Here is a 56,001-nt window from a genome sequence, read left to right on the forward strand (position 1 = left end):
CGCCGGCCCGATCCCGCACGATTTGCAGACACCGGCCGTGTTTTCCGCGGGCCGCATGGCCAACGCCAGACATGCCGAAGCGGCCGATCGGCTGCTGCGCTATCTGGCATCGCCGGAGGTCGTCCCGGTGCTGCGCCAATCGGGACTCGAGCCTTGAATTTGCCGGAGCAGAGACGCAACGTGGCGCCCATGCGGACTTGTCTCCTTGCCATCCTCCTGACGCTTGCAGCGCCGTTATCGGTGCATGCGCAATCGGCCGATCTCGTCCTGTGCGACCGGCTGGCCGCCGATCCCAGCGATCCCGACAAGCCGGCCGATGTGAAGGGCGTGACGGAGCTTGCTGCATCCGACATTGCGACCGCCGTCAAATTCTGCAAGCAGGCCGCGTCGTCCTCCCGGCGCGCGATGTTCGCGCTCGGCCGCGCCTATGCCGCCAACCGGCAGACGGCGGAGGCGATCGCCGCCTGGCGCAAGGCGGCCGACAAGGGATCGAGCGCGGCGATGGTCGAACTCGGCGTCGCCTACGGCACCGGCTCCGGTGTTGCGAAAGACGAAGCACAAGCGCGAAAGCTGTTCGAGAAGGCTGCGCAGGCCGGCAATCCTCGCGGTGTCAGCAATCTTGCTGCGCTCGGCGGCGCCGGCGGTGCTGCGCCGGCCGATCCCGCACAGGCGCGCGCGCTGCTCGGCAGGGCGGCCGAGACCAACGCGGAGGCGCAGTACCAGCTTGGCCTGATGCTCTCCAACGGCAACGGCGGCGAGAAGGACGACGTCGCGGCGCGCGCGATGTTCGAGAAGGCGGCGGCGCAAAACCATCCCGGCGCGCTGGAGCGGATGGGCGCCTTCGCGCAGGAAGGCCGTGGCGGCGCCAAGGACAAGGACGCCGCCAAGGCCTATTACGAGCGCGCTGCTGCGCTCGGCGACGAGGACGCCAAGAAGGCGCTGGAGCGGCTGCGCTGCCCCTATGCGATCAAGGACAAGCAGGGCAAGCTCGTCACCACGCTGTGCTTCTAGCTCACTTGTAGTAGTAGGCGACGTTGTTGCGGGCGTCGCGATAAGTCGTCTCGAGAAAGTCCGGATATTGAGCGGCCGCGCGCGCGACGGCGCGCACGACGCACTCCCAGAAATCGCCTATCCAGTTGAAGTGCTCGAAGGTGGCATCTTCGAACTTCACGGCGGTGATGATGGCCTGCCGGATTGCTGCGTCATCGGCGCGCGGATGGGCGCGTTTCACATAACCGAACATCGGCCCTTCATGGGCGTGGTCGCGGTCGTAGCGGTATTTCGCGCGGAACTGCTCCGGCGTGAGCGTGCGATAGACGCGGACCTCCTCGTCGGTCGGGCGTCCGTCGAGTGTGTTGAACCGGTAGCGCCGGCACCAGAGCTCGAAGGCCGCATCGAGCAGCGGCTGCTTTGCAGCGCTGGCGATGATCGCTGCGATCTGCGCTTCGGCTGAAGGCTCTGTCTGGTTCATGCCGCTTTGTCGTGCGCTCACTCCGGCGGGTTCGAAGGGGCCTCAAGGATGAACCAGCTCCGGCACGGGCCGTTGAATCACAACATGAGGAGGGCCGCCCGGGATCGCACGAAACAAAAAAGTCAAAAACAACCCCATGCACAGTAGCCAAGTCGTCGAAATCACTAAGTTCGTATTTTACGAAAATCAATTGACCCGTCGGGCAAAACAGGGGCATGATGGCATCATGCGGCGAGTGGGCTCCGCTCCCGGCCCTGCGCTGAAAAGCCGGATGACCTCGGTGCGTCTGAGTTCGTAGCGCATGATTCGAGGCTCCAGTTTCGGGGCTTGAATCATGTCCGCGGTGATACCATCAAGCCGCATTGGCCCTGCGAGGCGCCGCTAACTGGTTCGACCTGGTCGCGAATGACCCGCAACGGACCTCGCCTCTTAAGCCAACTGGTGACGTTCATATCCTGTCCGCGTTCCTCCTGTGATATTAATGACGCAATCGGCCAGATACGGCGCGCACTTTGTCGGAAGACCGATATTAGTCGGACACCGCGATGTTCCCCCGCTAAACCTGATACCGCAGAGCCCCGCTTAACGGGTCCATGCGCGACGGGCGCCGCAACGGCGCAACGGAATTTCAAACGTCGCTCTCTGGGCTGCGGGGAGATTTGGGTTGTCTTATTTTGTAGCGTCTGAAGGCGCGCTGGAAGCCGGCGCGGCCGTTGTTGCGCGCAAGCGATCGATTAGCCGCTTTGCGGCGCTGACCTTGGCCGCGTTGTCCCGCCGCCTGCTGGGCACCAGCTCCATGGTGGCGCTCGGACTGGTCCTGGCGACATCGACGCCATCGCGCGCCACCGACTGGACCGGCGGAACCTCAACCGACTGGTTCACCGCCACCAACTGGTCGGCCGGCGTTCCAACCAGCGCGGGCACCGCGAAGATCGACACCGTCGCGCCCAATGCCACAGTGGTCGGAGCGACCGGCGCGCAAGCGAACACTGTCATTGTTGGCTATTCAGACACCGGCACGCTGACGATCCAGAACGGCGGCACGGTGAGCAGCGGTCTCGGCTATCTCGGCCTCTTTGCCGGCTCGACCGGCACCGCGACGGTTGATGGCGCCGGCTCGGCCTGGACCAATTCCGGCTTGTTCATTGTCGGCCAAGCCGGCACCGGCACGCTGACGATCCAGAACGGCGGCGCAGTGAGCAGCGCCACCGGCTATCTCGGCGCCTTTGCCGGCTCGACCGGCACCGCGACGGTTGATGGCGCCGGCTCGGCCTGGACCAGTTCCAGCCTCATTGTCGGCTTTGACGACACCGGCACGCTGACGATCCAGAACGGCGGCGCGGTGAGCAACGTCACCGGCCATCTCGGCGTCAATGGCGGCTCGACCGGCACCGTAACGGTGGATGGCGCCGGCTCGTCCTGGACCAATTCCGGCGACCTCGTTGTTGGCAGTTTCGGCACCGGCACGCTGACGATCCGGAACGGCGGCGCGGGGAGCAACGTCATCGGCATCCTTGGCGCCAATGCCGGTTCGACCGGCACCATGACGGTCGATGGCGCCGGCTCGTCCTGGAGTTCCAGCGGGCTCTATGTCGGCAATTCTGGCGCCGGCACGCTGACGATCCGGAACGGCGGCACGATGAGCAACGCCGGGTTCGGCTATCTCGGCTTCAATGCCGGCTCGACGGGCACCGCGACGGTTGACGGCGCCGGCTCGACCTGGACCAATTCCGGCGACCTCAAAGTTGGCAATTCCGGCACCGGCACGCTGACGATCCAGAACGGCGGCGCGGTGAGCAACGCCGTCGGCTTTCTCGGCTCCCTTGCCGGCTCGACCGGCACCGCGACGGTTGATGGTGCCGGCTCGGCCTGGACCAATTCCGGCAACCTCGTTGTCGGCAATTCCGGCGCCGGCACGCTGACGATCCGGAACGGCGGCACGGTGAGCAACGTCATCGGCGATCTCGGCAACAATGCCGGCTCGACCGGTACCGTAACGGTGGACGGAGCCGGCTCGTCCTGGAGTTCCGGCGCGCTCTATGTCGGCGATTCCGGCGCCGGCACGCTGACGATCCGGAACGGCGGCGCGGTGAGCAACGCCACCATCGGCCATCTCGGCTTCAATGCCGGCTCGACCGGCACCGTGACGGTTGATGGCGCCGGGTCGTCGTGGACCAATTCCGGCCTCGTTGTCGGCTTTCGCGGCACCGGCACGCTGACGATCCAGAACGGCGGCGCGGTGAGCAACGTCGGCAACGGCTTCCTCGGCTACAATGGCGGCTCGACCGGCACCGCGACGGTTGATGGCGCCGGCTCGACCTGGACCAATTCCTTCAACCTCTTTGTCGGCTATTTAGGCACCGGCATGCTGACGATCGCCAATGGCGGCACCGTCTCGACGGCTTCCGGCATGCAGATCGCCGCTTTTGCCGGCTCGACCGGCACGCTCAATATCGGCGCCGCCTCCGGCCAGGCCGCGACCGCGCCGGGCACGCTGACCACGCCCTCGGTCGCGTTCGGGGCAGGCACCGGCAGCATCGTCTTCAACCACACCGCCTCGAACTACAACTTCGCCCCGGTCATTTCCGGCGCGGGGTCGGTGACGGTGGAGAACGGCACCACCATCCTGACCGCGACCAACACCTATAGCGGGGCGACCACGGTCAATGGCGGCACGCTGGCGGTCAACGGCTCCATCGCCAATTCGGCGGTGACGGTCAATGCCGGTGGCACGCTCGGCGGCAACGGCACCGTCGGCAATACCACCATCAACGGCGGCGGCGTGCTCGCGCCCGGCAATTCGATCGGCACGCTGACGGTCGGCGGCAATCTGGCGTTCAGCACCGGCGGCCTCTACCGCGTCGAGGTCTCGGCATCGGCCGACCGCACCAATGTCACAGGCGCCGCAACGCTCACTGGCGCCACCGTGCAAACGGTCTTCCAGCCGGGCAGCTATGTCAGCAAGAACTACACCATCCTGTCGGCGGCCGGCGGCCTCGGCGGCACCAGTTTCGGTGGCGTGAGCGGGCTGCCGAATTTTAATGCCGGCCTGAGCTACACGCTGTCCGATGTGTTGCTGAACCTCACGGCCTCGCTCGGCGCCGGCACCTCGCTGCCGGGCAATCCGCAGACCGTCGCATCCACGCTCAACAACTTCTTCAACAATGGCGGCGCGCTGCCGCCGGGCTTTGTCGCGCTGTTTGGTCTCACCGGCAGCAATCTTTCAGCCGCGCTGTCGCAAACCTCCGGCGAGACCGCGACCGGCTCGCAGCAGACGACCTTCAACGCGATGAACCAGTTTATGGGATTGCTGACCGATCCCTTCATCGACGGTCGCGGCGATGGCGTTTCAGCGGGATCATCGGCGGGCGCATCGGCCTATGCCTCGCCGGACAGGTCGCGCTCCGGTGCGGCGCGGGACGCCAATGCGATGTTCACCAAGGCGCCCGTCATGGCCGATCCGTTCGCGCAGCGCTGGAGCGTGTGGGCGGCAGGCTATGGCGGCTCGCAGACCACGGACGGCAACACGACACTCGGCTCCAACAACACGACCAGCCGCATCGCAGGCATCGCGGTCGGCGCCGATTACCGTATCTCGCCGAATACGCTGGCAGGCTTTGCGCTGGCGGGCGGTGGTACGACCTTCAGCACCGTCAATGGCGGCTCTGGCCGATCCGATATGTTCCAGGCCGGCGCCTTCGTCCGGCACAATGCGGGTGCGGCATATCTCTCCGGCGCGCTGGCCTATGGCTGGCAGGACATCACCACCAACCGCACCGTGACGGTGGCCGGCATCGACCAGTTGCGCGCGCAGTTCAACGCCAATGCGTGGTCCGGCCGCGCCGAGGGCGGCTATCGTTTTGTCAGCCCGTGGATGGGCGGCATCGGCATCACGCCTTATGCCGCAGGACAGTTCACCACCTTCGACCTGCCTGCCTATGCCGAGCAGGCGGTAACCGGCGTCAATACCTTTGCGCTCGCCTACGCCTCGAAGAGTGTCACTGATACGCGCAGCGAGCTCGGCCTTCGCAGCGACAAATCATATGCGATGGCGGACGGAATCTTCACGCTGCGAGGGCGCCTGGCATGGGCGCATGATTTCAACCCCGGCCGCAATATCGGTGCGACGTTCCAGACGCTGCCGGGGGCATCCTTTGTCGTTGGCGGCGCCGCGCAAGCCACCGACTCCGCGCTCGTCACCGCCTCTGCCGAAAAGAAATGGCTGAACGGCTGGTCCGCCGCCGCCACCTTCGAAGGCGAGTTCTCCGACGTCACCACCAGCTACGCCGGCAAGGGCGTGGTGCGGTATTCCTGGTAAGTTGACGATTTCCGGTTTTGGCCCTTCGCATCATTTCGCTGTGCTGCGGAATTTGGTAGCTATCGGGGGCATAGCGGACTCTGGCAAGCCGACCGATCGGCTGATTTATGGGATCACGGCCTAGGTAGCCCGCGATTCTTTTCTGATTTTGTGGGCTTATTGAATTGCTGGACGGACTCTACAAGGTTGAATACGGCGTCAACGATGCGTTCGGCCGCAGCATCATGTGCCTGCATGACGGTAAGATGCTGGGCGGCAATTCGGCCTTCGCGCACCTTGGAACCTATGTCGAGCGCGACGGCGAGATCGTCGCCGAGGTGATCACCGAACGGCACAACGAGGATCCCAATCACAAGCCGCTGATGGGAGCCGATATCGCCTCGATCGGTGCGCGCGGGCGGCTGCACGGTAACCAGATCCGTCTCGAGGGTGGCGCGGACACCATGCCGGGCGCCAAATTCTGGGCCAATCTCACGCGGCTCGACGACGAGGGGTTGCCTCCGAGTGGTGCGGTCGGTCCGGGCGGCATCGCCAACGGACTCTATGGGATGAGCCTGCGCGCGCTTGACGGTGTCGATGCCGGATTATCGGGCGTGATGCTCCTGATCGACGGCCGCATCCTCGGTGGCGATGCGTTCTTCTACTATCTCGGCTCCTATTCCTCGGCGGACGGCCGCTGGAAGGGCGAGATGCTGAACCAGGAGCACACGCCGGCGAAGGGCGAAAACCCCGTGTTTGGCGGCTATGAGGTCGGGATCGGCTTCTCCGGGACCTGCACGGCGGAGAGCGGCGAGATCGAAGGCATCGCGCTCGCCGGCAAGCGCAGCCTGCGCCTTGCAGCTTCGCTCAAGCTGATGCGGCGGGCCTAGCCCGTCTTATTCGCGAGAGGGCGCCTGAGAGGCTGGCGAGCGTGGTGTAAAGCGCTGATGCGGCGTAGGATTCGGTTGCGAAGCCACCCCATCACCTTCAACCGCGAACGCCACGCCCGCCATGACCGATGATACGATTTCAGACCACTATCGAGAAGCAAGAATTCAACACAAATAAAACCTCTGCCTCGCGCTCGATCTCTTCATGCTTGATAGTCTCGTTTCGGAGGCTGATCACCTACCGCGTCTAATAGGCCGCTCGCGCCGGTTTCTTTGGACGCGGCACGACCGCGACTCCACGTTTCGGCACAGAAATGATCGGGAGTCACTCAATCTTTCTTCAACTTAACCCGTCTTATTCGTAAGAGTGCGCCTGAGGGGTAAAGCGCTGATGCGGCGTAGGATTCGGTTGCGAAGCCAACCCCATCACCTCCAACCGCGAACGCCACGCCCGCCATGACCGACGATACGATTCCGCCCTTCTCGTTTCCAGCCGTTCACGCCAAGAAAGTCACAGCTGCCTTCGATGGTGGGCGCCTAACCTCGAACGGGGGCGTGATGCTTCTGGCGATGGCCGAGCGGCGTCTCGGTTTGGCCAACAATCTGGCCCGGGTGTTCCCGGATCGGCGCGATCCGACGCGGGTCGTGCACAGCCTGGTCGATATGTTCCGCGCTCGCATGTTCGCGATCTGCTGCGGCTACGAGGACGCCGACGACCTCGATCATCTGAGGTCCGATCCGGCATTCAAACTGGCCTGCGGTCGCCTACCGGACACGGGCCGGGATTTGTGTTCCCAGCCGACGCTGTCGCGGCTGGAGAATGCTCCGCGCCTGCGCGACGTGATCCGGCTGACCTACACTTTGGTCGACGCATGGATGGATAGCTACCCGCGCGAGCCGGCATCCGTCACGCTCGACATCGATGATACCTGCGACGTCGTCCACGGCCATCAGCAGCTCTCGCTGTTCAACGCTCATTATGACGAACGCTGCTTCCTGCCGATCCACGTCTACGACACGGAGAAGAGCCGGCCCGTGGCCGTCGTGCTGCGGCCCGGCAAGACGCCGGGCGGCGTCGAGGTGCGTGCCCATCTGCGCCGCCTGGTACGGCATATCCGGACGCGATGGCACAACACGCAAATTACGTTCCGTGGCGACGGGCACTATGCCCGGCCGGAGGCAATGGCGTGGTGCGAGACCAACGGCATCGACTACATCTTCGGTCTGTCCGGCACCAAGCCTCTCGCCAGAAAAGTCGACGAGGTCGCCGACGACATCCGCACGCGACGCGCCATCGAGAACCTGCCGGTTCTGCGTGGCTATACCGAGACGCGCCACAAGGCAAAGTCCTGGGATCGCGAACGGCGCACTGTCGCCCGTATTGAGGCGACGATGCTCGGCCTCGACATCCGCTTCGTCGTCACCAGCCTCGATGTCGGCTCGGCCGAGTGGATCTACGACAGCCTGTATTGCGCGCGCGGCCAAGCCGAGAATCTGATCAAGCTGCATAAGACGCAGCTCGCCTCCGATCGCACCAGCTGCCGTTCGGCGCTCGCCAACCAGGTCCGTCTCGTGCTCCATACGGCCGCTTATTGGCTGATGCTGACCGTGCGCGACGCCATTCCCAAAGCCCGGGAATTGGCCGCTGCCGAGTTCGCGACGCTGCGTCTTCGGCTCTTGAAAATCGCCGCCCGTGTCGTCGAGACCACGAGCCGCATTCGCCTTGCGTTTGCCGCGGCATGTCCCGAAGCCGACCTGATCTGCGGCTTGCCCGGCGCGCTGCTGCCGCTCGGTCCTTGACCGGCGGGGCGTCCGCCCCCGTTCGCCCAACCCATCCCTCAAGCGCGTTGCAAAGTACCGGTCGTCAGGCGGCGAAAAGCCGAAGGCAATCCTGTGCGCCTCGTCAGACAAGATGTGCGGCCGCATCAATCGGGCCCAAAAGCCGCACTCTCACGAATAGGACGGGCTAGGACGTGCACTCATAGTAGCCGCGCCGGCTTGCGCCAAAAGTGACATCGAAGTGGTCTGGACGGATGTCGTCCTTGGGCCAGGCGGGAAGGCAGTTCTTCTACCACTCCCGCTTCACTTCATCGCAACATCGCGGTCGATGTCTTGCAGGTGCACGAAAGTTGCCCAGGCTTTTCGATATTCGCTGTCTGTGGGATCGATCCCAAGCATGGCGCGACACGCCTCTTTGATTTCTTCCGACAAGGGACGCATTGCGACGTTTCCGGACAACTTGGCTTGGTTCCAGCGTTCCTCGACGCCGTTCGCCAAGGCGAGTGCTTCGGAGGGGCTCCGTTTCCGGGTTGACCTCGCCAAAGGGTGATCCGGAGGGAATTTGGGCCATGCGACGGGAGGCTGATCGGCTCGCCACTCACTCTCCTTGCCGGTCCCACGCTCTCCCGGCAAGTTTGCCTGGGCTCCATTGGCCGATTGAGGCGGGACAGTCCGTGCGCCCAGCTCGCGGAGCTGCTGCTCCATGGTCCCGCCGGACGCCGTTGCGCCTGCCGCAGGTGCACGCGTCGTCAGACCTGACACAGTTGAGGTGCCGGCCTGCGGAGCAACCTTCTGAACGGTTTGCGCAACGGACAGCATGCCAGGCGAAAGAGCAGGCTTCTGCTGCGCGACCTTGTCATTTTCAGTGGGGCAAGGCCGAAATCCCGAGCGCAGCTGCGTGATCCGGCCGTCGTCGTCGATGCGGGCAAAGTCAACGGCCACAGTGTAGACGAAAGCGGCATCGATGGATTGGCCGGATTTGTCTCTTGCGTTGACGGCGCCGCAGACATATCGCGCCGCGTCGGCCTCGACTGAACGCAATGCGCTGAATTTGGCCGAGTCCGGATCGATCAGCACGTGCCGAACTGCTGCGCGAGCTTTCATGTGCTCGTTAGAGAAGATGCTGAGCACGACGAGCTATGGCTGATTTTGGGTGACGCGGCCTGATCAGGCGGCGTGGCTTTCAGTGTTCGGAATGACTTCGATTCCGTCGATGAACTTTACACCGGCGATGACTTTCGGCAACTGGTTCGTGCTCTTCAATCGCCGCCAGGTCTTCGATGCGGCGTCGATGAGCTTGAACACCATCAGCTTCGCAGTTTGTTGCGACAGCGATCCCTTGGTCCGCACCGTTCGGTGGCGCACCGTGGCGAAGACGCTCTCGATCGGGTTCGAGCTGCGTAGGTGGATCCAGTGCTCAGCAGGGAAGTCGAAGAAGGCGAGCAGCGCATGGCGATCCTTGATCAGGCACTCCACCGCACGTCCGTATTTGACGTGGTATTTCTCGACGAAGACGTCGATCGCGGTTTCAGCTTCGGCCCGGTGTGGGGCCAGATAGATGTTCCGCAGGTCGTTCTTCATGGGGCCCTGCACGGATTTGGCGACCTTGTCGAGTACGTTGCTCACTTTATGGCACCAGCATCGTTGGTGCCGCGTGCCGGGAAAGGCCTCGTCCAGTGCCTTCCAGAAGCCGAGGGCGCCGTCGCCGATGGCGAGTTGCGGGGCAATCCGTAACCCGCGTTGCCGCAGGTCGATCAGGAGTTCGCGCCAGCTCTGCGCGCTCTCGCGCACGCCGACCTGGAAGCCGATCAGCTCCTTCTTGCCTTCCGGCGTGGTGCCAATCAGCACCAGCATGCATTCGCTGTGATCTTCCATGCGGGCCTGCAGGTACACGCCATCGGCCCAGATGTAGACATAGCGACGCGCCGACAGATCGCGTCTCTGCCAGCGTTCGTACTCGACCTGCCAATCGGCCTTCAGGCCGGCGATCACCGAAGGCGACAGGTTCGGCGCATCCTTGCCGAGCAGCGCCGAGAGCGCCTCCTGGAAGTCGCCGGTCGAGATGCCGCGCAAATAGAGGACCGGGATCAAGGCATCCAGGCTCTTCGTCCGCCGCGCCCATAGCGGCAGGATTGCCGAACTGAAGCGGAGGCGGTCGCCTGGCCCGCTCGCTCCGCGGTCGCGGACCTTGGGACGAGCGACCTCCACCGGACCGATGCCGGTCGCAATCTCGCGCACCGGACCGTGCCCATGTCGGACCAGGCGCGCTCGACCGTCGGGCAGCGTCAGATTGGCCGTGCTGGCCAGAAACGCGCCAACCTCGATCTCGATCGCCCTGGCAAGCAGGTCCCGCGCGCCGGCACGAACGATATCGGTCAGTGGATCATCAACCGCGGACGGCTGACGGAAAGCAAGAACATTGGTAGTCTCGGTCATGGCGTATCGCTCTCCTCGAGAGGTTCTGGCAGGCTCGTCACCCGCCTCGATACGCCGCCTTCCTCACACCGTCATCACCCAGATTCCGCCATAGCTCTGAGCACGACATCCGGATTGAACATGTCGGGCTGGTAGTACCACTTGTACTCCACAGCAAGGAATGCTGCGCCAAAGGCCGTCGCGATCAGAAAAGCAGATGCATTCATGGATTTGGTCGGGTAATGGAACCCGGTATGGTTGTTGTTATCTTCTTGAACTATTTACGATAGAATCTACTAACAATCCGTAAATTGGTTGCTCCCGCGATTTTCAACAACCGGTGGAAGAGCCACAGCTGGTTTTGCTCAAGGGGGCAGTTGCCGGTGCGGGAAACACACTGAGCAAAGTCAACCAAGGGGGCACAGGCTGACGCCTGACGGGTGGCAGCGGCAGGTCCGCTGTGGGCCATAACCGGACATCAACCAGCGAAGGACCGTGGGTCTCACAGCACTGGCGTACACTGCATGTCTGCTCCGACGATGAGCGGCCCGTTGTAGGCAGTTCGCAAATCAGCGATGGCCGCATCGAGTTCAAACAGACCGAAATGACTGACGAGGAGCTGCTTGACCGCAGCCTCTTGGGCAACGCGTCCGACGACTGCCGGTGTTGCGTGCAAGGGAACATTCGCACCGGGCGCGATTGCAAGATGCATGATCAGGAGGTTCGCGCCCTTTGCGAATTCGACGAAGCCTGGATCGGTGCCGTTTTGGTCGGAGCTAAACACGATCGACACATTTCCGGTCTGCACGCGGTAGGCCAAGGTTGGCATATTTCCATGCGGGATTTTCCGTGACGTGACTGTCGTTCCCTCGCGCTGCAAAACCACGGATGGATCGCTTTTGACAGCGTCAATCACTCCGACATCAAGTCGAACGCCACCCGCCACAACGCGCCCCATATCGGGCCGCACGCCGCTGCCCCCGTATGAGCCGCCTAACGCCGATCCGAGCACTGGAAATGCGCCAGTCTTCTCGTCAAAAAGCCTCTTGAGGAAAATCGCAAAGTCAGGGGCCGCATCGTTGCCTGTAGGACCGAAAACCTTGAGAGGTTCCTTGCGGACCTCGTGGCTCAGCCAAAGGAACGCTGGCAAGTCGGAAACGTGATCTGGATGAAGATGGCTTATTCCGACCATCCACAAGTCTTCGAGTTTGGCTTGCGATTCACCAAAGCGGTGTTGAGCACCACCGCCCATGTCGATGAGTATTCTTGCGCGCCCCTCGATCCAGACCAGATAACTCGTCGATGCCCGAGTGGGATTCATTCTGGGGCCACCAGAACCGAGGATTTGCACGGCGAGCGGCGTTGTGCCGCAACTCTGTCCGAAAGCACTCAAACTGCTCAGTGACGCACAGAAAATTCCCAGCAAGAAAATAACCGGAAGCCGAACCATGAAGACACCCATGTTGTTCAAACAGAGTCTATCAAATCGGTCTTGCAAATTTCACGACAGGGCCGAGATGGTCATTCGGGCAGCCCTGCTTGCCGCAATCCTTCCTCATATCGCGCGACGTCCTCAGCACGTCGATAAGGGCCAAGCACATCTTTGAGATTGGAAAGGCGCAGCGTGGGGCTGAGTTCTCGCAGCCGAGCCACGGCCTTGTGTGCTTGCTCCGGCCGACCGGCCATTGCGTTGCTTGCGGCGGTGATACGTAATCCAGGTCGATAGTCCGGACTGCACTGCAATGCCATTGCCGCCCATGATGCCGCTTCGTAGCGGTCCAAAAAGAAATGTGCATACGCGGTCCCGGCTCGCATGCCCATCAGCCACGGATCAAGTGGGCTCAGGCGAATGGCTCGTGCGAAGCGCTCGATCGCCGATTCCGGCTCGCCGAGCCAGAGTTTTACCCAGCCGCCGAAATTCCATGCCTCAGCCAAATTGGAATTAAGCGCGATCGCGCGATCAACTAAGCCGGCACCTACCCCGAGATCCCCAACAACAAACGCTAACGCATTCCCGCCAGCGGAGAGCGCGTTCGCGTCATCCTTGCCCAACTCAACTGCCCGTTGGGTGAGCTTCTTCACTTCGGCAATCGCGTTCGCCGTGTCCGGAATCCAGCCATTGATCCTGGCAATGAGGTAGCAAAAGGCTGCGCGACCGTAGGCGGTGGCAAATTCCGGGTCGAGCTCTATCGCGCGGTTGAACAGACGCAATGCCTCGTCGTTCGCTTGCCGGTTACCAAACTGATGAAGCCGGGCCAGACCGCGCAAATAGTGGGCATAGGCGTCGAGACTAGCGGTCGGCTTGCGTTTGGCGCGCTCGATCTCAGCTTTCTCCACCGCAGGCGCGATCGCCCCGACAACGCTTTCAGTCACCTGGTCCTGCAAATCGAAGATGTCGCCGAGCTCGCCATCAAACCGATCGGCCCAAATATGTGCTCCAGTAGCGGTATCGACGAGTTGTCCCGTAATGCGCACTCGGTTTGCCGCCTTGCGAACGCTCCCTTCCAACACGTAGCGCACCCCAAGCTCGCGCCCCACCTGCTTCACGTCGACAGCGCGCGCCTTGTAGGTGAAGCTGGAGTTTCGGGCGATGACAAATGGCGCCTTGAAACGGGACAGCGCCGTGATGATGTCCTCGGCCATTCCATCGGCAAAGTATTCCTGTTCGACATCGCCAGACATATTCTGAAACGGAAGCACCGCAATGGAAGGCCTGTCGGGCAGCGGAGGCGGACTCCCGGTCTCGGCAGCAAAAACTGGCGCAGCCTCTCGCGTTTCCGTCGGCGCATCGACCTCAAAGGCCCTGATTGGCTCCTGAATGTCCCTTACATGTTGAACGCCAAGATCCGTACCTGGGTCTGTGACCGAGGCTCGCGCGGGCAATTCTTCCTCGGTGATCTCGCCAACAAACCGGAAGCCTCTGCGAGAAACCGTCCGGATCAGGCGTTGCTCCTTGCCGGTATCCCCGATTGCCTTGCGCACGGCATTGACGTGGCTGGTCAGCGTGGATTCGGACACGATCCGTCCTTCCCACACCGCCTTCAGAAGATCGTCCCTTGTCACGACCTGTTCCCGGTTTCGGACCAGGAAGAGCAGCAGGTCGAACACCTTCGGTCCGATGGGGATGAGCTCGGAGCCTCGCTTGAGCTCGCGCCGGTTGGCATCGAGACAATAATCTTCGAATAGAAACGACACTTGTGATCCTTCCTGGACAAGAAGCCAAGGAAAACTCGATCGCAATTCAGGCCGGCTGCAAGGTCTTTTCCGTTCGAAACAGTACACATTTTCTCACCCTCCGGGAACGAGGGTTCGAGAAATGGTTGGCCCGCCTGCACTCGACGCGCACTGACGTTCGCAATCAACGCAACAAACCTGGCCGAGCCGAGGCACGGCTTACCACCTGCATCGCCTCCCGAGTGCGAGGATACGTTCATGAACAAGCATATCTTGCGCGCTTCCCTGGAGGACGCGTCAGTTGCGCCTGAGACGTGCCAGGTCACTCCGGCTCATGCCGAGCGCCCTCCCGCCGGTGCAGAAATGGCGCGGGTGCTCGGGACCACGCCATTTCACATGGCTTTGGATTCCTCCGGCGCCGGAATCGCCCACTGGAAGCATGACCCGCTGCACGACGTCGTCGCGCCCATGAGCCATCACGTCATCATGGCTTACAACGGCACGGTGCAGCGCATGGAGCGGCGGATGGGAAGCGCGGTTGCGATCGGTACGTTTCGTCCCGGAGTCGTGGTCATCATCCCCGAAGGATCGAGCTCCCGGTGGGATATTCCGAAACCTGTCGATGTCATCCAACTCTATCTTCCGCACGCCACGCTCGAGCGGGTTGCAGGCGAGGTCGACAACGTCACCTCGACCGATCTGCTGGAGCGAACGGCGCATCCCGACCCCATTACATCCCGATTGCTCCTGACCGCGATCGACGCCGTGGTCGGCAATGTCGTCGTGGATACACTGTTCAGGCATCAGCTGATGGACCTCTTGGCCACGCGCCTGCTGGCGGCGCATGTCGGCGCGCCGTCCACGTTCCAGCCGACGCGGGGCGGCCTCTCACCGGTCGTATTGCGCCGCGCCATCGAGCGCCTGCACTCGGACATCGACGCTGACGTATCGCTCGCGGCGCTCGCTTCTGATGCCGGTCTTTCGCGATTCCACTTCTGCCGCGCCTTCAAGGAAAGCACCGGGCTTTCCCCACATGCCTGGCGGCGCCAGCAACGGCTCGAGGAGGCCAAAAACATGCTGCGCGGCACCGACGCGTCGGTCCTCTCGATCGCGGTCGCGCTCGGCTATTCTTCCCAGACCGCGTTCGCCGCCGCCTTCAGGAAGCTGACCGGGGACACCCCGAGCAATTGGCGACGGCGTGCACGTTGACAGCATCGCCTATGCTGGGAACAGCATCATTGCGATAAAGGCTCCCGGATGCAGGCGGGCAAAAGAAGGTCCCATGACCGCTATGGGTCACAAGCCGACGCCTGACGGGCGGTAGCGGCAAGTCCGCTATATGGGACATTGGCGGACGTCACGCCTTGCCGCTCGGACAGCGCGCTTCGGCTGGAAGCGGACAGCGAGACGGCAGGCAGCGGGCGCGAAGCGTCGCGTCGGGATGAATTACAGGAAGCGGGCGTCTGGCGGGGTGGAATCCGGGCCCGGCCGGGCTTCCCCTGGCGGCCCGTATGGCCTATGACGCTGCAACGCAACATTCCCCCAAAAAGACCCCATGATCCGCCTCGACAACGTCAGCAAGCAAGCCGGCCACCAGATCCTGTTCATCGAAGCCTCCGCCGCCCTCAACAAGGGCGAGAAGATCGGCCTCGTCGGCCCGAACGGCGCGGGAAAGACCACGCTGTTCCGGATGATCGCCGGTGAGGAACTGCCCGATGAAGGGCAGGTTTCGACCGATCGCGGCATTACCATCGGCTATTTCAACCAGGACGTCGGCGAGATGAGCGGCCGCAGCGCCGTGGCCGAGGTGATGGATGGTGCAGGTCCCGTGAGCGAGGTCGCAGCCGAATTGCGCGAGCTCGAGGCCGCTATGGCCGACCCCGACAAGGCCGACCAGATGGACGAGATCATCGCGCGGTATGGCGAGGTGCAGCACGCGTTCGAGGAGCTCGACGGCTACGCGCTCGACGGCCGCGCGCGCGAGGCGCTGTCCGGCCTCGGCTTCAGCCAGGAGATGATGGACGGCGACGTCGGCAAGCTTTCCGGCGGCTGGAAGATGCGCGTGGCGCTGGCGCGTATTCTCTTGATGCGCCCCGACGTCATGCTGCTCGACGAGCCGAGCAACCATCTCGATCTCGAAAGCCTGATCTGGCTAGAAAAATTCCTGCACGATTTCGACGGCACGCTGCTGATGACCTCGCATGATCGCGAGTTCATCAACCGCGTGATCTCCAAGGTGATCGAGATCGATTCCGGATCGCTCACGACCTATACCGGCGATTACGAGTTCTATGAGCAGCAGCGGGCGCAGAACGAGAAGCAGCAGCAGGCGCAGTTCGAGCGCCAGCAGGCCATGCTCGCCAAGGAGATCAAGTTCATCGAGCGCTTCAAGGCGCGCGCATCTCATGCGGCCCAGGTGCAGAGCCGGGTGAAGAAGCTCGACAAGATCGAGCGGGTGGAGCCGCCGCGCCGCCGCCAGACCGTGGCGTTCGATTTCCCGCCGGCGCCGCGCTCGGGCGAGGACGTCGTGGCGCTCAAGAACGTCCACAAGGGTTACGGCAGCAAGCGCATCTATGACGGCCTCGATTTCATGATCCGCCGCAGGGAGCGCTGGTGCGTGATGGGCGTCAACGGCGCCGGCAAGTCGACGCTGCTCAAGCTCATCGCCGGTGCGAGCGAGCCGGACGAGGGCACGGTGGCAGTCGGCGGCAGCGTCAAGATGGGCTATTTCGCCCAGCACGCGATGGATCTGCTCGACGGTGAGCGCACCGTGTTTCAGTCGCTGGAGGATCAGTTTCCGACCGCGGGGCAGGGGTCGTTGCGCGCGCTCGCCGGCTGCTTCGGCTTCTCCGGCGACGACGTCGAGAAGCGCTGCCGCGTGCTGTCGGGCGGCGAGAAGGCGCGCCTCGTGATGGCCAAGATGCTGTTCGATCCGCCGAACTTTTTGGTGCTGGACGAGCCGACCAACCATCTCGACCTCGCCACCAAGGAGATGCTGATCACGGCGCTGGCGGATTTCGAGGGCACCATGCTGTTCGTCTCGCATGACCGCCACTTCCTGGCGACGCTGTCGAACCGCGTGCTGGAACTGACGCCGGAAGGCATCCACCAGTTCGGTGGCGGCTACACGGAATATGTCGCGCGCACCGGGCAGGAAGCGCCGGGGTTGCGGTCTTAATTGGAAGCCGTAGCCCGGATGGAGCGAAGGGCCATCCGGGATTCGTTCCACGCGAGCGGTCGCGTGATGCAGTTGCTCCGGCCCCGGATTGCGCTTCGCTCCATCCGGGCTGCAACCAAATCGAGAGACTCGCAATGAACTAGCGGGATGGGCGGCGGTACAGCACCCATCCGTTGTGGCCCTCAATCGCTATCGCAAAATGTCGCGCAGCACCTCGCCATCGACCTGGTGCGGTCTGACGCCCAGAGAGCTGGCCCCGGTTGTTTGGACAGCGCCCCGCTGGATTTAAGTGGATTCCTGCCGGGTTATGCTGAACGCGGGGCTTTACGGTTTTGTCGTTGCGTCGGGAGGGCGTAGCCCGACCAGAGCGACGACAAAACCGTCGGCGACGGTCATGCGGCCATCACCATAGCTTGCGTGCCGAAGTAAGCCTCGTCGGGCGTGCGCCCGTCAAGGCTCGAGTGAGGGCGTCCCTGATTGTAGAAGGCCAGATACTTGGCAATTGACGCTCGCGCCTCGGACACGCTGTCGTAGGCGCGGAGATATACTTCTTCGTATTTGACCGTGCGCCAGAGCCGCTCGACAAACACGTTGTCGCGCCAGGCGCCCTTGCCGTCCATGCTGATGGCGATCTTCGCGTCCAGCAGCACATCGGTGAACTCGAGGCTGGTGAACTGGCTGCCCTGATCCGTGTTGAAAATCTCGGGCCTGCCGTGCTTCGCCAACGCCTCCTGGACCGCTTCGACGCAGAAGGCCGCCTCCATTGTGATCGAGACGCGATGGGCCAGGACCCGTCGGCTGAACACATCGACGACCGCCGCGAGATAGACGAAGCCACGCCGCATCGGAATGTAGGTGATGTCCATTGCCCACGCATGGTCGGGCCGCTCGATCTTCAATCCGCGCAACAGGTACGGGTAGATCTTGTGACCCGGAGCCGGCTTGCTCGTGTTCGGGCGACGATAGACCGCCTCGATCCCCATGCGCTTCATCAGCGTCGCGATGTGGCGGCGACCGGCGTATACGCCCTCCCGCCGCAGCAACGATCGCAGCATACGCGCTCCCGCGAAGGGATAATCGAGATGCAGCTCATCGAGCCGACGCATCAAGGCAAGGTCCTCGGCCGAAACTGGCCGAGGTTCATAGTAGACCGTGCTGCGAGCCAGCTTCAGGACCTTCGCCTGGCGCACGATAGAAAGATCATGATCGCGGTCGATCATCGCTTTGCGCTCAGCAGGCCCGCCTTGGTGAGCGCGCCGGACAAAAAATCGTTTTCCAACGCCAGCTCGCCGATCTTGGCATGTAACGCCTTCAAATCGACCGGCGTCTCGGCCGATGTCTTGTCATGCCCAAACACGCCGGCGGCGCCTTCCAGGAGCTGGTTTTTCCAGATCGTGATCTGGTTCGGATGAACATCAAACAGTTGCGCCAGCTCCGCCAGTGTCTTGTCGCCTTTGACCGCAGCCAAAGCAACCTTCGCCTTGAATGCCGGAGAATGCGTCCGGCGGCTCTTCTTCGTCATCTTCGCTCCTGATTCGCAGCAAGAATCCTCGCCGCTGTCAGGCAGAAAATCCACTCAAGCTACTGTCCGAATTTGCGGGGCCAGCTCTCAGGATCTGCATGATGGTCGGCGCGACGTCGAGATTGTGCATGCGTCGGATCGTGGTGTTGTTGCGGATCTGCGGGCCGGCGGCGATGAAGGTCGCGCTCATCACCGGCAGCTTGGGATCGTGGCCGTGTGCACCGTAGAAGTTTGGCATCGACAGCGTGGTCGTCGCCGCATTGAACGGAGCATCGCCGAGCCGGGCGACGCCGGGGCTCTGGATGCCGTCGAAATTGTACCCCGGGGCCATCAGCGCGAATACGTCGCCAAAGTCCTGACCGATGGTCTTGCTGGTGCACTGTCCGAGCCCGGCCTCGCATTGTAGCGGGCGGGTCTCGACCACCGTGAACAGCCGCCCGTCCTCGAGCGAACCGTTGAATTTGGGGTTGGGATCGACGGCATTCCTCACGGCCTCGGTGATCTGCGTCACCAGCGCCTTGTAGGTGGCAGGATCGACAGTGCCGCCCTGTTCGCGCTGTTGCAGGTTGACGTAGATGTTGGCCGCCGGACCGGAGGTGCGGATCGCCACCTTGGTGGTGTCGATGCCGGCGTTCTTCAGGATATTGGCCATGCTGACCGAGGTGTGGAACGGCGCAAAGCCGTGGTCCGACACGACGATGACGTTGCTGTCCGGCCCTGCGGCATCGGCGATCCGCTTCACCGCCTTGTCCGCGGTCTGATAGGCGAAGCGAATGTAGGACTTGTAGCGGGCGACCTTGGCTGCGTCCTGGTTGGCCCCGATCGAGTTCGGGTCCTTCGGGTTGGTGCCCTGGCGCGGGTCGGTGAGCAGGAACTGATGCTCGGAGCCGTCGGGCTGCTCGATATAGACCATCACGAGATCGGCGTCGGGATTGTTCAGGATGGCGCGCTCGCCGATATCGGCCTGATAGCGCACGAAGGTCTTGACCATGTCCTCGAACATCGCCTCGATCTCGATGTCCGGGAAATTGGTGAAGCCCGGGCTCAGCCGTTCCGGAATGCGGAAGTCGGCCTGCGGACGCCAGAAGCCGATAGTGTTGTTGATGTCGTCGACGTCGGTCAGGACCGGTGCGTTGCGCGGAATGAAGTTGGCGCCGTAACGGGCGAAGCGCACCACCGAGAGATCGGGCGCGAGCTGCGAGACGAAGTAGGCCGCACCGACCTTGGCGCCGCTGCCGTCGAAGAAGAACGGCGCGTTCTCGCCACCGAACTTCGCATAGGCCGGTCCGGTCGCCGGGGGCTTGAACGGTCCAGCCGTAATGCCGCGCGTGGCGTCGAAGAACACAAGCGTGTCGTAGTTCACCCTGCTGTCATTGGTGGTGTCGAGCGCCGCTACCCGGATCGCGTATTTAATGTCCTGGGTAGCCGCGTTGGTGCAGGTTGCGGTCGGAGCGGATGCGCATGAGAACGTCTCGATCGGCGCGGAGGTTGCCAGCACCGGGCTGAACGAGAAGCGGCCAGCCGCCTGGAGGGCCGTGGCCACGGCCGGATCGGCGGCGAAGTCCGCCGATGTGAGCGAAAAGCCCTGGGCGCCGATACCGCCGAATGCGCCGAACGGCACGGTGTAGTCGGTGATGCGGATCGGCTGGGCCGGTTGCACCACCGTGCCGTTGATCGAGATGTCGGCGCCGTCGCCGCCCGGCCACGTCGCAGTGACGACTTTCCTGCCCTGCTGGCGCAGTTGCACCCACAGCGGCAATGCCGTCGGACGCGGCGAGGGCCCGAGCGGGCTCTCGCGATAGCCGCCGATCGGCGCGGCGAAACCGCTGAGGCTCGACGTAACCGGCCCGACGATCGCCTGGTAGGTGTTCGAGGGAATGTCGTTGTGGACGGCGGTCGAGCCGGTGGCGATCTCGATATGCGAGACGGCGGTAAGTGACGGCGACGCCGTGATGTTTTGCTGCGCCACCGCGCCATGGCGGCTCAGCCGCGCCAGAGCGCCGTCGCGCGGCAGTACGCCTTCGTCGATAAATTGCTGGATGAAATCGGGCTTTGCACCGTCGAGCGAGATGACGACTACCGGCGGTGAGCGGTGTCCGTGATGATGGTCCCGATCCCTGGAATTGTCGAAGCCGCGGTCGCGGCCGTTGTCGTCCTGATCGGCGTGCGCGGGAATTGCGGTGCCGGCCAGCGATGCGGCGAGCGATATCGACGAGATCAGGGAGAGGAACGCTTTCATGTCCACGTGGTGCCCCTTGTTTCTTGCTGCGCAACCTGCGCGGGTTTGACCTGGAATGACGCGGGGATTATCGGGCGTGGCCCACGACGCGCGTGTGACGCCTCGGCGACGTGTGTGCGTCGTTGAGATAACGCGGCGTGGCCGTGGTCACGTCACACCGAAATCAAGGTCCCGGCCGCACAGCCATGCGCAAGCCCCGCGCAACCGTCACGGGCGATGGTCCGCTCGAGAACGAAGGTCGCGGAACGGGGCATGATCACCAAACTGAAAGAGATTTCCACGGCGCCTCTGCCGTGCAAGATCTGCAGCGCAGAGGCCGCACTGTTCGGCGTGGTCGACTTCGCCAAACATTGCAACGAAGCGCGCGGCAGGCGGCTGCCGCTGTTGGGGAAGCCGGTCTATTACCACCGCTGCCAAGGCTGCGGGTTCCTGTTCACCGATGCATTCGACGACTGGAGCGAGGCGAACTTCAAGACCGAGATCTACAACGACGATTACATCGAAGTCGATCCCGACTACAGGGAGGCCCGGCCGACCACCTGCGCAAAACTGGTGCAGGATCTGTTTGGAGCCAGCAAGGCCGAGTTGCGCGTGCTTGATTATGGCGGCGGTGGCGGCCTGCTGAGCACGACGTTGCGCAGCTCCGGCTTCCTGGACGCGCAGACCTTCGATCCCTTCGTGGCCGATTTCTCGCGGCCGCCGCAGGGGAAATTCGATATCGTCACCTGCTTCGAGACGCTGGAGCACATGCCCGATCCGACGGCCGGCATCGCCGCCATCGTCTCGAGCACAAAGGAGACCGGACTCGTGCTGTTCTCCACGCTGCTGCAGCCGCCTGATTTCGAGGCGCACGGCGTCAATTGGTGGTATGTTGGCCCGCGCAACGGTCACGTCTCGATCTTCAGCCGTGCAGCGCTTGTCCGTGCCTGGCAGAACCACGGCTATCTGACTGCCTCCTTCAACGACAATCTGCACATGGCCTTCCGCTCGCTGCCCGGGTTTGCCCAGCATCTGCTGAAGCAGGCCTGAGCGGCGGCCGGCGCGTCTTAAACGCGTTGGTCTTGCCCGCTACGTTCCCTCCCAAAAAGGGAGCGAACAACCATGAAGCAACTGCGGATCGGCGACATCACCATCGATGCGGTGATCGAGCGGGAAGGGCCGTGGCGGCGGCCGCAGGATTTCTTCCCGGCCTATGACGAGGGCGTGTTCGCCCGTCATCTGCCGACGATGGAGCCGGAGGTGTTCGATGCCGCGCGCGGCATGATGGTGATCACCTATCAGACGTTTGTCGTGCGCACGCCGCGCTACACCATCCTCGTCGACACCTGCACCGGTGAGGACAAGGGCCATCCGCCGCCGTTCGACTTTCCCGGCAAGGAGCGCTGGCGCAACGAATTGTTCGCGCTCGGCATCTCTTTCGAGCAGATCGACTACGTCTTCTGCACCCATCTGCACATCGATCACACCGGCTGGAATACGACCTTGCGCGATGGGCGCTGGGTGCCGACGTTTCCGAATGCAAAGTACGTCTTTCACAAGGGCGAGTACGCGGCCTGGGAGGCGGAGAATGCCAAAGGCAACAACCCGCCCGGCACCGTCTTCCGCGACAACTGCCTGCCGATCGTCGAGGCCGGGCAGGCGCTGCTGGTGGACGACGACCACGCGCTCGATGACACCGTCACGCTAACGCCGACGCCGGGGCACTCACCCTGTCATTGCTGCGTGAATATCTTTTCGAAGGGGAGCCGCGCGGTGGTCGCGGGCGATCTCATGCATCACCAGATCCAGTGCCGCGAGCCGGACTGGTCGGCGAAGCCGGATTGGGATCCCAAGCAGTCGGCGGTCTCGCGGCGAAAGTTCTTCGCCTCCGTCGCGGATACCGACACGCTGATCCTGCCGATCCATTTTCCGGCGCCGACGGTCGGGCTGATCAAGCCGCTGGATGGGGCGTTCGACTATCGGTTCAAGCGGGACTAGGCCTGTGCGCCCAAATCAGTCCTTTCCCGCCGTATTGATCACGGCCCGGCCGCCGTCGATATATGAAATGAGCGGCCATTATCGAACGATTTCAAGGGTGACATTGACCACGCCGATCTTGATCATTCCAAGGGCTTGGGCCGCACCCGATGTAACGTCGATGATGCGTCCATGAACAAATGGACCACGGTCGTTGACTCTCACGATCACGGACTTTTTGTTCAAGACATTGGTCACGCGCAGGCGTGTTCCGAACGGCAAGGACGGATGCGCCGCATGCAGCGCATGCTTGTTGAATCTCTCGCCGCTCGCGGTCATCTGGTCTTCCGAGTAGAAACTCGCAAGCCCGAACAATGGGGTTTCCCTTCTGGGATGCTTGTTATGAAATGCATGCTGATGGTTGCTCTTCCGATGCGTTGCTCGCCGAATGTCGCCGTGAGCTTTCGGGCCTTGCCCTGCTGCGCGCTGACGTCGTCGCGGTGATTTCGTGGCAAGCGAGGGGAGGTCGTTGGCGTTTGGCGAACCGTTTGCGTCGCGGGTATGGTCATGCACTTCCAGCGGCGTTGCGCCAGGGACAATCGCCGACTTCGTTATTCGACCGAACTTCGCATGCGCAGATTCAATTCCACCATCGAATGCGATGCATGATGCAGCAATCGCGGTAGCAGCGAGCAGTGCAGGTTGACCGCTCCATCGTTTCATGATGGCCCCCCCAGCGCGTCAGCTGGTTGGAGTAGTTCGGTTCCAGGAATTGTGGGCTTTGACATATGTCAACGTTGCCGTGGAAGGCAGCGGAGTTGCCATTTCGGTCAGCGCCCAGCCGACGCGCAACGAGAATTTGCCCAACTGCCCGCACATCGCCGCGAAGAAAAAGCCGCTGGCCTTGGGGAAGCCAGCAGCTCTGGCATCCAGCAACCAATGGTGCAGGGCGCGTAGAGGTGGGCCGTGCGGCCCACCGAGATCAGATGCCAAGCGCGCTGGAGATTTCGCCGAGGGTTGCTTTCTCGGCGTCGCTGACCTGAACACCCCCACCGAACCACCCGCCGCCTTCTGATGCAGCCTCAGCCGTCTTTTGACTAATCTGACGCAGCCAGCCCTTGAAAGCCGCGGCATCACCCGGAGCTTTCGCAGCAAGCAGCGCCGTGACTTCATGCAACGATGCGATCGTCTTGGTCTTGATCTCGGCCGGCGTGCTCTTGCCGAGCTCTGCCTTCAACCCATCATGAGCCGCCGCCCGGCCGTCGCTCGTCTGGAAGTCGGCGACCACAGCCTTGACCAAGGGGTTGGCATTGGGATCGGTGGCCGCCTGGGCGAGCGCGGTGCCGCCAGCAAATGATTCCTTTAGAAGGCCAAACAATCCGCTCGGTTCGGCAGCCGTAATGGCCATTCCAGCATTCATCGGGCTTCTCAGGAGGAGCGCCCATTCATCCTTGGTGAAACTGGTCTTGTCGGCCATGGAGTCTTCTCCTTTCATCTTGCAGGACAGGAGGCTGGGAAACACGTCCCGTCCTGAAGTGTGGCGAGTTTATTGCGTGTGACGTCTCTGGCTTTCAGGCTTTCGCCAACTGGTCGAGCTTGGCACGAAGATTGTCGATCACGGGCTTTGCGATCGTGCCGGCCGGTGTCGCCGAGACCTTGTCACACATCTGATTGATGGCCGGCGCCGCCGCGACGATCAGCTTGGCAAGCGCGCGTCGTGCTTCCGGAGAAAGCTTGGCGGCTCGCGCCGTAACGCCATCCAGCTGTGAGATGGCGTCGTTGATCTTCGGCAGGGCCGCCTGCGCGCTAGCTTCATCGGTGATGGTCGGCAGTTGAGCCTGCAGCGTACCAAGGGACGAATTGACCTGGTTCGCCAGATTCACGCCGTCAACGGTCAGATCCGCGGGCGCCATGCCCACAGTTCCGGTTGAGGGCCGCGCAACGTTTGTACTCTGAGCGACCGTCTGCTCGGTCGGACGCTGAAGCGCATATATGGCAAGTCCGGCAACGATAACGAGCGCGGCGAGCCAATATGGCCATTGCGTCCGGCCGGCGGCCATGGCGGCCTGGCTCGCGCCAGTAGCGCCGGAAACGCCGGCGATCCGGCTCCCTGTGGCGGCGGCAGTGGCCATTCCACTGCGTGCCTTGTCGATCAGGCCCGCGGCGCCGAGTTGATCACTGAGGCCCGATGGAATCGCCGCCATGATCTGATCTTTCTGCGAGCGCAGAAGCGATGCCAGTCCGTTTGCATCCATCCCGGCGTCATGCTGCTGCTTGCCGAGCATACCCAGGACCAGCGGCCCGACCACGGCGAGTAACGACTTGCCGCCGCCATCGCCCATTCCCGCGAAACTCCCGATCGCCTGGGCCATGGTATCCATGGTTCGGCCTCCAAGCAGTCCGGACAACATGCTCGAACCCGTCTGAGCCAGGTCCGGGGTGCCGGCGTTGCGCAACATATCCAAGGGATTGCTGCCTTGCTGTTGTGACAGCAGTTTTGACAGTTGACTGGCGCCGGCCGGGGTTCCGACCAGATCCGACAGGCTGGCCAGTATGGTCGGGATGGCCGCTATTGCGGCCTTCTGCGTCGCGCTTCGGTCCATCCCAAGAAAGGAGGAAATCTGCGCAATGACTTCAGGGGTCAGGAGCTGTTGTGCAGCTGAAATGAGATTGACGGCCATGGCGGTCTCTCCACTACGTTGCAGGTCTGTTGGTTGCCCCCTAATTCGCGAATTTGATGTGACAGGCGTCGATGGTTCCGAACGTCGCCTATCGCCCAAGTTGAGATTGCATCGATAATTCGACTCCTTGATCCAGATCAAAGGTCTTCGGTACAGGGCAAATGCGAAGAGTTCGGCGCGAGATATCCAGTGCGCTGCGGCCCATCAGGCGGACCTGGTTGAGAGGCATCGATGTTTCGCTGACGGGCCAGGATTGGCTATCGGCTCCGAGCACCGCAATGCCCGCTAGCGGGCATGATGACGCGCAGTGGGATTGTACCAGAAGACAATTGTTCGTCGCGCGGACATCCACGTTACTGGCAGTGCGCGGGTGGGCTGCGGTCCGCGCCTCGATGACGGTCCCGGAACCTCACACTCAACCCAAGTCCGGGGCCGTCGTTTGGATAATCCAAATTGATCAGAAGGATCGTCGACCGCGTATCGAACTTCGCCAGTTTCTTGCTCGCAAGCCCTGGATGCGGGCGCGCGGCGCTAGCTTGCCCTCGCTGCGGATGTGAAGCCTCCCGCGAGAACGTTCAGCGGGGACGAGCTAGGGGATGCTCTCACCTGAATTGCGAGCAATGCGGAAAGACCAGTGATATTGCAGGATGGCGGCTGCAGGGTCTTTCCGAGCAAGGCTCTGGGCCACTTATCGGATGAGTTATGTCCGCCGGCCCGGGGCGAGCGCTGAGGCGCCGATATGGGCGCGACGGAATCGTTCCCCGCTTTTGTCGAGCGACGACGCAGGAGCTATGAAGCGTCGCAAGGCGTCTCCTGTCTCCACATGAGCGGCGGTCGAACCGGAAAGCTGGATGATCCATTTGGAGGAGACGGCGATGCGGATGCTCCGTTGGCTAATTCTGGGCAGTGCGGCGATCCTGGCGATCGCCTCGGCTACAGCCCAAACTTACGATCCCGGCCATCCCGTCTGCCTTCAGAGATGGGAGTGGGGTGGCAGCACCTATTTCGAATGCACTTATACGTCATGGGATCAGTGCCGAGCGTCGGCGATCGGACTTTCCGCGATGTGCGTGGAGAACCCGTATTGGCAGCAACCGCAGGCGAGGCGATCAGGCGGCCGCTTGCGTTCATCAACCCCATATTGATGCGCCCGACGACAGTCTGCCAAGCGCAATTTTCGCGCGCAGCATTTCCGTTGCTATTCGATCACCTCGTCGGCTCGGGCGGACAGCGTCATGGGAATGTCGAGACCGAGGGCCTTGGCGGTCTTGAGGTTGATATTCAGGGTCACATCCGTCGTCTGCTGGACGGGAAGCTCCGCCGGACGGGCCCCTTTCAGAATGCGATCAACATAGCTTGCAGCGCGTTGCCATAGTTTGAAAAGGTTGGCCGAGTACGACATCAGTCCTCCTCTCTGAGCCGAGTCGCGGAATGGATAGATCGCCGGCAAGCGCCGCTCTGCAGTGAACTCGATCAGGCGGGGAACGAGGGGTATCAGCGATGGATCGTCGGTGACGACGAGACCATCGAAGCCTCTCTCCCCAAGCGCGGCGAAGCTGTTGTCGATGTCCGCGCGCCGTATCGAGAGAGCCGTCAGCTCGATACCGAGACCGGGCGCCGCTTTCTGCATGAGTTCGACTTGGTTGGCGGTCGTCGGATTGTCAGGATTCCACAACACTGCGACTCGGTGCACTTTCGGTGCCGCCTCCTTCAGCAGTTCCACCCACTTGACACCGTATTCGCCCGAGAGCTGCGACAGCCCGGTGATATTGCCGCCTGGTCGGGCAAGGCTTGCCACAAGACCGGCTCTGACCGGATCTCCGCTCATGCAGACGATCGGCACCGTGGACGTTGCACGTTGCGCAGCCTGCGAAATTGGTGTGCCTGGAGTCACGAGAACATCGACGTTGAGCGTGAGGAGTTCAGCGATCAATGCGGGAACGCGCTCCGGCTCTCCGTCGGCGTAGCGTTCTTCGAGCAGCAGGTTGCGCCCCACGACATATCCCAGGTCCGCAAGTCCCTGACGGAAGCCGGTCTGGTAGTACAAGTCCGTCCCGCGAACGCCACCCCAGACATAGCCAACCCGCGGCACCGCGGGTTGCTGCGCGTGGGCCGCGAGGGGCATGACGGTCACCGCAGCGCCGAGAAGCGCGACAAAATTGCGGCGTTTCATTCGGTCACCTCGCGACGCCCTACCGCTGCAATATGCACCCGCGCGGGCGAGGAGTCAGGTCGATACTTCCGGGCTAAAGACCCCGCCGCGGCACACGAGCCGGCGATCAAGTCGCACCACATTTGCGGGCGCGCCGGAATCGTTCGCTGCCTTTGGCGCGCGACGACGCAGGAGGAATAAAACGCCGCAGAGCGTCTCCTTTTTCCATACGACGCGGCAGTAGAAAATTCCGGAATGACCGTCGAACGACAACACAAACTCGTCGGCAAATACGTAGTACGGCGTGGAAATGCGGGCACCCAAGGCGTTGATATCGCGCACCAGGCACGGATGAGTCCCGTGAATTTCACCAAACGATAGCCGCGCGGCCCGGTTGATCGGTATGCGCTTCATTGCACGACGTTCGATCATGGCGAGATGCTCCCAATGAAAGACGATCGCACTCGACGAAGTCACTTTCCCGGTCCCGCCGATATCCGGAAAACGGCAATTCCCGCACGTTGATCTGTGCGGCTCACGCTAACAAGCAGCGTTGTTGTCTTATTAAAATTGGATCGAATTGGTGGTTAATTCGAACGGCTTGACGACGATGTTACCAGAGGACGTTCGTGCTTTCGACTTGGCCCGGCCATCTGATCTGTGCCGCACGGACACACATATGTGGATGCCCGGGACAGGCCCGGGCACGACGGAGTTGCAGAGTGTCCGTGCAGCAGTGGCGAACCAGCAGCGATCAGGCGCCGACCTCGCACTTCTTCATGAAGCTGTTCTTGGCGGCACCGGCGAGTGGCTTGCCGTCGGCGCTGACGGCCTTGGGCGTGCAAGCGTCGGCCTTGCACTTCTTCATGAACGAGGTCTTGGCGGCGCCGGCGAGCGCCTTGCCGTCCTTGCCGACCGCCTTGCTCTCGCAGGTGTCGTCCGCGAGGGCCGAGCCCGCTGCAAAGGTGGCGACGATCGCTGCGAGAAAAATCCGCTTCATCATGGGTGTCTCCCTAGGACAAAATTACCAAGCGGATTGGAACCGCGAATCGTGGCGCAATCAAGCAGGATCGATGCGCGCCACGACCGATGTCGCGGATTTTTCCATTCATCTGCGGTTCAGATTCCGCGCGCGAGCAGTGTCTTGAAATCGGCCCGTGCGCGTTGCGCCTCGGCCTTCGCGGCCGCGGAAGCATCGCCAAGGCCGAAATAGCCGTGGATCAGGCCGGGGCCCTCATGGTGCTTGACGCGGACGCCGGCGGCCTCCAGCGCCCGTGCATAGGCCGCGCCTTCGTCGCGCAACGGATCGAACCATGCGGTGGTGACGATCGCGGGCGCGAGCCCTTTGAGCGAAGCGGCGCGGAGCGGCGAGACCCGCCAGTCGGCGGCATCCTTGGGATCGGCGAGATAGTGGCCGCAAAACCATTCCATCGTCGCGCGTGTCAGAAAATAGCCGTCGGCATTCTCGGTGCGTGACGGATAGGGCGCGTTCTCGCGCGCATCCGCGTAGCCCCCGACGACGTCGGTCACGGGATAGACCAGCAATTGTGCGGCCAGCTTGATGCCGGTATCGCGGCAGGCGATTGCCGTGGCGGCTGCGAGATTTCCGCCGGCGCTGTCGCCGGCAACGCCGAGACGCTTTGCGTCGCCGCCAAATTCCGCGACGCGGTTGAAGATGTCACTTGCGGCGGCGAACGCGTCCTCGAAGGCGCCGGGAAAGCGCGTTTCCGGCGGGCGCCGATAATCGACGGAGACGACGACCGCGCCGGTCTCGATCGCGAGATTGCGCGCTTGCCGGTCGTGGGTTTCGAGATCGCCCGCGACCCAGCCGCCGCCGTGGAAGAAGACCACGGTTGGCGCAGGATTGGGGCCGACGCGATAGACACGTGCATCGAGCGCCCCGGCGCCGCCTTTCACCTTGATATCCTGCACCGTGTCGACGGGGGGCGGCGGCACATCCGCACGCGAGGCAGCCAGTGCGCGCAAGGCATCGCGCGCGCTCTGTGGCGTCATCGTGGTGGGATCGCGCAGCGGCAGCAGCGGAATGATCTGGGCGATGACGGGATCGAGCGGTGCGGGCATTTGCAGGTCCTCGCTGGGTTCTTGGTCTTGCTTACGGGGTAGCATAGATTTGGCGTACCGCATCGGCAACCGGTTACGCGTTACAATTGCAATGCCGCGGAATGAACGGTCAGGGAGGTCAAGAGTTGGAATTCGAAACGCTGGTCCAGTCGCGCCGCAGCGTGCGCGGTTTCAAGCAGCAGCCGGTGCCGCGCGCGGTGATCGAGGCGATCATCGGGAGCGCCAAGCGCGCGCCGTCGTCGATGAACACCCAGCCCTGGCATGTGCATGTGCTCACAGGCCCTCCGCTTGAAGAGCTGCGCCGCCGCAACATGGAGGAGATGGTCGGCGGCGCCAAGGTCAAGCGCGACATCATCAGCCACGGCGAGTACCAGGGCATTCATCGCACCCGGCAGGTCGACATCGCCAAGAAGCTGTTCGGCGCGATGGGGATCGCGCGCGACGACAAGCCGATGCGGCAGGACTGGGTGCTGCGCGGCTTCCGCCAATTCGACGCGCCGGTCTCGCTGGTGCTGACCTATGACCGCGTGCTGGATCCCGGCGCGGTCTGCCATTTCGATCTCGGCGCGCTCTGCTACGGCATCGTGCTCGCGGCCTGGGACCGCGGTCTCGGTTCGGTGATCAACGGGCAGGGCATCATGCGCTCCGACATCGTGCGCGAGGTCGCGAAGATTCCGGAAGACGAAGTCATCATGACATGTGTGGCGATGGGGTATCCCGACGACAGCTTCGCCGCGAACGCCGTGCGCTCCGATCGCGAGGGCAACGACGATTTCGTGCGTTATGTCGGCTTTGCCGACTAGCGCGAGAAGTCACTGATGCGCACAGCCGGCTGACGCTGCGAGCCGACTAACGCGGAGCCGGCTGAGGTGGAGGAGGGGAGATTATTCTCTCGTCGATTTTTTTTTGATGCCGAGCCGTTGGTGGCCTCTTGCAATCTCGATCGCGCGGGAGGAACAATACGCGGAGTGAAAGGTTTGTTGCTGGCGCGAGGGAATCGACATGCGGCGGCTGGCTAGCCTGGTTCGACGGTTCTTCGGTCCGCGACAGCGGTATCCGATTGATGATGATCCAAATCTGCCCTTCACACCCGATGAGCTCGGCAAGCTGATCCGGAGTGGCAGACGCGAGGACATGAAGCTGCTTGCGGAAGGACTGGCCTCCCAGTCGATTCCGCACCGCGCCAAATACCGGGCCACGCACTAAGCGCGGTTCGTGACGAGGTCCTCGCTGCGGGATCGCCCAGCTTGCGCGGTCATCGCGTGAGCGCAACCTCCTTGAACGAGGTTACGAGGGCCTTCTCGAGCTTTCCGGTCATCCCGCAAAGAATGTTGTAGGCCTCGGTGCGCGGCATCGTCGGCTTGTAGTGCCGGTGTTCGATCAGCGCGGCGAAGATGTCCGAGATCGTCAGAATGCGGACGATGTCGTTGATGCTCTCGCCGCACAGCGCGTCGGGATAACCGCTTCCGTCGAGATATTCGTGATGATGCCGCACGGCGTCGAGAATCTCGGGCGAGATTTTCTCGTGATCCTTCAGAAACTCGTAACCCGCCGCCGGATGCTTCTCGATCATGGCGCGTTCGTCGGTGTCGAGGCGGCCGGGCTTGTCGAGGATCGCAAGCGGAATCTGCGCCTTGCCGATGTCGTGGAACATGGCTGCGGAATACAGCCGCTCGAGATCGGTTCGCCCGACGCCGAGGCTCAGTCCGAAGTCGATCGCCACGCCGGTCACGAGCAGGCAATGCTGGTAGGTTCCCTCATGGTGACGCCGCACGGTGGCAAGCCATTCGGACAGGCCGTGCTCGGTGATGCGGTCGGCGATCCTACGGCCCGCTTCCTTCGTGCCGTCGACGTCGAGGGGCTCGCCGAGCGTGACGGCCGTGAACATCGAAGCGATGGCGGTCGCCGCGGTCTCGACGGCGTTGTCCGGTTGGGCTGCGTCGCTTGAGCCAGCAGAGGCCGGCTCGGCCGGGTCAGCCAGCGCTGCCAGCAGCTTGCTCTTGTTGAGAGCCCCGGGAAGAACGAGGGTGGCGCCGAGGGCGTAGGCCTGCGAGATGCCGACGTGAGACGAGTGCTCGACGAGGAAGATGCGCTTTGTGGCTTTCGCCAGCTTGCCGGCGCGCTTCTTGATGGCCGCGATGGTGCCGACGTCACGCAGCTCCGCGCGAACCACGACCGCGAATGGCACTTGTGACAGCCTGGCTTCCGCATCGAGTCGTTCGCCGGCGACGGTAAATTGCCGTTCGAGGGCCGAGCAGACGCCCGCCAGCTTGTCGGACGAATCGGCCAGCACATGCACAAACGGGCGAACCGCTTCCGTCGTTCGGACGCCGCCGTCATTTTTGGCGGGGCTGGATATGGTTCGGGCACTCTGCACGGCGGACCGGACTATGATGACATTGAATGAGCTCGATGAATTCTGGAGCCTATTTGCTCGGCGTGGAGTTTGGCGCGGCGGCCGCCTTTGCGCTCGCCGGCTTCTTCTTGCCGTCTGCGGTGATGAAGTGCACGCCGGCCATGGTGCCGTCGATCCACACCAATTCGCACCGCCGGTAGGCAAGCCCCGTCGACGACAGCAGCATGAAGAATTCCTTGGCCTGGAGCACGTCGAGCGTCCCTTCGACCTCGATCTTGGCGCCACTTTGCGACACGTCGAGCAGGAAGCAACTGCGTCGCCAGGTGCCGTCGGAGCCCATCAGATTGACGGCCTGCTTGTGATCCATCCGTACGCGAAGCGCCTTTCGACCGTCGAACCTCATCGGCTAACCCCCATTTTTGTGCCGCGATGTCCCGCATCGCTTGGGTTGGCACTCGCTGCAATTTCCCCCCAGCGCACTGTCCATTGGCTGGTCGACAAGAGAAGCGTTTCGAAAATCTGCTGCGCCCGTTCGCGCTCGACGAAGGAGAGCCGTGAGCCGCTGCGGTTGCTCAGGATCGCAAGCGTAGTAGCCCAGTTCAGCCGTGCGGCCCGGCAGGCCATGACGAGGCCCTCGCAATCGTCATCGGTCATGACATGCTCCACGATCTCGATCGGGGCGCCGGAGAGCACCGAGAGCGCCGTGAACAGATTGGCCGTCTCGCCGCGGATCGTGAAGCGGTTGACGGTGGAATCGTTGAGCTTGCCGACGCGGCTGAGGGCGACGATCTCCGGCCTCGCGCTCGCATAGTCGGCCGGGCAGGGCAGCTTGGGCGGAACCGGCGCGGCGTGTTGCGCGGGCGGAATGGTGGATGCGTTGGCCTTTGCCGGCGCCTTCGGGGCCGGCGCCTTCTGGGAGAGCAGCTTCCGGACGACCAGGTCGGGCGTGCCGGGCCGCAGCACCAGCGCCTTGGCAATCTCGCCGTCCGGATCGGCCCTGGCGATCAGCGCGGCGTAAGCTGCCTCGGAGAATTGGGTTCCCGGGTTCTTAATCAGCGCGAGGCAGATCGGGCCGCCGCGTTTGATCAGCGCCTCGGTCACTTCAGGCTCGATCGAGTTGCGCGCGGCGATCGCGCGTTGGTGCCGCTCGCCGCACGAGGCCGCGATCGCCGCGAGATCGGTGGCGGAGACTGCCTGCGATTTGAGGAGGACTGGACAGGCCACGTCAGGGTCGTCGTGTGAGGCAAGGCGCTGCAATGTCTCGGGCGGCGCCACCTTGAGCTCGGCAAGCGCCGTGCTGAGTTGGACGAGCGACTTGGCCTCGACGCGTTCCGTCAATCGCAGCAGAGCGCCGTCAACCACGCCAGCGAGCAATTCCTGAGGTCGATCGCGGCTACCGGTGAGCAACTGCACAATGCCGGATAGGATGCGTGCACAGCGGTCCGGCGGGCACGTAGCGACCGCCTGTTCCAGCTCAACCAGAATATCAGCAGGCAAATTTGCCATCATGGCAGGGGCCTGACTCAAAAAAATCGCGACTATCCAATGACCTTCATTCCGCCTGACAGGCGTTAATTTGAAATTTAGAGCTTGATCGACGGGGTATCAGCGCACCGCTGGCGGCACTGGAAACGCTATCGAAATTCGGCGAGACTCGATGCGGCGACTTGTCCTTTGAACGGGACCCTCGCCAACTGAACGAGACGAACTAGGATGATTCTTTCGGTCGAACGGGACAACCGAAAGGGGGAAACTCGGGCCGGCATCGCCGCCGGACGCGCGTTGGTTACGTCGCGACGTTTCACATTGCCATGAACGATATTGCGCCCAAGGTATTTCGCTTCTCCGACGTCGATGAATTTCGAAATGCCATACGAGGCCTGAATTTCGAGTTCACGCCCTTCGTACGGAGGATTTCGGCCGAGCAGACCATCCTGTCGCTGCCCGGTTGCGACGTGAATTTCACGCGGGCGTTTCCCCGCGTCGTCGACGCGCAACTCGTCGAGAATTGCACCGCCATCGGATTCACGATGGACGAGCTCAACGTGCCCATCCGCTTCAACGGCTCGCAGCGCGCACGACCGGTCATCGTCATCGGCAGCGGCGGCGCCGCCTACACCACCATCGAGGAGGTGGAGCGGCAAATTGCCTCGGTGGTGTTCAGGCCGGAGGTGACGGATCGCGGCTGGCCGCACGCGACATCCAGCTTCAAGATATTTGAAACGACGGCCGCGAGCCTGAACCGGCTGCGCAGCCTGGTCCGGGAGGTGCTGGCTGCCGCGTCGGAGCCGATCGGAGCCGCGGACGTGCCGCTGAAGGCCGCAGCCATGAAGGAGTCCCTGCTTGGCGCCGTCGACGACGCATTCGAAAGCGTCGTTGCCGCGCGATGGACCCTGCGTCCCAATGACGAACGCAATTTCAGGATCTTCCGGGAGATCCGCGCGCTTCTGTCCGACGACCTCTCGCAGCCGATCTACAGCGAGGAGATTGCGCGCAAGCTCAACCTGTCCGTCCGCACCCTGCACGACGTCGTCCGCCGCTATCGCGGCATGAGCCTGCATCGCTATTTGCGCCTGCGCCGGTTGTGGCTGGTGCGTCAGCGCCTGCTCGCCGGTGCCGACAGCGTCAAGGCCGTCGCACTGGCGTTCGGCTTCTGGCATCTCAGCGACTTCTCCAGAAGCTATCGCGACCAGTTCGGCGAGACGCCGTCGCAAACGCTGGAGCTCGGACGACAACGGTAGCGCGGCAAATCGGTTGAGGCCGTACCGCCGTTTCGTGCTAGCGTCCCGGCCATGAGCAATCGCATCCTCGTCCTCTACGGCTCCTACCGTTCCGACCGCATGGGCGTCCGCCTTGCGAATTTCGTCATCGATCGTCTGCGCCAGCGCGGCGAGCAGGTCGAGTTCATCGACGCCAAGGCGATCGGCCTGCCGATGCTCGATCGCATGTACAAGGAATATCCCAAGGGGGCGGCACCCGAGGCGCTCGAGAAGCTGGCGGGGCAGATCCGCGGCGCCGACGGTTTTGTCTTCGTCACCGGCGAATACAATTGGGGCATCCAGCCCGGCCTGAAGAACCTCACCGATCACTTCCTGGAAGAGTGGTTCTGGCGCCCGGCCGCGATCGTGAGCTACTCCGCCGGCCGACTGTCCGGCGCACGCGCCTCGACCGCCTGGCATGGCACGCTGTCGGAGATGGGCATGGTCGTGGTGTCGAGCACCATCGGCGTCGGCCCGATCGCGCAGACGCTGTCGGCCGAGAGCGAGCCGATCGGCGAGGGCGGCAAGGCATTGGAGCGCTCATTCCCGCGCTTTGCCGACGACCTGCTGTGGTGGATCGAGGCGGCCAAGGCGCAGCGGGCGCGCAAGGCGCCGCCTTACTGATGCCGTATGCTGTTCCGCGCAGGGGGGCGGTTGCCGTCAGCGATCTGCCGCGCCAACGATTCAGCCCAATAGAATTGCGTGAGAATTCGGCGTTTCTGCCGCGACTTGAGGCCATGCGTGGCTATGCGGCCCTGTCGGTGCTTGCGTTTCACGCCTGCATGCTGTCTTGGGACATGGTCGCGACCGGAATGGCGCCGGTCGTCGTCTTCTTCGTGCTCAGCGGCTTCCTTCTCGCGCGATCGCTGGATCGAGATCCCGATCCGGTCACCTTCGTGCGTCACCGCCTGTTCAGGCTGCTCCCTGCCGCTGTCGCGACGGTGCTCCTGCTGACGCTAGCCTATCAAACCTTCGGCTTCTATATCGGCTTTCTGCCCTCGTTCGACCCGTTCAACGTCGTCCTCAATGCGCTCCTCATCAAGAGCGACATCAACGGCGTGATGTGGTCCCTGACCGTGGAGTGCGTCGCAGTTCCGGTGATCCTGATATCCCACGCTCTGCTGAGGCGTCATGGCACGACCCCGGTGTGGCTCCTGGTCGCCTTTCTCTTCGCAATTGCGTTCTGGGGACCCTATGTTCACTTGCTGGGCGGCTTCACCAATCTTGCGCCGCTCTACGCGTTCGTCGTGGGCTTGCTCGTACAATCAAGCCGGACCACGCTGACCAGGGGATCGCAACCACCTTGGGCAGCGACGATCGCAGCCATCGCTCTTGTTGTCCTGGTCATAGTGGCGGTTCGCAAGCAGACCGCCGTAACGATCGCGTTTGAAACGCTCTGCGCGTCCGTTCTGATGTAAGCGACGTTCGCGTCCCACTCGCAAAGGTTTGGCGTGGGGATTGCAGTCTGTTGATCAACGTGTTTGCAAATCGTTGGCGGGGGGTATGGAGGCGGCAACGACGGAGAATTACGAGGTGCGGCCGAACGACCAGGGCAGGAGCTCGTCGATCCGGGACTGCGGGTGACCGGTTGCGATCGCTTTGAGCGTCGCTTTCATCCAGACGTAGGGCTCCACGCTGTTGATTTTGCAGGTGGCGATGAGCGAAGCTATGCGCGCCCATGAACGACCACCTTCGTCGTGACCAGCAAATAAACTATTTTTACGCGTCAGAGTCAGCGGCCTGATTTGATTTTCGACGGGATTGGTGTCCATCTCAACGCAACCATCGTCGAGAAACAAGGTGAGGCCATCCCAATGGTTCAGGAGATAGGCGATCGCCTTGCCCATCTCGCTGCCCGGCGACAGGCGAGCGGCTTGCTCGCGCAGAAACCTCTCGAGTTCAGCGACGAGCGGCCGTGATCGCTCGTTACGGGTCGTTTGCCGAGCCGGGGCGTCGGCGCCACGGATCTCCTTCTCGATCGCATAGAGTGCGGCGATGCGCGCGAGAACGGCTTCGGCGATGGGTGAGCCGGCTTTCGGAGTCGCTGCGATGATCTTGCGCCTTGAGTGGGACCAACATGCGGCCAGCCGCAGCGGCACGCCGCCTTTGAGCTTGGGCCGTGCGAGCCGATGATAGCCCTGGTATCCGTCGACCTGAAGGATGCCGTCGAAGCCCTCGAGGATGCGCTCAGCATGGTCACCACCGCGTCCTGGCGCGTAGTGGTAGACCACGATTGGTGGATCAGCGCCGCCGTGGCCGCGATCGTCGCGCAGGACAGCCCACAGATAGCCGGTCTTCGTTCGGCCCCGGCCCGGATCGAGCACAGGCGCCCTGGTCTCGTCTATGAACAAGCGGCCCGATTGCTTCATCACGACGCTCATGCGCTCGACCAGCGGCGCGAGGTGGAAGGCGACCGTTCCCATCCAGTCTGCCAGAACGGCGCGATCGATGAAGATGCCATGCCGAGCCAGAACCTGCGACTGACGATAGAGTGGCATGTGCTCGCTGAACTTGGCGACCGCCACCTGCGCCAGCAGCGCCTCGGTGGGGATGCCACCCTCCACGAGATGGGCGGGCGCCGGCGCCTGAGCAACACCGGTGCAGCCCTTTGCGCAGGCGTAGCGCGGTCGCACCGTCTCGATCACACGATACTGGGCGGCCATGACATCGAGACGGCGGGAGCGATCCTCGCCGATCTGGACCATCCGGCCGCAGCCGCAGGGACACTCGAGGTTCTCGGGTTCGATCACCTGCTCGATGCGCGGCAGGTGCGCGGGAAAGGCACGGGCAGCGCGCCTGGTCCGGCGGCTGGACGGCGCCGTGCCGGCGCGGCGCGCACGATCGTCCTGGCGTTCCTGGACTTCGGCGATGGCAATCTCGATGTCCTCGAGAACCAGTTGCATCTGATCGGGATTGAACTTCTCCGAGCGTTTACCGAAACGTGCGCGCTCGTACTCCTTCACGAGCAGTTCGAGGCGTTCGACGCTCTCTTTGGACGCAGCCAGTTCACTCTCGACATGAAGGCGCGCCGAGCATTCATCGTCTGCGCGACGACGCTCGGCTTCAATCATCGCTTCCTGCGCGCGGAAGAGCGCGCGCACATCGGCGGGCAGCGCTGCAAGACGGGCGGGATCAATGGGGGACGGCGGCACATCCGCAAGCTATCATCCCAAAGCCCCGCGCGAAACAGGTTGTCGGGTCTGAGTCAGTTCGCCGCAGCTGGCGTCGCGACAATCCGTTCGCCCACTCGCTTCCAGTTCAGCCCTTCAAACGAGGGGATTGAGGAATGTCCCTGATAGTGAGTCTGACGAATCATTTCCGGAGGTGGTCGAGGTTGGGGACCCCCACCATCCTTTGTGGGGGCGCTCATATCGAGTGATTAGGAAGATCGGTCAGCGAGGCCGAGGCATTCCCGCTTCGTATGAAGTTGAGTATCGCGCAGGAAGCAGTCTTCTGATTCAAGCAACCGCAATCGAATATTATGAGCAAGAGGCAAATCAGATTAAGCTGAGTATGGAGGCTCTACTCGAGCTTTTATCGACAGCGGATTGTCCCGACGCACATGAGCATGGATCCAGCCGATCTTTGGTCGACGCTGACGCCCGCGCTCCGACGCCAGATCGTCGAAGACGTCGCCGCAATTTTGGCGGAGATCCCTCATGAAGTCCGAGCTGGTCACACCAAGCCACTTGGCGCGCAAAGCCGTAGTCTACATCCGGCAGTCGACGCCCCATCAGGTCGTAAGCAATCAGGAGAGCCTGCGCCTTCAATACGCGCTTCGCCAGCGCGCCCGCGAACTCGGATGGCGTGAGGCGGCCATCGACGTGATTGATGCCGATCTCGGGTTGAGCGGCGCGTCTATAGCACAGCGTAACGGCTTCAAGGAACTCGTTGGCCGTGTTGGCCTGAGTGAAGTGGGACTCATCCTGTCGATCGACGTGACCCGCTTGGCGCGTAATTGTACCGACTGGTATCCGCTCCTGGATATCTGTGGTCTACGTGGCTGCCTGATCGCCGACCGCGATGGTGTCTATGATCCGGGCACTCCCAACGGACGGTTGCTTCTCGGGCTGAAGGGTTCGATCTCCGAGCTTGAGCTACATACGATCCGCAGCCGGCTGACCGCCGGCCTGCTGGCCAAAGCCGAACGCGGCGAACTTGCGGTTATGCTGCCAATCGGGCTGATGCGGGACCCGAGCGGTGTGGTCGTTAAGGATCCCGACATGGCCGTGCAAGGGCGGCTCGGTCTCGTCTTCCAGTTATTCCTGCAGCTGCGCAGCGTTGCCAAGGTCATGCGAGCGTTGAACGAGCGTGACCTGGAACTGCCGCGTCGTGATCGATATGGCGATTTGTGCTGGACGCGCGCGACGCTGGCTGCCGTCGCGGCGATCTTGAAGAACCCCGCATACGCGGGCGCCTTTGTCTATGGACGAACCCGCTTCCGGCCGCCGAAGCGGGAGGGGGCCCTGCCACAAAAGGCTCCGCGGCCGATGGAGGAGTGGCGGATCGTCGTTAAAGATCGATATCCAGCCTATATCGACTGGCCAATTTATGAAAAAATCCGATCCGTCATCAGAGATAACCGAGCCGAATACATGCGCATCAAAACCCGCGGCGCGCCTCGCAATGGCGAGCTCCTGCTCCACGGCATTGCCTGGTGCGCACGATGTGGCCATAAGATGTACGTCCGCTACAAGGGCGGCGGCGAATATGTATGCAATCACCTGCGTACCCAGGAAGGTCAGCCAACCTGCCAACACATCCGCGCCGCCCATATCGATGCAGCCGTTGGCGACGCATTCCTAACCGCACTAGCGCCGGCCGAACTCGATGCCTTGTCGCGCTCCCGCCGGGTGCAGCAGCAGACGAACAATGCGCTACGCTCCAGTGCAGAACGAGAGCTCGAGCGCAAGCGATACACGGCGGCGCTCGCCGAACGGCAGTTCAACCGAGCTGATCCAGATAATCGGTTGGTCGCCTCGGAACTCGAGCGTCGATGGGAAGCGGCGCTAAACGACGTGCGCGCCGCCGAAGAGGCGCTTGCCCGACAGACGCCGCCCAAAGCCATCACACAAGTGGCCATAAGCAAGGAGCTCAACGACAAGGTCATCAGCCTCACCGGCCGCCTCCCGCAGATATGGGGTGACGAGACTATCTCGGATGCGCATCGCAAGGCGTTGTTGCGATGTCTCATCGAAAAGGTCGTTCTCGACCGCGGTGAGCGCGACTTGGCCCTGGCTAGGATCGTCTGGCGGGGAGGCGCCGTGACGGAGCTCGAAGTGAAGATGAGCGTCAACTCCGTCACCAGATTGACGCGAGGCACAGAGATGCGGGAACGCCTTCTGACGCTCGCTCGCGACGGCGTCCCAGACGACAAGATCGCCACAATCCTTACTCGGGAAGGTCACCGCTCTCCCCGTTGCGCCGATAAGGTGCTGCCTATCACCGTTGGGCGGCTCCGTCGTGCCGCCGCCATCAAGGTAACTGCCCAGCGCAGCCGATGGGAGCATGACGACTCATACCTCAGCCCGCCCGAACTGGCCCGAAGGCTCGAGATTCCAGTAAACTGGCTCTATGTTCAGATCCGAACCAAGCGTTTGCTAATTGATCGCCAGCCCAGCGGCGCCTATCTCTTCCCGAATACACCATCCGTTCTTCACGCCATCGGAGACCTTCGAAACCACGTCATCGCGCAACTTGATCTAAGAATCTGTCAGCCTAACAAGGAGGGGCATCAACATGGGTGATCGAACAGCGCTTCGAACTGCACGCGCGTCAGATGCATGACGCCGTCGCTGATCTGCGGCCACTCGAAACGACCATCGCGGCCAAGGCGCTTGTAGACCAAAACGAGGCCCGTGCCGTCCCATAGCAAAATCTTCAGCCGGTCGGCGCGCTTCGAACGAAAAACCACGATCAGGCCCGAATGCGGATCGAGCCCAAGCGTGTTTTGCACAAGACCGGCCAGCGCGTCGTGCCCGCACCGGAAGTCAACAGGACGCACAGCAAGCACAATCCGCAGTCCCTGCGCCGGAATGATCATGCGCCGCGCTCGATCGCAGTCACGATCTCCGCGATCCGCACCGCCGACACGTCCGCATCCAGGCGGACCGAAACCTTGCCAATCGTAATCTCGACGGGCCCCTCGCTCTTGCCTGACGCCACTGGATCGCTCAGCTCGATCGACACGAAATCCGCCGCGTCGTCCGTGACCAATGCGAGCCGGCCAGCACGCGCCAATCTGCGCCACGTCGTCAACTGCTGGGCCTTCACACCATAACGCCGTGCGACATCACATACCCGGGCGTCGGGCTTCATGCTCTCGAAAACAGCGCGCCCCTTGATCTCCGCAGACCATAACCGGCCTCCAGAACGCGTCCGGCGCGTAAGCTTCCCCACAAAGCCATCAGCTTCGGCTTCCTCCCCCGATTGTTCCATCGCCTTCAGTCTCCTCTCGGCTCTCTGACAAGCCAAGGATCGCAGAGCGAAAGCCGAAGCGAAACCAGTCAATCAAATGGGAGAAACGCTCCGCTTACGTTCTGATTTGGCTTGCCGCCTTCAGCCCCGGCAGGCTCGTCGCACTGCGGCCGCTGGATCTCGATATCGCCCGGTTCTTTGGACGAATATCGTACAGCTTCTATCTGCTGCACATGATCGGGCTTGCGATCGCGACTCGTCTGCTGCCGGTCGAGCTGGATCCGGTCATCCGCGCAGCGGTCCTGTTCCTGGCAGCGTTGCTGATCACGACGCCGGCGGCCTGGCTGATGTGTCGCTTCGTCGAAGTGCCATTCATTGACCTGGGCCGCCGTCGAGGTCATCGACTGTGCCGTGCTTTCCATGGTGGAGGAGGCGCGGGAGAGGCCGCCGACGAGCTCGGTGACCTTGGCTTCGAATGCGCGGGTGAGCCCGTCGAGCGCCTGGGCACGGCGCATCTTGCCGTCGTTCTCGGCCTGCTTCTCGGCTGCGAGCCGGTCGGCCCGGATCATGTTGTCCTTGAACACCTGGACGGCGGAGGCCATCGCACCGATCTCGTCGGAACGCTCGGCGCCGGGGATCTCGTCCGCAACGTCGCCGTCGGCAAGGCGCGACATCCGCGTCGTCAGGCTGACGATCGGAGCGCAGACGCGGCGGCGGACCATCACGATCAGGCCGGCGCTGGCGATCAGCACGGCGAGGAGGCCGGCCAGCGCAATGGTGAAGCTGGTGCGCGCGGCGGAGGAAGCGCCGGCGAGGATCTGTTCGGCGTTGTCGTAGAAGGCGTCGCGGACGCCGATGATGGACCCGAGGCCCTTCTGGGACGCCACGTAAAAGGTTTCGACATCGTGCTCGTACTTGCCGCTGACGGCGCCGTCCTTGACGAGCTTCATCTCGCGGCCGAATTCCTCGACATAGTTCGAGTTCATCGTCTCCAGCGCTGCGGCGACGTTGGCCGGAGTTGCCGCATTGCCACGCAATTCCATCAGCGACATCACGATCTGGTCGTTGCGGCCCTGCATGCGGGCCATGTCGGCCTTCTCGGCGTCGTTGGCCACTTTCTTCGCGCCGACGAGGTTCTTGTGCACGCTGGAATTGAGGCCGCCGACGTCGCGCAGCGTCATGGCGATGTTGGCGTAGTTGGACTGGCGGTAGGCGTCGCCGTTCAGGATCGCCATGCGGCGGACCTGCTCGTTGAGCAGGGCGGTGACGCCGGCATTGAGCACGGCATTGTCGGCGACGACCTTTTTGGCGGCGTCCTTGCGGGCATCCGCAGGTCCTGCGATCGCCTTGTCGATGGCCTCGCGGAGCGCGGTGAATTTCGAATTGATCGCGTCGATGTTGCTGCCGATGGTGGCGCCGTCGTCGAACGGGCCGGGCAGCTCCTTGCGCAGCGCGTTCATCCTGTCGCGGGCGCCGTCGGTCTGCTTGCGCAGCTTGTCGTGCTCGGTCAGCTGCGCCGGATCGACCGTCGCTGGCCCGTAGAGGATGTTGGTGGCGAAGCCGCGCTCGGGGTTGAGGTAGCGCGGGATGTCGCTGGCGGCGCGGACGATCGCGAGGCGTCCCTGCGCTTCGGCGATCCTGTCCATCGTCTGGTACTTCGTCACGGCGACGTAGACGGCGAGGCCGCCGCCGACTGTCGAGAGCGAGACGATGGCGGTGGTCAGCAGCGTACCGATTTTCATGATCTGTCCGGCAATTGGCGCGGGGAAGAAAATTATTCTGCGCAAACGATAGGCATCCGGTGTTAATCCGGAGTTTACGCTGCCGGCCGCCATGCTCGGTCTGCATGCGTCCATTCGTCTAGGCGTAGGTCGCGCTAGCGCGCCGGCCGATCGAGCCTGGCGAGCATCTCCAGCGTCGCGCCGTCGCGCTCGCCTGCGAAATATCGGGCGAGCGCCTGGTCGAAGACGAGTTCGTCGGAGACCGCGCCGAACAACGTCATCGACGAGCGGAATTTGGCGTCATCGGGCGCGCCGAGGATCGCGTTGATGGTTCGTCCCTCGACGGCAAGCACGAGTGTGGTGCATTCAACGAGTCGCGAACCGAGCACGGGGTGGGCGAGGTAGGCTCTGGCCTCCGCGCGCGAGCCGATGGCGTAGCGCTGCGACATGGTGCTGAAGCCGAGGCCGGCGATCTGCGGGAAGACGAACCACATCCAGTGAGTCTGTTTCCGGCCCCGGGCCAGCTCCCCCTGGACGTCGCGAAAAACCGGGTCCTGTGCCCTGATAAAGCGCTCTAGGTCGAAAGGATCGGTCATTGGATACCTCAAGGGGGGCTTGCCGGCCGCGATTATGCCTAAGTTTTGGCTCCCAACTTAGTCAATCGTCGTAACTAGTTGATATTATTGTATATTTTTCACGTTACATTGTTTCGGGCTAACCGTGGGCTAACGCGATCCCAAAAACGTAGAGGAAAGCTAAACCGCTTTTCGTATCGGACTAACCCGTCCTATTCGTGAGAGTGCGGCTTTTGGGCCCGATTGATGCGGCCGCACATCTTGTCTGACGAGGCGCACAGGATTGCCTTCGGCTTTTCGCCGCCTGACGACCGGTACTTTGCAACGCGCTTGAGGGATGGGTTGGGCGAACGGGGGCGGACGCCCCGCCGGTCAAGGACCGAGCGGCAGCAGCGCGCCGGGCAAGCCGCAGATCAGGTCGGCTTCGGGACATGCCGCGGCAAACGCAAGGCGAATGCGGCTCGTGGTCTCGACGACACGGGCGGCGATTTTCAAGAGCCGAAGACGCAGCGTCGCGAACTCGGCAGCGGCCAATTCCCGGGCTTTGGGAATGGCGTCGCGCACGGTCAGCATCAGCCAATAAGCGGCCGTATGGAGCACGAGACGGACCTGGTTGGCGAGCGCCGAACGGCAGCTGGTGCGATCGGAGGCGAGCTGCGTCTTATGCAGCTTGATCAGATTCTCGGCTTGGCCGCGCGCGCAATACAGGCTGTCGTAGATCCACTCGGCCGAGCCGACATCGAGGCTGGTGACGACGAAGCGGATGTCGAGGCCGAGCATCGTCGCCTCAATACGGGCGACAGTGCGCCGTTCGCGATCCCAGGACTTTGCCTTGTGGCGCGTCTCGGTATAGCCACGCAGAACCGGCAGGTTCTCGATGGCGCGTCGCGTGCGGATGTCGTCGGCGACCTCGTCGACTTTTCTGGCGAGAGGCTTGGTGCCGGACAGACCGAAGATGTAGTCGATGCCGTTGGTCTCGCACCACGCCATGGCCTCCGGCCGGGCATAGTGCCCGTCGCCACGGAACGTAATTTGCGTGTTGTGCCATCGCGTCCGGATATGCCGTACCAGGCGGCGCAGATGGGCACGCACCTCGACGCCGCCCGGCGTCTTGCCGGGCCGCAGCACGACGGCCACGGGCCGGCTCTTCTCCGTGTCGTAGACGTGGATCGGCAGGAAGCAGCGTTCGTCATAATGAGCGTTGAACAGCGAGAGCTGCTGATGGCCGTGGACGACGTCGCAGGTATCATCGATGTCGAGCGTGACGGATGCCGGCTCGTGGGGGTAGCTATCCATCCATGCGTCGACCAAAATGTAGGTCAGCCGGATCACGTCGCGCAGGCGCGGAGCATTCTCCAGCCGCGACAGCGTCGGCTGGGAACACAAATCCCGGCCCGTGTCCGGCAGCCGTCCGCAGGCCAGTTTGAATGCCGGATCGGACCTCAGATGATCGAGGTCGTCGGCGTCCTCGTAGCCGCAGCAGATCGCGAACATGCGAGCGCGGAGCATATCGACCAGGCTGTGCACGACCCGCGTCGGATCGCGCCGATCCGGGAACACCCGGGCCAGATTGTTGGCCAAACCGAGACGCCGCTCGGCCATCGCCAGAAGCATCACGCCCCCGTTCGAGGTTAGGCGCCCACCATCGAAGGCAGCTGTGACTTTCTTGGCGTGAACGGCTGGAAACGAGAAGGGCGGAATCGTATCGTCGGTCATGGCGGGCGTGGCGTTCGCGGTTGGAGGTGATGGGGTTGGCTTCGCAACCGAATCCTACGCCGCATCAGCGCTTTACCCCTCAGGCGCACTCTTACGAATAAGACGGGTTAAGTTGAAGAAAGATTGAGTGACTCCCGATCATTTCTGTGCCGAAACGTGGAGTCGCGGTCGTGCCGCGTCCAAAGAAACCGGCGCGAGCGGCCTATTAGACGCGGTAGGTGATCAGCCTCCGAAACGAGACTATCAAGCATGAAGAGATCGAGCGCGAGGCAGAGGTTTTATTTGTGTTGAATTCTTGCTTCTCGATAGTGGTCTGAAATCGTATCATCGGTCATGGCGGGCGTGGCGTTCGCGGTTGAAGGTGATGGGGTGGCTTCGCAACCGAATCCTACGCCGCATCAGCGCTTTACACCACGCTCGCCAGCCTCTCAGGCGCCCTCTCGCGAATAAGACGGGCTAACGGCGCTGGCCTGGTTTCGACCTCAGTGCGAAATTTGAATGTGCGGTAAGCAAATTTTGATAGTGACGTGATTTTAGATCATTTCTAAATTCGTTCCTTCTTCGGAATGAGGGGAACATGCGAGAATTTCGCGCATATTTAATCGATGGCGCGGGGCACATAACGCTCCGAGTTGATATTGTGGTGGAGGACGAGGCGGAAGCTCGGCAACGAGCCAAGCTGCTTGTAGACGGGCGCGCGGTAGAGCTTTGGGAAGGCGCAACCAGGCTCGATAGATTTGAGCCAATCAGCAGGCGCTAAGGCCGCCCCAGTTGGCGGCCCAAACAAAAGGCTCCAGTCCGGGGCTGGCAAGACTGGAGCCTCTGGGAGCCTGAGCACGCGGTGAGTGGCGCGCTCGGCTAGCTGCTCATTCTATCCAAATGATAGGGGCCGCGCTATGGCGGCCCCTGCCGGTTGCAATAATTGTTCGTGATGAAATGCCAGCCCCGGCAGCATAAATTAAAATCAGCAGCCGCCCGAAATCAAGTGTCCTGCTTCGTCGCAGCGGGCGTCCTAATGAGGACAGCACCGGCTAACCGCCAAAACCGGGAAAAGCTAGACCGCCTTCAGCGAACGCGGCGGGCGGCCGGGCTTTCGGCCTCCTGCGCGAGCCTTCATCGCTTGTGACAGCGCGGACTTCGGGTCGCGCAAATCCCGCTGCCAAGCGACCACCTCATCCTTGAACCAGAGCTTGCGGTGCGGCGTGATCGGCTCTCCCTGCGGAAAGACCTTGTCTCGCTCCAGCCGGAACAAGGTCGTGCGGCTGATTGGGATGATCGCCAGAACCTGCTCGGCGTTGAGCATGGGCCGCACCTCGGAGGCAGACTCGTCGGTGCGTTCGTTTTCGTTGGTGGTGGTCTCGGTGCTCTGGTCGCGGTTGCTCACGGGCGGCCCTCCTAACGCTTGTAGACGGGTTCAGGCGCGCCTGCCGGGCGCTGGTTGGTCTCCTCGATCCCCTTGCCGGTGATCGAGTAGCTGATGGGGTCGTAGCGCTTGCGCTCCGGGCTGATCTCGATCAGGCACCGCGCCATCAGGACGGCGCGGTGTTCGCTCTTGGGCAACCCCTTCGCGTTGGAGCTGGCGGGGGTGTTCGCCTTGAACCAGTTAAGCGCCTTGCGCTCGTCGAGGCTCAGCAGGCGCTCGGGCTTCTTCGGGGCTGGTGCCGGGGTCGGCGCTTCGACATCGCCGACGCCCATGAAGGGATCGTGCTGCGCCATGGTCACAGCCTCAGCAGCCGGTCGGCAATCTCCCCGACCGCATCGCCGATGCGCGTGGTCTCGTCGTTGACACGCATGCAGGCGTCGATCTGCTCGTTGAGCGTGACCTTGGTGGCGGCACCGCCGACCAAGATTTGCTGCTGCAGGGCGTCGAGCTGCTTCTTCAATTCGACGATGCGGTCGCAGACATCGCCGACGACCTTATCGACCAGCGAATTGATAGCGTCGCGCTGCGGCGCGCCGTAGGTGGGTGGCTGCACCATGGGCTGCTGCGGTGCAGGCGGATGCGCCGGATAGATGCGCGTGGCCGACCGCTCGATCTCGTCGCGCAGGGCGGCGATGCGGTCGCGTTCATTTCTGTGTGTGTCGGATTGGCGAGCGTATGCGTCCATGGACGAAACTCCCCTTGCTCTCTTGTTGAGAGCGGGGAGCGTATCTCGTACTCAGTACGAAACGCAACTGCGTTCGATCTAGGCCCGAACCTTCTTCTTCAGCAGCTCGACCTGCTTTTTCGCTGCCGCCAGTTCAGCTTCCGCCTTGGCGCGCGCCGTTGCACGCTGCTCGGCGGTTTTTAGGCTGGCTCTGAATTGCGGGGATAAGTGTTTGTCCAGTCCCCACCACAGCCATTCGGCGAGCGGTTCCTTCAGCTTCTCCCTGAGAAGGAAGGCGATTTCGCGCGGGATCGGGTAGCCGCGCTCGTAATTGTTCCAGCGCTTCATGTCGATGCCGATCTTGTCGGCAAAGACTTGCTGGCTCCCCGCTGCAACGACCTCTCGCAACAGTCTCAGCCGCGCCTTGTACGCGTCGGCGTCCTTCTCGAAACCCTTGATCTTCTTCATGCAATCTCGCCCCAGCGCGTGTGTGCAGAAAGATACCTATAACTGGTATACACATAGGTAATGCAACCTGCGCGAAGTTGTATCGCACTTAATGCGCCTGCGCAATGAGTACGAATTTATAGCTCGACCGTCCTTTAAATCCCGCCGCAATTCCGCCGCCGTCGCCAAGTCGTACTGAGTTCGATGGCAATCACGCTTGCGAACGGAAGTCGATCATGCGCAGACTGGCGACCGCGAAGGCAGTGGTCGATCACCTCGGCGGTTTGTCGAAGGTGGCGGCCCTGACGGACACGAGCATCAACACCGCGAAGAACTGGCCGGGTCGCGCAGGGGCGTTCCCTGCGACCACGTATGTCGTGATGAGCCGCGCGCTGCGGCGCCGTCGTGCGACTGCGGACCCGCGTCTCTGGGGCATGCGCGGTCTGGAGTGACGCGCATGGGCATCAGCCTCGATCAGTGGGACCAGCGGATCGGTCCACGCCTCGACGAGATCAGGTGGCACGCCGACGCGATCCTGCGTGCCGTCAACGCGATGCATCTGCAACCCGATTTCGAGGCGTGGGCTGAAGGCCAGCTGGTGCTGACCAAGGACGCCCTGACGTACTCGCTGCGTCAGGTCTCCCGCGCGCTCGATGCGTACAGGGAGAAGCCCCATGACACTGGAGCTGGTCCATAGCTCGCTGACCATCGAAACGGAGCAGCGCGTCCTGCGCATGCAGAGCGACGCGCTGATCCTCAAGAACGAGATGACCAAGGCGCAGGCCCGCGCCGTGTTCCTGATCCTGCAGGACGCCCGCGACAACCTGTTGAGCGTCCTCGACCGCGCCGAATGGGACGGAGTGATCAAGCGATGAATGAACGTGAAGCCGACATGCTCCGCATCGAGATCGAGCGGCTGATCGGGCAGTATCCCGAGATCGCCGAAGACGAGGTGCTGCGCGCCGACATGCTCGACGGCGAGACCCAGATCAGCGACGTGCTCACCCATCTGATCCGCGAAGGTGAAGACGCGAAGGCGATGAAGGAGGCGACCAAGGCGCGCCAGGACGACCTCAAGGCGCGCGCCCAGCGGTTCGAGCGGCGCGTCGAGTTCACGCGCGATCTGATGGCGGCGATCTTGGATGCCGCCAACCTGCGCAAGCTGGAGCTGGCGGAAGGCACGATCTTCCTGCGCAACAACCCGCAGCAGATCGTCGGCGAGGTGATCCCCGACGCGTTGCCCGACGACCTCGTCAAGATCGAGCGCAAGCCCGACCGCACCAAGATCAAGGACGCGCTGAAGGCCGGGCGCGAGCTGCCCGGCCTCGCGCTCTCGAACTCCCCGCCCTCTGTTGTCGTGACGGTGAAGTGATGAGCAAGGATGACGACTACGACCTCAAGAAGTCGCGGGCGCTGCGCGACGCGGGAATGTCGCTCACGCGCGATCATAACCCGGAGTTCAAGGCGCAGTTTGCGCGTTTCATCGATCACCTGCCGCGCGGTTGGATCGGGACATGCGAGGACATCCGCGCCCACTGGCCCGGCGTCCGACCGGCCACGCCGCACGCATGGGGCGCGTGCTGGAACGCCGCCAAGAAGCGCGGCCAGCTCGTCGAGCTGGCGACCAAGGTGCCCATGACCGGGGTCAAGTCGCATGGCCGCCGCACCAATCTGCACCGCCGGGCCTGAACGGAGCAACGCCGATGGCTTTCTCGAATACGCAACTGGAGCGGCTCGCAGCGCCGCTGAACCGCGCGCAGGTGAAGGAGCGCAAGCAGGGCGGGCGCACCTTCAGCTACGTCGAGGGCTGGCACGTCATCGCCGAAGCCAACCGCATCTTCGGCTTCGATGGCTGGCAGCGCGAAACCATCTTCGCCACCTGCATCACGGACTACGAGCGCGAGATCGGCGAGAACAAGCTGCCCGGCTTCGGCGTGACCTACATCTGCAAGGTCCGCGTCACGGTCGGCGACATCGTGCGCGAGGGGCTCGGCTCGGGGCACGGCATCGACCGTGACCGTGGCCTCGCCCACGAGAGCGCGATCAAGGAAGCCGAGACCGACGCGATGAAGCGCGCGCTCATGACGTTCGGCAATCCGTTCGGCCTCGCGCTCTACGACAAGGACCAGAGCAACGTCGTTGACGAGAGCGAGCTGCGCCGCCGCCAGGCGCTGGGCGCCAAGCGCGCCGAGTTCATCGAGCACCTCAAGGCTACCATCGCCAACGAGTTCACCAGCCGCGAGAAGCTGGGCGAGTGGTGGAACAGCGAAGGGCAGAAGGCGGCGCGCCGCCGCTACGAACTGAGCGACGACGAGGTCGAAATGCTCAAGGCGCTGGTGTTGGCGAAGGCCGAACAGTTCGGAGGCGCCGCCCGTGAAGCATGACATGCAGGCGTTCCAGCATGCGCCGATGATGTTCGGCGACGACAACAGGCTGTCGCGGGGCATCATCGTGCGCTGCCCCTGCGGCGCGGAGGAGCGGCTCCCCTACAACACCCACGCGCTGCCAGCGTCCTCGCAGCGCGATCAGGACGCCAACGAAATCCAGTTCGTGCGCCGCAGGCTCTTGCCACGCGGCTGGTTCATCGGCCGCAAGCGCCGCGAGCACCGCTGTCCGAAGTGCAACGCCTACCGCACCACCACGAAGCAGGAAGTCTTGAGGGAGAGGATCGAGCCCATGACGAAGGAGCTGCCGCTGCAGGTCGTTGCCAACAATACCAAGCCGGTCGATGTGCTGCCGCCGCGCGCGATGTCGCGCGAGGAGCGGCGCATCATCTTCGAGAAGCTGAACGAGGTCTATGTCAACGACAAGGTCGGCTACTCCGCAAGCTGGACCGACGTGCGGGTGGCGGCCGATCTCGGCGTGCCGTTGCAGTGGGTCAAGGTGATCCGCGACGAAAACTTCGGCGACGAGGTCGGCAACGAGGACATCCGCAAGCAGCTCGCCGAAGCCAAGGAGGCGCTCGCCCTGGTCCGCGAGCTGGAGCCCAGCATCAAGAAGCTGCTCGCGCTCGCCGACCGCATCGAGCGCTCGATTGCCGAATGCGCAAGGGTCTTGAAGTGATGGACCTCTCCGACCTCGCACGCCGCAACACGATCTCGCTGGAGGTCAAGAAGGACGGGCTGACGCAGCGTCAGTCCGGTGACTGGCAGCTGCGCCTGACCATCGCCGCCATCGACATGGACAGCCGCATCACGCAGGCAACGATGGGCACGCGGTTCGCCTGCGTGCTCGTCGAGGTCAACGACGACGAGACGCCGGTCGATCACGCCAGCATGGAGCGCGACAAGTGGCGCGACCTCGGCCCCGCGAAGCAGGCGGGCATGCGCTGCAAGGAGCCGACGTTCTGGGCGTTCCTGCGCGAGGAGCTGCACTACGCGGATGTCGCCGACGAGGGGCACGCCGCCGACTGCGTGCGCCATCACTGCGGCGTCGCGAGCCGCAGCGATCTCGGCAAGCCGGGCCGGACGGAAGAACGGCAGAAGTGGCACCAGCTCGATTGCGCCTATCAGGCGTGGAGGAACAAGGAAAATGGATAAGCAACGTATGCTGGAGAACGCCGTGTTGGATGCGCCGGGCAAGCACGGCGCGACCTTCATCGAAGGGTTCGAGGCGCTGCTCGCCGTCATCGTCTACGGCGCGATCTCCTCGGGCAACACTAAGGAGGCGACGCTGAAAGCGATCACCACGACGCGGGACGACATGGTGAAGCACATCGAGGCGCGGCTCGACGAGATTCCGGCAGGCGAAGATTTCACGGTGGCGCTGTCGGAGCAGGTGAAGGCCGCGATGGCTGAGCACCCGGAGATGAAGGAGACCATGACGGAGATGCTCGCGCAATTGCGTCAGCATCTCGATGGCGTCCGCACCGGCAAGTACGCCGGCCCCAGCGAGGCGCTCGATGCGATGGGCGCGAAGCCGCTGGACCTCGACTCCCCGGAGGTGCGCCGCGTGCTCCTCGACATGGCCGACGACGATGACGACGAGTCCGGTGCGACGATCAATTGATGCGCGACCCACGGCAGCGTGACGAGGCGTACCTCGCCTACATCCGCACGCAGCCGTGCTGCATCTGTGGCGACGACACATCGACCGAAGCGGCGCATCTGCGCGTCGGTTCGATCAACGACGGGAAGCGGTACACGGGCATGCAGGAAAAGAGCCACGATAAATGGGCGCTGCCGCTGTGCTCGCGCCACCACCGCGAGAGCCACGCCTATGGCGACGAGCTGGGCTGGTGGCTGAGCTACGGCCTCAACCCGTTCCTGCTGGCGATGAAGTATCGCGCGCCAGGAGAATGACGGTGAAGAGGCGTTACAGCATCTGGGTGCGCGAGATCGGCAGCGACCACGATGTCGAGCTGATGCAGTGCGACAGCAATCCGCAGGCGCTCGTCGATGGTCTCTACGCCAAGCACCTGACCATCAAGACCGACACCTCGCGCAAGAAGACGAAGGTCGGACGCTACAGCTGGGTCCGTATCGTCGATAACCAGCCGGGGGACTGAACGTGAAGCGGCGCTATCTCAACATCGAGATCGGCCCGTATCTGCGCGACACGCAGAAGCTGTCGGCGATGCAGAGTGGCGCCTACTTGCACTTGCTGATGCACTACGCCGTCCACGGAGAGTTGCCGCACGAGGACGACGCCGCGATGCGGATGATCGCGCGGCTCGACACGCAGCAGTGGCGGCGCACCAAGCCGGTGCTCGCAAAATTCTTTGACGCGCACTGGCGCAACCCGCGCGCGGATCGGGACATGATGAAGCAGGAGCGCCTCGCGGTCCTGCGCGCGCTCTCCGGTCAGGCCGGTGGCCGGTCGAGCGGCATGAGCCGCCGCGCACGCTCCCGACTTGTGGACAACTAAAAATCTCTGGATAAAGCATGATGCGAGTTCGGCATCACCTTCGCGCCCGCACGCGAAGCGCGGTTCGCATCACTCGCGCGAGTCAAACTATTGAGATCATTCACGACAGCTGAAGCAAACGCGAAGCAAACGCGAAGCACGCAACGAAGCAATTGCTTCCAATACAAAACTTAAACAACTACCACCTTCTCTGGAGCTGGCGGCGAAGGGCTTGCCGGTGTGGAGATCGTGGCGCATAGCGCTCCACCTCACTCACATCGAGGTTGCCGATGCGGCTGCCACTCGACGACGCCGGGCCCACCCAGGAACGTCTCGCCAAGGCGGGCGAATTTTTCCAGCTCGTCGGCCGCTCGCGATCATCCCGCCGCATCACCATGCTGGACGACCCGCTGGGGAAGGCGCTGGTGCGCCGGATTCTGTCGGCGCCCGAATATCAGGCGTTGCGCCGCTACGCGCTGCACTGGGCTGCGGCGGGCCTGCAGGGGCCGCTCAACAGCGTCGATCTCAATCGCATCTACAGCTTCGACCCGGCTGCCATGAGCGGTCTGGCGCGGACGGAGGCGCAGCTCGATCACAAACGCACGTACTACGCCGCGAAGCAGGCAATCGGCTTCCGTCCCTCGTTCGTGGCCGATCAGGTCGCGTGCTTCCTGGAGGGGGCTGCAGGAGACCGGCGCGAGCCTCGGGATGCGCTCGCCGTACCGGGCGCGGGAGAAGGCGGCAGAGCTGCTGAGCGACGCCGGGCACCGGCTCGGCGTGTTCTTCGACGCCTTGCGTTGAGGGGCGAATTGGGCGACAGTTTCGCTAGCTCACGCACTGCGCTTCGGCGTGATGGGTGAGCCGAAAAACCCCGGAGCCGCCCTCCGGGGTTTTGACGTTTCTAAGGGCGGGCGCACAGGCGAGAGCTAAGCTTGATCGTCACCGCCCTGCCACGCGATGACGATCTCGATGTTCTCGCCGAGCCGATCTGCGGGGAATTTCTCCGCATGTTCCAGCACTTGTTGCGTCGGCAGCACAAGGCTCGACTGTCCCTTAGGCGCGAAGCAGTTCCGGCCACTCTTCATGTAGAAAGCGCGACCGCCGTAGCCGGAACTGGGCGCATGCTCCAGATAGACGCGCCCGGCCTTGGGGTTTGTGCCAGTGATCTTGGTGACGATGAACCATAGGCGCGTCGCGTAGGTTTCGCGGATCACCGCAACGTCGCCCTCATTGGCGTTCCGATAATGCTCCGCGATCTGCTCTTGCGTCTGGGTAGCACTCGGATCGCCGGGGCGAGCGTGACCGAAGCCAGCGCGCAGGCCGCGCGAGGAGACGGTTGCGAGGGGAATTTTCTTCTTGGTGTCGTCGGTCATGCCTATAGCCTTGATTGGATTAACGCTCGATCTCGGGGAGTTGTTCGGGTGTCACCTTCGCCTGCAGCATCAGGCGCACGAGAATGGCGATGTGCGTGGGCACGAGGCCGTAGGTCTCGGCGATCCACGAGCGCACCGTGCGCGGCGTGGACGCGATGGCACGCGCGAATGCAGACTGCCGGTTCTCGCCGAAAATCTTGAGGAGCGCGGCGTCCAGCTCTGCGCCGGTCATGGGGCCGTTGAGGGGGATCTTACGCGGCGACATCGAGCTGCTCTTTCGGCTGCAGGCGGCCGATCAGGCGGATGACTTGCGCGGACTGCCACGACGACCCTTCGGCCGTGGTGATGCCGCGCGCATTGAGGTGCGCCGCGATCTGGCGCGACGACTGGCACATGACTGGCTCGACGATCTCGCGCAGGCTCTCGGCGAACGCGGCGGCGGCAGCAGCCTTGTTCAGGCCAGCCTTGGGCGCGCCCAGCTTGACGCCGCGCGCCTTGCAGGCGGCGAGGGCGGCCTTGGTGCGGGTCGAGATCATCTCGCGCTCCTGCTCGGCCAGCGCCAGAAACAGGTGGAGCTGGAAATTGTCGGCGTGCGGCATCTCGGCGACCTTGAAGGCGATCTTGCGCGCCATCAGGCCGGAGCCGAAGTGAACGTCGCGGGTGAGGCGGTCCAGCTTGGCGACGATCACGGTGCCCTTCGCCTTGGTGGCACGGGCGACGGCGGCGGCGAGCTGCGGGCGGGTCTCAAGTGCATCGCTGCCCTTGCCGGTCTCGATCTCGACGAAGGTCTCGACGACCTCGTAACCCTCGGCGGCGGCGAACGCGGCGATGGCGGCTTGCTGGGCCTCTAGCCCGTCCTATTCGTGAGAGTGCGGCTTTTGGGCCCGATTGATGCGGCCGCACATCTTGTCTGACGAGGCGCACAGGATTGCCTTCGGCTTTTCGCCGCCTGACGACCGGTACTTTGCAACGCGCTTGAGGGATGGGTTGGGCGAACGGGGGCGGACGCCCCGCCGGTCAAGGACCGAGCGGCAGCAGCGCGCCGGGCAAGCCGCAGATCAGGTCGGCTTCGGGACATGCCGCGGCAAACGCAAGGCGAATGCGGCTCGTGGTCTCGACGACACGGGCGGCGATTTTCAAGAGCCGAAGACGCAGCGTCGCGAACTCGGCAGCGGCCAATTCCCGGGCTTTGGGAATGGCGTCGCGCACGGTCAGCATCAGCCAATAAGCGGCCGTATGGAGCACGAGACGGACCTGGTTGGCGAGCGCCGAACGGCAGCTGGTGCGATCGGAGGCGAGCTGCGTCTTATGCAGCTTGATCAGATTCTCGGCTTGGCCGCGCGCGCAATACAGGCTGTCGTAGATCCACTCGGCCGAGCCGACATCGAGGCTGGTGACGACGAAGCGGATGTCGAGGCCGAGCATCGTCGCCTCAATACGGGCGACAGTGCGCCGTTCGCGATCCCAGGACTTTGCCTTGTGGCGCGTCTCGGTATAGCCACGCAGAACCGGCAGGTTCTCGATGGCGCGTCGCGTGCGGATGTCGTCGGCGACCTCGTCGACTTTTCTGGCGAGAGGCTTGGTGCCGGACAGACCGAAGATGTAGTCGATGCCGTTGGTCTCGCACCACGCCATGGCCTCCGGCCGGGCATAGTGCCCGTCGCCACGGAACGTAATTTGCGTGTTGTGCCATCGCGTCCGGATATGCCGTACCAGGCGGCGCAGATGGGCACGCACCTCGACGCCGCCCGGCGTCTTGCCGGGCCGCAGCACGACGGCCACGGGCCGGCTCTTCTCCGTGTCGTAGACGTGGATCGGCAGGAAGCAGCGTTCGTCATAATGAGCGTTGAACAGCGAGAGCTGCTGATG

The 56,001-nt window shown here is 63.1% G+C and carries 59 protein-coding genes and 1 pseudogene (2 of these 60 running past the window's edge); 29 read left to right on the forward strand and 31 right to left on the reverse strand.

Features of this window, described 5'->3' with window-relative positions:
- Both J4G43_RS23655 and J4G43_RS23660 read left to right on the forward strand, forming a co-directional pair.
- Nucleotides 1-157, forward strand: the 3' portion of a protein-coding gene (locus J4G43_RS23655; RefSeq protein ID WP_208086487.1) for a substrate-binding domain-containing protein. Its footprint begins 527 nt before the window's first position; only the last 157 of its 684 coding nucleotides appear in the window; its start codon lies beyond the left edge, outside the window; it ends in the stop codon at nt 155-157.
- A gap of 32 nt (nt 158-189) precedes the next feature.
- On the forward strand, nt 190-1,011 hold the full coding sequence (locus J4G43_RS23660; RefSeq protein WP_208086488.1) for a tetratricopeptide repeat protein: 822 nt from the start codon (nt 190-192) through the stop codon (nt 1,009-1,011).
- Between the two features lies 1 nt (nt 1,012).
- Here J4G43_RS23660 and J4G43_RS23665 read toward each other — a convergent pair whose 3' ends face one another.
- Nucleotides 1,013-1,471, reverse strand: coding sequence for a vWA domain-containing protein (locus J4G43_RS23665; RefSeq protein ID WP_085398732.1), 459 nt, complete (start codon nt 1,469-1,471; stop codon nt 1,013-1,015).
- A 664-nt stretch (nt 1,472-2,135) separates the two neighbouring features.
- Here J4G43_RS23665 and J4G43_RS23670 point away from each other — a divergent pair.
- From J4G43_RS23670 to J4G43_RS23680, 3 genes are all read left to right on the forward strand, one after another.
- Complete coding sequence (locus J4G43_RS23670) at nt 2,136-5,789, forward strand: autotransporter domain-containing protein (RefSeq protein WP_208086489.1); 3,654 nt, start codon at nt 2,136-2,138, stop codon at nt 5,787-5,789.
- 164 nt (nt 5,790-5,953) lie between these two features.
- On the forward strand, nt 5,954-6,658 hold the full coding sequence (locus J4G43_RS23675) for a hypothetical protein (protein WP_208086490.1): 705 nt from the start codon (nt 5,954-5,956) through the stop codon (nt 6,656-6,658).
- A 456-nt stretch (nt 6,659-7,114) separates the two neighbouring features.
- Nucleotides 7,115-8,458 carry an IS1380-like element ISBdi2 family transposase gene (locus J4G43_RS23680; RefSeq protein ID WP_208086440.1) on the forward strand — a complete coding sequence of 448 codons (1,344 nt, stop codon included), beginning with the start codon at nt 7,115-7,117 and terminating at the stop codon, nt 8,456-8,458.
- A 282-nt stretch (nt 8,459-8,740) separates the two neighbouring features.
- Here J4G43_RS23680 and J4G43_RS23685 read toward each other — a convergent pair whose 3' ends face one another.
- From J4G43_RS23685 to J4G43_RS23700, 4 genes are all read right to left on the reverse strand, one after another.
- The gene (locus J4G43_RS23685; protein WP_208086491.1) at nt 8,741-9,568 is read right to left on the reverse strand and encodes a hypothetical protein; all 828 of its coding nucleotides are present in this window, start codon (nt 9,566-9,568) and stop codon (nt 8,741-8,743) included.
- Nucleotides 9,569-9,604: 36 nt separating this feature from the next.
- Nucleotides 9,605-10,873: an IS256 family transposase gene (locus J4G43_RS23690; protein ID WP_038952271.1), complete on the reverse strand. Its 1,269-nt coding sequence runs from the start codon at nt 10,871-10,873 to the stop codon at nt 9,605-9,607.
- Between the two features lie 481 nt (nt 10,874-11,354).
- A complete protein-coding gene (locus J4G43_RS23695) occupies nt 11,355-12,314 on the reverse strand; it encodes an MBL fold metallo-hydrolase (protein WP_225005750.1) in 960 nt (319 codons plus the stop codon).
- Between the two features lie 59 nt (nt 12,315-12,373).
- Complete coding sequence (locus J4G43_RS23700; protein WP_208086493.1) at nt 12,374-14,047, reverse strand: winged helix-turn-helix domain-containing tetratricopeptide repeat protein; 1,674 nt, start codon at nt 14,045-14,047, stop codon at nt 12,374-12,376.
- Between the two features lie 237 nt (nt 14,048-14,284).
- On the opposite strand from J4G43_RS23700, the gene J4G43_RS23705 reads away from it, so the two are divergent.
- Complete coding sequence (locus J4G43_RS23705; RefSeq protein WP_208086494.1) at nt 14,285-15,235, forward strand: helix-turn-helix domain-containing protein; 951 nt, start codon at nt 14,285-14,287, stop codon at nt 15,233-15,235.
- 346 nt (nt 15,236-15,581) lie between these two features.
- The gene (locus tag J4G43_RS23710) at nt 15,582-17,204 is read left to right on the forward strand and encodes an ABC-F family ATP-binding cassette domain-containing protein (protein ID WP_208086495.1); all 1,623 of its coding nucleotides are present in this window, start codon (nt 15,582-15,584) and stop codon (nt 17,202-17,204) included.
- A gap of 392 nt (nt 17,205-17,596) precedes the next feature.
- Here the strand turns inward: J4G43_RS23710 and J4G43_RS23715 are convergent.
- Nucleotides 17,597-18,726, reverse strand: a protein-coding gene (locus J4G43_RS23715) for an IS3-like element ISRj2 family transposase (RefSeq protein ID WP_129557670.1) whose coding sequence is annotated in 2 segments (ribosomal slippage) — nt 17,597-18,474 and nt 18,474-18,726 — 1,131 coding nt in all. Because the reading frame shifts where the segments join, the coding sequence is not laid out codon by codon here.
- 37 nt (nt 18,727-18,763) lie between these two features.
- The gene (locus tag J4G43_RS23720) at nt 18,764-20,965 is read right to left on the reverse strand and encodes an alkaline phosphatase family protein (protein WP_208089397.1); all 2,202 of its coding nucleotides are present in this window, start codon (nt 20,963-20,965) and stop codon (nt 18,764-18,766) included.
- A gap of 252 nt (nt 20,966-21,217) precedes the next feature.
- On the opposite strand from J4G43_RS23720, the gene J4G43_RS23725 reads away from it, so the two are divergent.
- Both J4G43_RS23725 and J4G43_RS23730 read left to right on the forward strand, forming a co-directional pair.
- Nucleotides 21,218-21,994: a class I SAM-dependent methyltransferase gene (locus tag J4G43_RS23725; protein ID WP_225005050.1), complete on the forward strand. Its 777-nt coding sequence runs from the start codon at nt 21,218-21,220 to the stop codon at nt 21,992-21,994.
- A 72-nt stretch (nt 21,995-22,066) separates the two neighbouring features.
- Nucleotides 22,067-22,942, forward strand: a complete 876-nt coding sequence (locus J4G43_RS23730; protein WP_208086497.1) for an MBL fold metallo-hydrolase — start codon at nt 22,067-22,069, stop codon at nt 22,940-22,942.
- A 78-nt stretch (nt 22,943-23,020) separates the two neighbouring features.
- On the opposite strand, the gene J4G43_RS23735 is transcribed toward J4G43_RS23730, so the two are convergent.
- The 3 genes from J4G43_RS23735 to J4G43_RS23745 form a co-directional block, all read right to left on the reverse strand.
- Entirely contained in the window at nt 23,021-23,644 is a 624-nt protein-coding gene (locus J4G43_RS23735; protein ID WP_321576342.1) for a septal ring lytic transglycosylase RlpA family protein, read from the reverse strand.
- A gap of 259 nt (nt 23,645-23,903) precedes the next feature.
- Nucleotides 23,904-24,398 (reverse strand): alpha/beta hydrolase family protein, encoded by a 495-nt coding sequence (locus J4G43_RS23740; RefSeq protein ID WP_208086498.1) that lies wholly within the window; start codon nt 24,396-24,398, stop codon nt 23,904-23,906.
- Nucleotides 24,399-24,492: 94 nt separating this feature from the next.
- Nucleotides 24,493-25,602, reverse strand: coding sequence for a DUF937 domain-containing protein (locus J4G43_RS23745; protein WP_208086499.1), 1,110 nt, complete (start codon nt 25,600-25,602; stop codon nt 24,493-24,495).
- An 881-nt stretch (nt 25,603-26,483) separates the two neighbouring features.
- Between J4G43_RS23745 and J4G43_RS23750 the strand changes: the two genes are divergently transcribed.
- A complete protein-coding gene (locus J4G43_RS23750) occupies nt 26,484-26,747 on the forward strand; it encodes a DUF3551 domain-containing protein (RefSeq protein WP_321576349.1) in 264 nt (87 codons plus the stop codon).
- A gap of 53 nt (nt 26,748-26,800) precedes the next feature.
- Here J4G43_RS23750 and J4G43_RS23755 read toward each other — a convergent pair whose 3' ends face one another.
- The 4 genes from J4G43_RS23755 to J4G43_RS23770 all read right to left on the reverse strand — a co-directional run bounded on the left by J4G43_RS23755 (nt 26,801) and on the right by J4G43_RS23770 (nt 29,836).
- The gene (locus tag J4G43_RS23755; RefSeq protein WP_208086501.1) at nt 26,801-27,775 is read right to left on the reverse strand and encodes an ABC transporter substrate-binding protein; all 975 of its coding nucleotides are present in this window, start codon (nt 27,773-27,775) and stop codon (nt 26,801-26,803) included.
- A gap of 54 nt (nt 27,776-27,829) precedes the next feature.
- A complete protein-coding gene (locus tag J4G43_RS23760; protein ID WP_208086502.1) occupies nt 27,830-28,186 on the reverse strand; it encodes a PilZ domain-containing protein in 357 nt (118 codons plus the stop codon).
- Between the two features lie 322 nt (nt 28,187-28,508).
- Nucleotides 28,509-28,757 carry a hypothetical protein gene (locus J4G43_RS23765; protein ID WP_135216116.1) on the reverse strand — a complete coding sequence of 83 codons (249 nt, stop codon included), beginning with the start codon at nt 28,755-28,757 and terminating at the stop codon, nt 28,509-28,511.
- A gap of 116 nt (nt 28,758-28,873) precedes the next feature.
- Nucleotides 28,874-29,836 (reverse strand): alpha/beta hydrolase, encoded by a 963-nt coding sequence (locus J4G43_RS23770; RefSeq protein ID WP_208086503.1) that lies wholly within the window; start codon nt 29,834-29,836, stop codon nt 28,874-28,876.
- 125 nt (nt 29,837-29,961) lie between these two features.
- On the opposite strand from J4G43_RS23770, the gene J4G43_RS23775 reads away from it, so the two are divergent.
- Together J4G43_RS23775 and J4G43_RS23780 are read left to right on the forward strand one after the other, a co-directional pair.
- Complete coding sequence (locus J4G43_RS23775; RefSeq protein WP_208086504.1) at nt 29,962-30,639, forward strand: nitroreductase; 678 nt, start codon at nt 29,962-29,964, stop codon at nt 30,637-30,639.
- Between the two features lie 199 nt (nt 30,640-30,838).
- Nucleotides 30,839-31,042, forward strand: a complete 204-nt coding sequence (locus J4G43_RS23780) for a hypothetical protein (RefSeq protein ID WP_208086505.1) — start codon at nt 30,839-30,841, stop codon at nt 31,040-31,042.
- A gap of 49 nt (nt 31,043-31,091) precedes the next feature.
- Here the strand turns inward: J4G43_RS23780 and J4G43_RS23785 are convergent, their stop codons facing one another.
- From J4G43_RS23785 to J4G43_RS23795, 3 genes are read right to left on the reverse strand one after another with little or no spacing between them, the layout of a single operon-like run.
- Entirely contained in the window at nt 31,092-32,213 is a 1,122-nt protein-coding gene (locus tag J4G43_RS23785; RefSeq protein ID WP_208086506.1) for an HD-GYP domain-containing protein, read from the reverse strand.
- Between the two features lie 49 nt (nt 32,214-32,262).
- The gene (locus J4G43_RS23790; protein WP_028152715.1) at nt 32,263-32,595 is read right to left on the reverse strand and encodes a PilZ domain-containing protein; all 333 of its coding nucleotides are present in this window, start codon (nt 32,593-32,595) and stop codon (nt 32,263-32,265) included.
- Entirely contained in the window at nt 32,592-33,701 is a 1,110-nt protein-coding gene (locus J4G43_RS23795; RefSeq protein ID WP_208086507.1) for a DUF2336 domain-containing protein, read from the reverse strand. The genes J4G43_RS23790 and J4G43_RS23795 overlap by 4 nt, the downstream gene beginning before the upstream one ends.
- Before the next feature lie 302 nt (nt 33,702-34,003).
- Between J4G43_RS23795 and J4G43_RS23800 the strand changes: the two genes are divergently transcribed.
- The 3 genes from J4G43_RS23800 (at nt 34,004) to J4G43_RS23810 (ending at nt 36,369) form a co-directional block, all read left to right on the forward strand.
- Nucleotides 34,004-34,933, forward strand: coding sequence for an AraC family transcriptional regulator (locus J4G43_RS23800; RefSeq protein WP_208086508.1), 930 nt, complete (start codon nt 34,004-34,006; stop codon nt 34,931-34,933).
- 51 nt (nt 34,934-34,984) lie between these two features.
- A complete protein-coding gene (locus J4G43_RS23805) occupies nt 34,985-35,575 on the forward strand; it encodes an NADPH-dependent FMN reductase (protein WP_208086509.1) in 591 nt (196 codons plus the stop codon).
- Between the two features lie 113 nt (nt 35,576-35,688).
- On the forward strand, nt 35,689-36,369 hold the full coding sequence (locus J4G43_RS23810) for an acyltransferase family protein (protein ID WP_208086510.1): 681 nt from the start codon (nt 35,689-35,691) through the stop codon (nt 36,367-36,369).
- A gap of 108 nt (nt 36,370-36,477) precedes the next feature.
- On the opposite strand, the gene tnpC is transcribed toward J4G43_RS23810, so the two are convergent.
- Complete coding sequence (gene tnpC, locus J4G43_RS23815) at nt 36,478-38,022, reverse strand: IS66 family transposase (protein ID WP_225005754.1); 1,545 nt, start codon at nt 38,020-38,022, stop codon at nt 36,478-36,480.
- A gap of 588 nt (nt 38,023-38,610) precedes the next feature.
- Here tnpC and J4G43_RS23820 point away from each other — a divergent pair.
- The gene (locus J4G43_RS23820) at nt 38,611-40,698 is read left to right on the forward strand and encodes a recombinase family protein (RefSeq protein ID WP_049810452.1); all 2,088 of its coding nucleotides are present in this window, start codon (nt 38,611-38,613) and stop codon (nt 40,696-40,698) included.
- Here J4G43_RS23820 and tnpB read toward each other — a convergent pair.
- The 9 genes and pseudogenes from tnpB to J4G43_RS23865 form a co-directional block, all read right to left on the reverse strand.
- Nucleotides 40,686-40,994 (reverse strand): IS66 family insertion sequence element accessory protein TnpB, encoded by a 309-nt coding sequence (gene tnpB, locus J4G43_RS23825; protein WP_060907863.1) that lies wholly within the window; start codon nt 40,992-40,994, stop codon nt 40,686-40,688. The two genes, J4G43_RS23820 and tnpB, sit on opposite strands and share 13 nt — an antisense overlap.
- A complete protein-coding gene (locus J4G43_RS23830; protein ID WP_026192391.1) occupies nt 40,991-41,389 on the reverse strand; it encodes a transposase in 399 nt (132 codons plus the stop codon). The genes tnpB and J4G43_RS23830 overlap by 4 nt, the downstream gene beginning before the upstream one ends.
- A 353-nt stretch (nt 41,390-41,742) precedes the next feature.
- A pseudogene (locus J4G43_RS23835) lies at nt 41,743-43,110 on the reverse strand (HAMP domain-containing protein); the annotation flags it as partial.
- A 134-nt stretch (nt 43,111-43,244) separates the two neighbouring features.
- Nucleotides 43,245-43,685, reverse strand: coding sequence for a DUF1810 domain-containing protein (locus tag J4G43_RS23840; protein ID WP_208086512.1), 441 nt, complete (start codon nt 43,683-43,685; stop codon nt 43,245-43,247).
- Nucleotides 43,686-44,036: 351 nt separating this feature from the next.
- A complete protein-coding gene (locus tag J4G43_RS23845) occupies nt 44,037-45,380 on the reverse strand; it encodes an IS1380-like element ISBdi2 family transposase (RefSeq protein WP_208084195.1) in 1,344 nt (447 codons plus the stop codon).
- Nucleotides 45,381-46,434: 1,054 nt separating this feature from the next.
- Nucleotides 46,435-46,764 (reverse strand): helix-turn-helix transcriptional regulator, encoded by a 330-nt coding sequence (locus J4G43_RS23850; RefSeq protein ID WP_166352907.1) that lies wholly within the window; start codon nt 46,762-46,764, stop codon nt 46,435-46,437.
- Between the two features lie 11 nt (nt 46,765-46,775).
- On the reverse strand, nt 46,776-47,096 hold the full coding sequence (locus J4G43_RS23855; protein WP_028182186.1) for a hypothetical protein: 321 nt from the start codon (nt 47,094-47,096) through the stop codon (nt 46,776-46,778).
- 2 nt (nt 47,097-47,098) lie between these two features.
- A complete protein-coding gene (locus J4G43_RS23860; protein WP_028152706.1) occupies nt 47,099-47,488 on the reverse strand; it encodes a hypothetical protein in 390 nt (129 codons plus the stop codon).
- 78 nt (nt 47,489-47,566) lie between these two features.
- Nucleotides 47,567-47,935, reverse strand: a complete 369-nt coding sequence (locus J4G43_RS23865) for a hypothetical protein (protein ID WP_028152705.1) — start codon at nt 47,933-47,935, stop codon at nt 47,567-47,569.
- 215 nt (nt 47,936-48,150) lie between these two features.
- Here J4G43_RS23865 and J4G43_RS23870 point away from each other — a divergent pair, with 215 nt between their 5' ends.
- From J4G43_RS23870 to J4G43_RS23930, 13 genes are all read left to right on the forward strand, one after another.
- Nucleotides 48,151-48,366, forward strand: a complete 216-nt coding sequence (locus tag J4G43_RS23870; RefSeq protein ID WP_038946045.1) for a hypothetical protein — start codon at nt 48,151-48,153, stop codon at nt 48,364-48,366.
- 5 nt (nt 48,367-48,371) lie between these two features.
- On the forward strand, nt 48,372-48,611 hold the full coding sequence (locus J4G43_RS23875; RefSeq protein WP_038953755.1) for a hypothetical protein: 240 nt from the start codon (nt 48,372-48,374) through the stop codon (nt 48,609-48,611).
- Nucleotides 48,589-48,789 (forward strand): hypothetical protein, encoded by a 201-nt coding sequence (locus tag J4G43_RS23880; RefSeq protein WP_208086513.1) that lies wholly within the window; start codon nt 48,589-48,591, stop codon nt 48,787-48,789. The genes J4G43_RS23875 and J4G43_RS23880 overlap by 23 nt, the downstream gene beginning before the upstream one ends.
- Nucleotides 48,786-49,286: a siphovirus Gp157 family protein gene (locus tag J4G43_RS23885; protein ID WP_208086514.1), complete on the forward strand. Its 501-nt coding sequence runs from the start codon at nt 48,786-48,788 to the stop codon at nt 49,284-49,286. The genes J4G43_RS23880 and J4G43_RS23885 overlap by 4 nt, the downstream gene beginning before the upstream one ends.
- Nucleotides 49,286-49,603 (forward strand): hypothetical protein, encoded by a 318-nt coding sequence (locus J4G43_RS23890; protein ID WP_038946050.1) that lies wholly within the window; start codon nt 49,286-49,288, stop codon nt 49,601-49,603. The genes J4G43_RS23885 and J4G43_RS23890 overlap by 1 nt, the downstream gene beginning before the upstream one ends.
- A gap of 14 nt (nt 49,604-49,617) precedes the next feature.
- Complete coding sequence (locus tag J4G43_RS23895; protein WP_049810397.1) at nt 49,618-50,298, forward strand: RAD52 family DNA repair protein; 681 nt, start codon at nt 49,618-49,620, stop codon at nt 50,296-50,298.
- Nucleotides 50,288-50,977, forward strand: a complete 690-nt coding sequence (locus J4G43_RS23900; RefSeq protein WP_157790337.1) for a hypothetical protein — start codon at nt 50,288-50,290, stop codon at nt 50,975-50,977. Before J4G43_RS23895 ends, J4G43_RS23900 begins: the two co-directional genes overlap by 11 nt.
- Nucleotides 50,956-51,453: a hypothetical protein gene (locus J4G43_RS23905; protein WP_208086515.1), complete on the forward strand. Its 498-nt coding sequence runs from the start codon at nt 50,956-50,958 to the stop codon at nt 51,451-51,453. Before J4G43_RS23900 ends, J4G43_RS23905 begins: the two co-directional genes overlap by 22 nt.
- Entirely contained in the window at nt 51,446-51,922 is a 477-nt protein-coding gene (locus tag J4G43_RS23910) for a hypothetical protein (RefSeq protein ID WP_038953749.1), read from the forward strand. Before J4G43_RS23905 ends, J4G43_RS23910 begins: the two co-directional genes overlap by 8 nt.
- Complete coding sequence (locus J4G43_RS23915; protein ID WP_049810395.1) at nt 51,922-52,215, forward strand: DUF968 domain-containing protein; 294 nt, start codon at nt 51,922-51,924, stop codon at nt 52,213-52,215. The genes J4G43_RS23910 and J4G43_RS23915 overlap by 1 nt, the downstream gene beginning before the upstream one ends.
- Before the next feature lie 2 nt (nt 52,216-52,217).
- Nucleotides 52,218-52,421, forward strand: a complete 204-nt coding sequence (locus J4G43_RS23920; RefSeq protein WP_157790335.1) for a hypothetical protein — start codon at nt 52,218-52,220, stop codon at nt 52,419-52,421.
- 2 nt (nt 52,422-52,423) lie between these two features.
- Complete coding sequence (locus J4G43_RS23925; protein ID WP_038945771.1) at nt 52,424-52,780, forward strand: DUF1376 domain-containing protein; 357 nt, start codon at nt 52,424-52,426, stop codon at nt 52,778-52,780.
- Between the two features lie 269 nt (nt 52,781-53,049).
- Complete coding sequence (locus J4G43_RS23930) at nt 53,050-53,619, forward strand: hypothetical protein (protein WP_208086516.1); 570 nt, start codon at nt 53,050-53,052, stop codon at nt 53,617-53,619.
- 66 nt (nt 53,620-53,685) lie between these two features.
- Here the strand turns inward: J4G43_RS23930 and J4G43_RS23935 are convergent, their stop codons facing one another.
- The 4 genes from J4G43_RS23935 to J4G43_RS23950 all read right to left on the reverse strand — a co-directional run.
- Nucleotides 53,686-54,132, reverse strand: coding sequence for a hypothetical protein (locus tag J4G43_RS23935; RefSeq protein ID WP_208086517.1), 447 nt, complete (start codon nt 54,130-54,132; stop codon nt 53,686-53,688).
- 19 nt (nt 54,133-54,151) lie between these two features.
- Nucleotides 54,152-54,397 carry a helix-turn-helix domain-containing protein gene (locus J4G43_RS23940; RefSeq protein WP_038945774.1) on the reverse strand — a complete coding sequence of 82 codons (246 nt, stop codon included), beginning with the start codon at nt 54,395-54,397 and terminating at the stop codon, nt 54,152-54,154.
- Nucleotides 54,384-54,962 (reverse strand): recombinase family protein, encoded by a 579-nt coding sequence (locus J4G43_RS23945; protein WP_208089399.1) that lies wholly within the window; start codon nt 54,960-54,962, stop codon nt 54,384-54,386. Before J4G43_RS23945 ends, J4G43_RS23940 begins: the two co-directional genes overlap by 14 nt.
- Nucleotides 54,963-55,149: 187 nt before the next feature.
- Nucleotides 55,150-56,001, reverse strand: the 3' portion of a protein-coding gene (locus J4G43_RS23950) for an IS1380-like element ISBdi2 family transposase (protein WP_208084195.1). Its footprint extends 492 nt past the window's final position; the window shows 852 of its 1,344 coding nt (coding positions 493-1,344); its start codon lies beyond the right edge, outside the window; its stop codon occupies nt 55,150-55,152.

Source organism: Bradyrhizobium barranii subsp. barranii (assembly GCF_017565645.3).
Lineage (GTDB): Bacteria > Pseudomonadota > Alphaproteobacteria > Rhizobiales > Xanthobacteraceae > Bradyrhizobium > Bradyrhizobium barranii.

Coding starts and splice junctions, on each gene's coding strand:
- J4G43_RS23695 (WP_225005750.1), bottom strand. CDS start 12,314: ATGGGTGTCTTCATGGTTCGGCTTCCGGTTATTTTCTTGCTGGGAATT.
- J4G43_RS23665 (WP_085398732.1), bottom strand. CDS start 1,471: ATGAACCAGACAGAGCCTTCAGCCGAAGCGCAGATCGCAGCGATCATC.
- J4G43_RS23820 (WP_049810452.1), top strand. CDS start 38,611: ATGAAGTCCGAGCTGGTCACACCAAGCCACTTGGCGCGCAAAGCCGTA.
- tnpC (WP_225005754.1), bottom strand. CDS start 38,022: ATGATTGAAGCCGAGCGTCGTCGCGCAGACGATGAATGCTCGGCGCGC.
- J4G43_RS23660 (WP_208086488.1), top strand. CDS start 190: ATGCGGACTTGTCTCCTTGCCATCCTCCTGACGCTTGCAGCGCCGTTA.
- J4G43_RS23710 (WP_208086495.1), top strand. CDS start 15,582: ATGATCCGCCTCGACAACGTCAGCAAGCAAGCCGGCCACCAGATCCTG.
- J4G43_RS23770 (WP_208086503.1), bottom strand. CDS start 29,836: ATGCCCGCACCGCTCGATCCCGTCATCGCCCAGATCATTCCGCTGCTG.
- J4G43_RS23870 (WP_038946045.1), top strand. CDS start 48,151: ATGCGCAGACTGGCGACCGCGAAGGCAGTGGTCGATCACCTCGGCGGT.
- J4G43_RS23865 (WP_028152705.1), bottom strand. CDS start 47,935: ATGAAGAAGATCAAGGGTTTCGAGAAGGACGCCGACGCGTACAAGGCG.
- J4G43_RS23740 (WP_208086498.1), bottom strand. CDS start 24,398: ATGGCCGACAAGACCAGTTTCACCAAGGATGAATGGGCGCTCCTCCTG.
- J4G43_RS23720 (WP_208089397.1), bottom strand. CDS start 20,965: ATGAAAGCGTTCCTCTCCCTGATCTCGTCGATATCGCTCGCCGCATCG.
- J4G43_RS23725 (WP_225005050.1), top strand. CDS start 21,218: ATGATCACCAAACTGAAAGAGATTTCCACGGCGCCTCTGCCGTGCAAG.
- J4G43_RS23845 (WP_208084195.1), bottom strand. CDS start 45,380: ATGACCGACGATACGATTCCGCCCTTCTCGTTTCCAGCCGTTCACGCC.
- J4G43_RS23915 (WP_049810395.1), top strand. CDS start 51,922: ATGCGCGACCCACGGCAGCGTGACGAGGCGTACCTCGCCTACATCCGC.
- J4G43_RS23875 (WP_038953755.1), top strand. CDS start 48,372: ATGGGCATCAGCCTCGATCAGTGGGACCAGCGGATCGGTCCACGCCTC.
- J4G43_RS23805 (WP_208086509.1), top strand. CDS start 34,985: ATGAGCAATCGCATCCTCGTCCTCTACGGCTCCTACCGTTCCGACCGC.
- J4G43_RS23780 (WP_208086505.1), top strand. CDS start 30,839: ATGCGGCGGCTGGCTAGCCTGGTTCGACGGTTCTTCGGTCCGCGACAG.
- J4G43_RS23860 (WP_028152706.1), bottom strand. CDS start 47,488: ATGGACGCATACGCTCGCCAATCCGACACACACAGAAATGAACGCGAC.
- J4G43_RS23895 (WP_049810397.1), top strand. CDS start 49,618: ATGGCTTTCTCGAATACGCAACTGGAGCGGCTCGCAGCGCCGCTGAAC.
- J4G43_RS23810 (WP_208086510.1), top strand. CDS start 35,689: ATGCGTGGCTATGCGGCCCTGTCGGTGCTTGCGTTTCACGCCTGCATG.
- J4G43_RS23790 (WP_028152715.1), bottom strand. CDS start 32,595: ATGAGGTTCGACGGTCGAAAGGCGCTTCGCGTACGGATGGATCACAAG.
- J4G43_RS23680 (WP_208086440.1), top strand. CDS start 7,115: ATGACCGACGATACGATTCCGCCCTTCTCGTTTCCAGCCGTTCACGCC.
- J4G43_RS23735 (WP_321576342.1), bottom strand. CDS start 23,644: ATGAAACGATGGAGCGGTCAACCTGCACTGCTCGCTGCTACCGCGATT.
- J4G43_RS23755 (WP_208086501.1), bottom strand. CDS start 27,775: ATGAAACGCCGCAATTTTGTCGCGCTTCTCGGCGCTGCGGTGACCGTC.
- J4G43_RS23935 (WP_208086517.1), bottom strand. CDS start 54,132: ATGACCGACGACACCAAGAAGAAAATTCCCCTCGCAACCGTCTCCTCG.
- J4G43_RS23890 (WP_038946050.1), top strand. CDS start 49,286: ATGAGCAAGGATGACGACTACGACCTCAAGAAGTCGCGGGCGCTGCGC.
- J4G43_RS23905 (WP_208086515.1), top strand. CDS start 50,956: ATGCGCAAGGGTCTTGAAGTGATGGACCTCTCCGACCTCGCACGCCGC.
- J4G43_RS23855 (WP_028182186.1), bottom strand. CDS start 47,096: ATGGCGCAGCACGATCCCTTCATGGGCGTCGGCGATGTCGAAGCGCCG.
- J4G43_RS23765 (WP_135216116.1), bottom strand. CDS start 28,757: ATGATGAAGCGGATTTTTCTCGCAGCGATCGTCGCCACCTTTGCAGCG.
- J4G43_RS23885 (WP_208086514.1), top strand. CDS start 48,786: ATGAATGAACGTGAAGCCGACATGCTCCGCATCGAGATCGAGCGGCTG.
- J4G43_RS23705 (WP_208086494.1), top strand. CDS start 14,285: ATGAACAAGCATATCTTGCGCGCTTCCCTGGAGGACGCGTCAGTTGCG.
- J4G43_RS23795 (WP_208086507.1), bottom strand. CDS start 33,701: ATGATGGCAAATTTGCCTGCTGATATTCTGGTTGAGCTGGAACAGGCG.
- J4G43_RS23910 (WP_038953749.1), top strand. CDS start 51,446: ATGGATAAGCAACGTATGCTGGAGAACGCCGTGTTGGATGCGCCGGGC.
- J4G43_RS23745 (WP_208086499.1), bottom strand. CDS start 25,602: ATGGCCGTCAATCTCATTTCAGCTGCACAACAGCTCCTGACCCCTGAA.
- J4G43_RS23840 (WP_208086512.1), bottom strand. CDS start 43,685: ATGACCGATCCTTTCGACCTAGAGCGCTTTATCAGGGCACAGGACCCG.
- J4G43_RS23880 (WP_208086513.1), top strand. CDS start 48,589: ATGACACTGGAGCTGGTCCATAGCTCGCTGACCATCGAAACGGAGCAG.
- J4G43_RS23750 (WP_321576349.1), top strand. CDS start 26,484: ATGCTCCGTTGGCTAATTCTGGGCAGTGCGGCGATCCTGGCGATCGCC.
- tnpB (WP_060907863.1), bottom strand. CDS start 40,994: ATGATCATTCCGGCGCAGGGACTGCGGATTGTGCTTGCTGTGCGTCCT.
- J4G43_RS23760 (WP_208086502.1), bottom strand. CDS start 28,186: ATGATCGAACGTCGTGCAATGAAGCGCATACCGATCAACCGGGCCGCG.
- J4G43_RS23930 (WP_208086516.1), top strand. CDS start 53,050: ATGCGGCTGCCACTCGACGACGCCGGGCCCACCCAGGAACGTCTCGCC.
- J4G43_RS23730 (WP_208086497.1), top strand. CDS start 22,067: ATGAAGCAACTGCGGATCGGCGACATCACCATCGATGCGGTGATCGAG.
- J4G43_RS23690 (WP_038952271.1), bottom strand. CDS start 10,873: ATGACCGAGACTACCAATGTTCTTGCTTTCCGTCAGCCGTCCGCGGTT.
- J4G43_RS23830 (WP_026192391.1), bottom strand. CDS start 41,389: ATGGAACAATCGGGGGAGGAAGCCGAAGCTGATGGCTTTGTGGGGAAG.
- J4G43_RS23940 (WP_038945774.1), bottom strand. CDS start 54,397: ATGTCGCCGCGTAAGATCCCCCTCAACGGCCCCATGACCGGCGCAGAG.
- J4G43_RS23800 (WP_208086508.1), top strand. CDS start 34,004: ATGAACGATATTGCGCCCAAGGTATTTCGCTTCTCCGACGTCGATGAA.